This window comes from Streptomyces sp. NPDC087270 (genome assembly GCF_044744625.1).
Lineage (GTDB): Bacteria > Actinomycetota > Actinomycetes > Streptomycetales > Streptomycetaceae > Actinacidiphila.
Genome location: NZ_JBIUYR010000006.1, coordinates 173,015 through 229,905 on the forward strand (window position 1 = coordinate 173,015; position 56,891 = coordinate 229,905).

A 56,891-nucleotide genomic window follows, 5' to 3' on the forward strand; every position below is an offset into this window, starting at 1 on the left:
GCTCCGCCCTGCCCGCGTCCGGGCCCGAGCGCGCCGCCGCGTGCCTCCTCGGGCACGCGTCGCCACCCTCGCCACCGCGGGCGCCGCGCTGCTCGCCGCCGTCCTGCTGCCGCCGGCGACCTCCGCGCACGCGGCACCGAAGGCCCCCGCGGCCGTGAAGGCGGCGCCCGCGGCCTCCAGCACCCGCACGGTCTCCGGCGGCCGGCTCGACTGGGGCATCAAGGCGTCGTTCCAGAGCTACGTCACCGGCCCCATCGCGCAAGGCAGTTGGAGCCTGACCGGGGGCGCGGACACCGTCGGCAGCAGCCAGTTCCGCTTCCCGTCCGCGCAGGGTTCGTACGACCAGGCGACCGGCGCGCTCACCGCCGGCTTCCAGGGCGGCGTGCGCTTCCTCGGGCACCGGCAGAGCAACGGCGCCTACCTCCTCGACCTCACCATCTCCCGCCCCACCGTGCGGATCTCCGGCCACGCGGGCACCCTCTACGCCGACATGCGCAGCAAGGACAAGGGCACCGGCAAGGTCACCACCACCGCCCAGGTCCCGCTCGCCGCGCTCGCCCTCGGCGGCGTCAGCACCCAGGGCGTCACCGGTACGCAGCTCAACCTCGGCAACGTCCCCGCGACCCTCACCGCGCAGGGCGCCCGCGCCTTCGCCGGGTACTACACCGCGGGCACCGCGCTCGACCCGGTCACGCTCTCCGTCGACCTGCACCGGGCCGCCGCCGCGACCACCGCGCCCGCCAAGAAGCCCACCGCCACGCCCACTTCGGGCACGCCCGCCGCCACCTCCGGCACCCTCGCCGACGGCGCCGTCGACTGGGGGGTGCGCCGCACCTTCCGCGAGTACGTCACCGGCGACCTCGCCCGCGGCCGTACGCAGGTGTCCGGCGGGGCCCAGGACGGCGGCGCCGTCTACCGCTTCGGCAGCGGCCGGGGCAGCTACGACGCCAAGCGGCACACCCTCGACGCCCACTTCGCCGGCACCGTCCGCTTCCTCGGCATGCGCGCCGCCGACGGCTCGTACGGGCTCGACCTCGCCCTCCGTGCGGTCCGCGTGCACCTCGCCGGCACCAAGGGCACGCTCTACGCCGACGGCGTCCCCTTCGCGACCTTCACGGTGCCCGCCGCGCCCACCCCGAAGAACGGCCTGCTCGCCATCGAGGACGCGCCCACCACGCTCACCGCGCAGGGCGCCGCGAGGTTCAACGGCCTCTACACCGCGGGCACGTCGATGGACCCGCTCAGCGTCTCGGCCGCCCTCACGGCGTCCGCGAAGCTGCCCGCGCTGCCGGACATCGGAACCCCCCCGACCACGGCCGCCGCCGCACCGGCGGCGAAGCCCACCCCGTCGCCGACCGCCGCACCGCCTACCGGGAACGCCGCCGACGGCACCTCGGCCGTCACCGCCACCGCGGCGGCCCTCGGCGCGGCGGTCGTGCTCGCGCTGGGCGCGGCCGTGCTGCTCAGGAACCGCAACCGCCGCCGGGCGAAACCGGCCGCAGCCGAATCCGCCGCGGTCGAATCCGCCGCGACGGAACCGGCCGCGACCGAGCCGGCGGCAACGGAACCGGCCGCAGTCGAATCTGCCCCGACCGAACTCGCCGGGACCGAACCCCGCGCGACGGAACCCCGCGCTCCCGAACCCGGTCTCGGGCCCGGACCGACATCCGGGCCCGAGGCCGACTGACGGCGACCCGAAGCGGCCCTCGGCGCAAGCCTGTTCGCGGCCCACCGGCCCCCGTCTGTCACCGACCCCCCACCGTTCACCCGATCACCCGCCCATCCCCTTCCGTCGAGGAGACCTTCGACCATGTCCGCAGTCACCCGCATGCCCCGCCGGCACCGTTCCCGCGTGCTCGCCCTGGCGATAGCCGCCGCCACCGCCGGGGGCGCCGCCGCGCTCGGGCTGCCCGCGCTCGCCGCCGCCGCGGACGGCCCGCCGCCGACCCTGCCCCTGAGCGGGGGCACGCTCGACTGGGGCCTGAAGCAGTCCTTCCGCAGCTACGTCACCGGCCCGGCGGCGGGCACCATCACCACCGCGGACGGGGCCGGCACCAACGCCGACGGCACGTACTGCTTCTCCGGAGGCACCGGGACGTACGACACGAGCACGCACGCGGTGACCGTCGCGTTCGACGGGAGCGTGGAGTTCGCCTCGACGCTGCACGGCTTCGACATCAAGCTCGCCGACATCAAGCTGACCACCACCGGCACCACCGGCACCCTGACCGCCGACGTGACCGCGGCCGGCGCCACCTCCGACGACGTGGACTTCGCCTCGCTCGACCTGTCGGCGGCCACGGCGGGCCACGACGCCACCGGCGCGATCACCTACGACGGGATCGCGGCGGCCCTGACCGCCGACGGCGCGCAGGCGTTCAACGGCATGTACCAGGCGGGCACCGCGCTCGACCCGGCGGACCTCGCGGTGACGGCCGGCGCCGCGCCGACCACGCCCCCGACCACCCCGCCCACCACCGCCCCGACGACGCCGCCCACCACCCCGCCCACCACGGCACCCACGACCGCCCCGGGCACCGACCCCAGCACCGGACCGACCACCCCGCCCAGCAGCGCCGCGCCCGGCACCCCTGCCACCGTGGTCGACGGCAACCTCGACTGGGGCGTCAAGGAGTCCTTCCGCAGCTACGTCACCGGCCCGATCGCCGACGGCAAGGTCGAGTCGACCGGCGGCGCCACCGCCACCGCGTCCGGCTACCGCTTCCCGAAGGGCACCGGCACGTGGGACGCCGACGGCAAGGCGCTCAACGCCTCGTTCTCCGGCGGCGTCCACTTCCTCGGGCACCTCACCGGCGGGACCTACGCGCTCGACCTGTCCTTCAGCGACCTCAAGGTGAGCACCAACGGCGCCACCGGCACCCTCACCGCCGACGTCACCAGCAAGGACATGACCACCGGCGAGTCCAGCAGCTACGACGACCTCGACGTGGCCACGCTCAGCGGGGTGGCGCCGGCGGTCAACGGCCAGGTGGTCACGATCACTTCGGCCGCGGCCGCGCTGTCCGCCGACGGCGCGAAGGTCTTCAGCGGGTTCTACCAGGCCGGCGACGCGTTCGACCCGGTGACGGTCGCGGTCTCCCTCGACGAGGGGGCGGCGCTGCCCACCGCTCCCGCGGGCAGCCCCGCTCCCACGGTGTCCGACGCGTCCGTCGAGGCTCCCGGCGCGGCCACCGCCGGCGGCACCGACGCCGGCACCGACGCCGGCGCGACACTCGCGTCCACCGGCTCCGACACCCCCGTCCCCCTGCTCCTCGGCGCCGCGGGCGCCCTCGTGGTGACGGGCGCCGCGGCGACCGTTCTGGTGGCCCGACCCAAGCGGCTGCGCGGTTCCGCCGGCTGAGGGACCACCCCCCCACGCGCCCCTGGGGGGTGCGGCTCCTTCCGCGGAAGGACGGCAACCCCCAAGGGGCGCGGGGAACTGCGCGACAAGCCCCCACCGGCAGGTGGTCCCTCCACCGGCCGGACGGGGCACCCCGGGGGGTCAGGCGCCCGCGAGCTCCGCGAGCAAAGCCCCGTTGAAGGTGAAGGCGCGGCGGGACTCGGCGATGACGCGGTCCCGGTCGGCGGCGTCGAGCGGCATCGCGTCCAGCAGGGTGCGGTACTCCCGCTTGAAGGCGGCCGGGTTGGGGATCGCGTCGAAGACGTAGAACCGCACGCCGTCCCCCTTGTGGTCGAAGCCCCACGTCTTCTGCGCGGTGTCGCGCACCACCTGCCCGCCGGAGAGATCGCCGAGGTAGCGGGTGTAGTGGTGCGCGACGTAACCGGCCGGCCAGGTGGCGGCGACCTCGGCGATCCGCGCGGTGTACGCGGCGGTGGCCGGCACCGGGACCGCCTTCCGCCGCCACCCGGGGCCGCGCAGGTGGTCCAGGTCGCGCTCCAGCGAGGGCACCCGCAGGAGCTCGGGGTACAGGAACGGCCCGGCCACCGGATCGTCGGCGAGCGCGGCGGAGCCGTCCTCCAGCGCGCGGTACACGAACCACAGTTGCTCGGTGTAGCGGGCGTACGCCTCGACGCCGAGACGGCCCCCGAGCATGTCGCTCATGAACTCCGTGTTGTTCACCTGGGTGTGCAGGTCCTGGCTCGCGGTGCGGATGACGGTGGAGAAGGGGGCGGCGACGGGCAGCGGCGACAAGGGGAACTCCTGAAACATCGGTCGGGCGGGGACTCAGGTCCACCTAAGTAAGGCTTACCTAACTTCTTTCGTCAAGACCTTGCCGACACCCCGTCGGTAAAGGTTGCACGGGAACACTTCCACCCCGAGTGGCTGTTCAATCCAGCCAGGAGGCAGGATGGCCTCAACCGTGGGCGTACCGTGTCGAGTACCGCCGGTGGCCCCGGGGGCGAGGGAAGGAGCTCGATGGCAGGCAGGAACAGGTTGTCCGGCTGGTTGCGCCGAGGCGCGGACAGCGGGTCGTCCTCCTCGACCGCCGCCCGCCCCGCCCGGGCGCCGCGCTCCGCCCGCGGCTCCCGCTCCCGCCCCTCCGTGCCAGACCCGCGGCGCGACGAACTGACCCGGGCCGCCGCCCAGGCCGGCTACCGGCTGGTGCCCGCCGCCCACCCCGAGGGCTTCGGCTGTTCCTGCGAGCGGATCGGCTGCCCCATCCCGGGCCTGCACCCGATCTCGCTGGCCTGGCAGACCCAGGCGTCCACCGAGCCGCAGCGCGTCGAGGACTGGCTGCGCACCAACCCGCTGGCGAACTTCGTCACCGCGACCGGCATCGGCCACGACGTGCTCGACGTGCCCGCGGACGCGGGCCGGCTCGCCCTGGAGCGGCTGACCGTCGACGCCGCCACGATCGGGCCGGTCGCCGCCTACGGCGAGGACCGGCTGATGTTCTTCACCGCGACCCGCGGCACCCCCGCCGACGAGGACGAGTGGTGGCCCTGCGAGCTGGACAGCCACCCCGAGACCGCCGACGAGCACCCTGGCATCCGCTGGCACTGCCGCGGCAGCTACGTCCTGCTGCCGCCCGCGCGGCTGCCCTCCGGGAACTCCGTCCAGTGGCTCGACGGCCACGGCCCCGACCTGCCGCTGCCCGACCCGCTGCCCGTACTCGCCGTCCTCACCGACGCCTGCGCCCAGTTCGGCTACGAGTTCGAGCCCGAGTCCGTCGCGTGGGGCCGCTGAGCGAACCCCGGGCAAGCACGCGGCGAGCCGCACCCACCCAGGGGCACCCTCCTACTCACCCTTCGCGGAGACCAGTCCCGTCAGGCTGCTGAGGAACGTCACCTTCGCGCCGGCCTTCCTCGGCGGCACGGCCACCATGTTCTGGGCGACGCGGGCGAGGGTGATCGACGTCTTGGGGGTGCCCGAGGTGAGCGCCTTCGTGTCCTTGTCGAGCGTGAGCCGGTACCCCGCACGGAAGGTCGCCCGGGACTGGTGGCGCGAGCCGAAGAAGACGATCGCGCCGCCGTCGGTGGTGCGCAGCGCGATGGGCGCGAAGTCGCCGGAGATGTCGGGCTGATCGGCGTACTGGGTCACGGTGTCGGCGGTCCGCGCGGACTTCTCGTGGCTCGTCTTGAGGCCGGAGGTGGCCGGCCCGTCCGTGAAGACCTGTGCCGGGCCGGCCCCGTTCTTCCCGTCGTCCTTCCCGCTGTCCAGGTAGTCGGTGTACTGCGCGCTCAACTGCCCCGGCTGGACCTGCAGATCGGTGCCCGCCAGGGGCAACGCCTCGGCGTGGCCGTGCTTGTCGACCGCGAAGTGCGGCAGCGCGTCGGGCGTGGCCACCCCCAGGAAGTCCGCCATCCACGGCTCGTCGGGGCCGCCGCGGCGGAACGCCAGCAGCCAGCGCGAGTCGCCGTTGCGGTCGGTCTGCGCCTCCGCCACGAAGAACTTCGGCCAGCCGCGCTGCTCGGGGATGAGGAACTTCGCGTGCGAGAACTTCAGCGCCGAGTAATCCGCGTTCCCCTGGGGGTTGTTGGCGTGCTTGGCCCGTACCCCGGCCTGGTCGATCGTGCCCAGTGGCCCGGCCTCGATGGCCGCGATCGCCTGCTCGTCGTACGACTTGGTGGCCTTGTTGTTCTGCGCGGCGAAGTTCGCCAGCACCTTGGCCGCCTCGGCGGGCCGTATCGACGGGATGAGTGCGCGCTCGCCGTGCACCGTCACGCAACCGGCCAGCGGCACGGTCAGCGCGATGGCGGCGGCCCCGAGGCACAACCTGCGGCGGATCATGGCGCGTCGGCTCTCCTTCGTACCCGGTGGGATCGCCGCAAACCCTACCGGGCGCCGCCCGTCAAGGGAGCGTGAGTACCTCGGCTCCTTCGGCCGTCACGACCAGCGTGTGCTCGAACTGGGCAGTCCGCTTGCGGTCCTTGGTGACGACCGTCCAGCCGTCCTCCCACAGGTCGTACTCGTACGTGCCCAGCGTCAGCATCGGCTCGATGGTGAAGGTCATCCCCGGCTGCATCACCGTGGTCGCCCGCGGGTCGTCGTAGTGCGGGATCACCAGGCCCGAGTGGAAGGCGGTGTGGATGCCGTGCCCGGTGAAGTCGCGCACCACGCCGTACCCGAAGCGCTTCGCGTACGACTCGATCACCCGCCCGATCACGTTGATCCGGCGGCCCGGCCGCACCGCCTTGATCGCGCGCTCCAGCGCCTCCCGGGTGCGCTCCACCAGCAGCCGCGACTCCTCGTCCACGTCCCCGACGAGATACGTCGCGTTGCAGTCGCCGTGCACGCCGTTGATGTACGCGGTCACGTCCAGGTTGACGATGTCGCCGTCCCGCAGCACCGACGAGTCCGGGATGCCGTGGCAGATCACCTCGTTGACCGAGGTGCACAGCGACTTCGGGAAGCCGCGGTAGCCCAGGTCCGACGGGTACGCCTTGTGGTCGACCATGTACTCGTGGGCGATCCGGTCCAGCTCGTCCGTGGTCACCCCGGGCGCCACGGCCTTCGCCGCCGCCTCCATCGCCTGCGCGGCGATCCGCGAGGCGATCCGCATCCGTTCGACGGTCTCCTCGTCCTGCACCTCGGGACCCGTGTACGGGGTCGGCCCCGGCTTGCCCACGTACTCGGGGCGCGGGATCGCCCCGGGCACCTGGCGGGCGGGGGAGAGGGTGCCGGGTACGACCAGCGACTGACCAGACATGCCGACGAGTGTATCCACGGGAGATCGGGCACGATGGGAAGGGGCGGCGCCCGGCAACGGGAGGGGCTCGGCCGGGCCGGGCGGCCCGCACCCGCCGGTGAGCGAGAAGGAGAGCGCGATGGCCTTTCACAAGGCGAGCAAGCCCGCGGGGAAGCCGGGGGAGTGGTTCTACTGCCTCAAGCACAAGCGGGTCGAGGAGGGGCCGGACTGTCCCTCCAAGGACCGGTTCGGGCCTTACGCGACGAAGGGTGAGGCCGAGCACGCGATGGAGCGGGTGGCTGAGCGCAACGACGAGTGGGACTCACGGGAGTAGGTGGGGGCGACCCGCCCGGGTGCCCCGTTCTGTCGGGCGAGGGACCACCCCTCGGTGGTGGGCCGGTCGCGCGGTTCCCCGCGCCCCTGGGGATGTGCGGCTCTTCCGTGCCTCGCTCGGCTGCTCGCCGTTCTCGTTGCGGTCCGTGTCCGGCCGTAGGCCGGTGGCCTGCTGAGCGCGCAGTTCCCCGCGCCCCTGAGTGTGTGCGGCTCTTCCCGGAAAATGCGTTGCCGGGGGAGTGGTGGGGCGGGCAGATTCGCGCGGGTGAAAGTGAAGGGGCTTCTGCCCGATCTCGCGCCTTGGCGCAGCTCGCGGGACTTCCGGCTGATGTGGTCGGCGGGGGTGGTGACGAACTTCGGCAGTTTTCTGACGATGGTCGCGCTGCCGGTGCAGATCAAGGAGCTGACGGGTTCCGCGGTCGCGGTGGGCGCGGTGGGCGCGGTGGAGTTGGTGCCGCTGATCGTGTTCGGCCTCTACGGGGGCGCGCTCGCCGACGCGGTGGACCGCAAGACGCTGATCGTCGGGGCGGAGGCGGCGCAGGGCCTGCTGGTGGTGGGCCTGCTGCTCAACACGTCGGTCCCGCATCTCGCGTCGAGCGCGGGCCGCTGTACGCGGGCGCGGCGCTGTCCAGCGCGCTGGCCGGGCTCCAGCGGCCCGCGCTCGACGCGATCGTGCCGCGCATCGTGCCCCGCGACCAGCTCGCGGCGGCCGCGTCGCTGAACGCCCTGCGTTGGCAGATCGGGGCCATCGCGGGCCCCTCCGTCGCGGGCCTGGTGATCGCCTACGCGGGCCTCGGCTGGTCCTACGGCATCGACGCGGTGACCTTCGCCGTCTCGGTCCTCCTCGCCCTGGGGCTGCGCCGCTCGCCCGCCGCGCACGACGCCCGCCCGCCGTCGCTGCGGGGGATCGCCGAGGGGGCGCGGTACGCCTGGAGCCGCAAGGAGTTGCTGGGCACGTACCTGATCGACATGGTCGCGATGTTCTTCGCCTACCCGGCGGCGATCTTCCCCTTCCTGGCGGACGACCTGCACGCGCGGTGGTCGCTCGGCCTGATGTACGCGGCCGGGTCGGTGGGGTCGCTGCTGGTCAGCCTCACCAGCGGGTGGGCCTCGCGGGTGCGCGGACACGGGCGGATGGTGGTGGCCGCGGCGGCGGGCTGGGGGCTGGCGATGGCCTGCGCGGGCTGGTCGGGCCGGATCTGGCTGGTGCTGGTGTTCCTCGCCGCGGCCGGCGCCTGTGACATGGTCAGCGGCATCGGCCGCTCCACCATGTGGAACGCGACCATCCCGGACGGCCTGCGCGGCCGGCTGGCCGGGATCGAGCTGCTGTCGTACTCCACCGGGCCGCAACTGGGCCAGGTCCGCTCCGGCGGTGTCGCCGCGTTGAGCTCCGCGCGGACCTCGGTCTGGTCCGGCGGGCTGGCCTGCGTCGCCTCGGTGGGCCTGCTGGCGCTGGCGCTGCCCGCGCTGATGTCCTACGACTCGCGGGACGCGGCCCCGGTCGACGCCGCCGGCCCCGCCGACCGCCCCGTCCTTTCGGGGTAGCCGCCGGGCGCCGCCGCCCGCGGCATGTCCGCCGCGGTCCGCCGCGCCTTCCGCCGCTGTGCCGTCCGTTACTGTCCGGGAGGCGCAGACACCCGCGGGGGCGGGGCGGTGCGAAGATGGGCCGCATGACCGCTGACGATGTGAAGAAGCCCGCCGCCAAGGACCCCTGGGCCCTCCCGGACGTGTCGGCGCTGACGGTGGGAGTGCTGGGCGGAACCGGCGACCAGGGCCGGGGCCTGGCCTACCGCCTGGCGCGGGCCGGCCAGTCCGTGGTGATCGGCTCGCGGGACGCGGCGCGCGCGGAGGCCGCCGCGGCCGAGCTGGCCGCGGGCGAGAAGGGCGCAACGGGAGTCCAGGGCGCCGAGAACGCGGAGTGCGCCCGCCGCAGCGACATCGTGATCGTGGCGGTCCCGTGGGAGGGCCACGCGAAGACCCTCGAAGCGCTGCGCGAACCCCTCGCCGGCAAGCTCGTGATCGACTGCGTCAACCCGCTCGGCTTCGACAAGCAGGGCGCCTACGCGCTCACCCCCGAGGAGGGCAGCGCCGCCCAGCAGGCCGCCGCGCTCCTCCCGGACTCCCGGGTCACCGCCGCCTTCCACCACCTGTCGGCGGTGCTCCTCCAGGACCCCGCGGTCGAGTCGATCGACACCGACGTCATGGTGCTCGGCGAGTCCCGCGCCGACACCGACCTCGTACAGGCGCTGGCCGGCCGTATCCCCGGTATGCGCGGCGTGTTCGCCGGGCGGCTGCGCAACGCCCACCAGGTCGAGTCCCTGGTGGCCAACCTGATCTCCGTCAACCGCCGTTACAAGGCCCACGCCGGGCTGCGCGTCACCGACGTGTGACGTCCGGCGGCCCGCCGGGCCGCGCCACCCCCGACCACCCCCACCAGCACAGGAGCCCGACCGCCATGCCCCGCCTCGCCCTCTACTCCCTGATCGTGTGCCTGCTGGCCGTGGCGGCCGCGGTGGTGTCCTTCGTCAACGGCCAGTGGATCGGGGTGGTCTGGGTGCTGCTCGCCGGCCTCACCAGCAACATGTGCTGGTACTACTACCGCAAGGCGAAGTTGACGGCCGCGGCCGGGCAGCGCGCCGCCGGGTGACCCGACGGCTGACCTGGCGGCGCGGCCAGGCCGTGTTCTGGGGGCACATCCCCCCGCCGCAGGCTGCGGGGAGCACCGGACGCCACGGGTCCCGCCCTTCGGGCGGACGGCGCTCCTTCCACAACGCGGCCTAGTGCTTCCAGAACTGGAACAGGTAGTAGCCGTAGCCCGCCATCCAGTCCGGCACCTTGAACCACGTCATCACGTGGTACATCGCGTCGAAGAACTTGACGTTCACCGAGTGGATGTAGAGCACCCCGAAGACCGCGAGCATCCCGAACGGCGCGAACGGCTGCACCTGGCGGCGCACTTCGTAGGACAGCCACGGCTCGATCACGCCGTAGCCGTCAAGGCCGGGGATGGGCAGGAAGTTCATGATGGCCGCGGTCACCTGGAGCAGCGCGAGGAACCCGAGGGCGGCCTGGAAGTCGTGCGGCCAGGAGTCGGCCAGGCCGAGGGTGAACGGCAGCATCAGCAGGATGGCGAAGAGCACGTTGGTGAGCGGGCCCGCCGCCGAGATGAGGCTGTGCCGCAGCCGGCCGCGGATGCGGTTGCGCTCGATGAGCACGGCGCCGCCGGGCAGGCCGATGCCGCCGAGGATGACGAAGATCAGCGGCAGCAGGATGGACAGCGCGGCGTTGGCGTACTTCAGCGGGTTCAGCGTGAGGTAGCCCTTGGCCTCGATGCTGGTGTCGCCGCTGTGCAGGGCGGTACGGGCGTGTGCGTACTCGTGCAGGCACAGCGAGAAGAGCCAGCCGGACAGCACGAACAGGAACACCGCGAAGCCGGCGTCGGACGCGTAGCCCGCCCACACCGCCCAGCCGGAGACCACCATCACCGCGGTGATGCCGAGGAACACCGGGCTGATCCGGCGGTTCTCGCCTCGCCTGGTCATGCGCAGCGGGGTGACGGTCATGTGCGGGCTCCTCGCGGGGGCGATCAGCGGGCGTGGTCGGCGGGCAGGGTCGGCGACGGGCGGGTCAGCGGTGTGATGCCGCCCGATCATGCCATCCCGGGCGGGCTCGGACACGTGCCACGTCCGCAAAACGGACGGCGGCGGGCCCTGGTTCCGGCCCGTACCCCGCCAGTACCCGCCGTGCCCGGGCGCCGCCGCGCCGCCGGCCCCGCGCACTTCGTGACACCGGCCACGCCGACTCCGTAAGAATGGGGCCGTGCGATACGCGATCCTCGGCTCCACTCAGGCCCTGCGGGGCGACGGCGAACCCGTCGCGCTCGCGGGCGGCCGGCTGCGCGCGCTGCTCACCGCGCTGGCGTTGCGGCCCGGCCGGGTGGTCGGCGCGGACGTCCTGATCGACGAGGTGTGGGACGGCGAGCCGCCGGCCGGGGCCACCGGGGCGTTGCAGGCGCTGGTCGGGCGGCTGCGGCGGGCGCTGGGGCACGACGCGGTCGGGTCGGTCGGCGGCGGCTACCGGCTGGAGGCGGCCCGCGACGACGTGGACCTGTACCGCTTCGAGCGGCTGGCCGAGGAAGGCGCGCAGGCGCTGGCCGAGGGCGACCCGGTGAAGGCCGCCGGGCTGCTCGGCGACGCGCTCGCGCTGTGGCGCGGCCCGGCGCTGGCCGACCTGCCGGACCGGGGCACGGCCGCCGTACGCAGCGAGGCGCTGCGGCTGGACGCCCACCGGCAGCGGCTGACCGCGGAACTCGCGCTCGGCCGGGCCGGGCAGGTGCTGCCCGAACTCGCCGAACTGGCCGCCGAGCACCCCCTGGACGAGCCGCTGCGGGCCCTGCACATCCGCGCCCTGCGCGCCGCCGGCCGCACCGCGGAGGCGCTCACCGCATACGAGGCGGTCCGCCGCGACCTCGCCGACCAGCTCGGCGCCGACCCCGGCGACGAACTGCGCCGCCTGCACGCGGAACTGCTCCACCCGGCACCGGCCGCGCCGTCCGACCGGGCCGGCGAGGGCGACCACGGCCCGCGGAGCCGCCCCGGCGCGACCGGCACGCCGCCCGCCCGTAGCCACGCCCACGCCCGCGCGCACACCCCCGTCCCCGGCGCGGACTCCGCCGACGGCGCGCCCGCGGGCTGGACGTACGACCGCACGCCCGCCGGCGGCGCGGCCGTGGCCGATCAGGACCGGGGCCGTACCGCGGGCGGCCGCGGGCCCGTGGAGTGCGGGCTCGGCAACGCCCGCGCCCGGCTGACCAGCTTCGTCGGCCGGGAGAGCGACCTCGCGGCGGTGCGGCAGGACCTCGCGCAGGGGCGGCTGGTGACGATCACCGGCCCGGGCGGCACCGGCAAGACCCGGCTCTCCCAGGAGGCCGGTGACCTGGTCGCGGGCCGCTGGGCCGACGGCGTCTGGTACGCCGAGCTGGCCCCGGTGAGCGACCCGCGCACCCTCCCCGAAGCGGTGATCAGCTCGCTCGGGCTGCGCGAGACGCTGCTGCACTCCGGCGGTGCCGCCGGGGCGGCCATCGCGGCGGAGACCGGCCCGCGCGACGCGGCACGGCAGCTCGCCGACTACTGCTCCAGCCGCGAACTGCTGCTCGTGCTGGACAACTGCGAGCACGTCATCGACGCCGCCGCCACCCTCACGGAGTCGCTGCTGGCGAACTGCCCGGGCCTGTCGGTGCTCGCCACCAGCCGCGAACCGCTCGGCGTGCCCGGCGAGTTGGTGCGCCCGCTGGACCCGCTGCCGGACCCGACCGCGCTGCGCCTGCTCGCCGACCGGGGCGCGGCGGCCCGCCCGGGCTTCTCGGTCGACGACGACCCGGTGGCCTGCGCGGAGCTGTGCCGGCGGCTCGACGGCCTGCCGCTGGCGATCGAGCTGGCCGCGGCCCGGCTGCGCAGCCTGTCGCCCCGGCAGCTCGCCGACCGGCTCGACGACCGCTTCCGCCTGCTCACCGGCGGCAGCCGCACGCTGCTGCCCCGCCAGCAGACCCTGCGCGCCGTCGTCGACTGGTCCTGGGACCTGCTGGACCCCGCCGAGCGCGTCCTGCTGCGCCGGCTCGCCGTCTTCCGCGGCGGCTGCACCCTCGACGCGGTCGAGGCGGTCTGCGCGGACCCCGCGTCCGGCGGGGAGCCCGGCGACGGGACGCCGGCCGGGAGCGCGGCGTCCGCAGCCGAGCGGATAGCGTCGCCGGACGCGGCCGCCCTGCTCGCCTCCCTCGTCGACAAGTCACTGGTCCTCGCCGAACAGGGCGCGGACGGCTCCCGGTACCGGATGCTGGAGACCATCGCGGAGTACTCCGCCGAGCGGCTCGACGAGTCGGGCGAGCGCGACCGGGTCGCGCGACGGCACCTGACGTACTTCCGCGAGTACGTCCGCACCGCCGACCCGAAGCTGCGCGGCCGCGGCCAACTCGTCTGGTTCGAGCGGCTGGAGCGCGAGCAGGAGAACCTGCGCGCGGCGCTGCGCCGGGCGGTGGACACCGCCGACGAGCAGGAGGCGCTGATGCTCGTGATCGGCTGCGCCTGGTTCTGGGAGGTGCGCAACCACGTCTCGGAGCGGAAGTACTGGCCGACTGTGGTGGCGGCGCTGGGCCCGAACCCGTTTCAGGAGCCGCCGAGCCTGGTACCGGTCGAGCGCGGCGTCCTGGACGACCCGCCGCCGTTGGACGGCGAGCGGCTGCTCGAGGCGCGCCGGTACGTCCGCGTGATCGAGCTGGCCGCGCACGACGAGGAGACCGACTGGTGGTCCGACGGGGACATCTCCGCCACCGGCCTCGCCCTGATCGAGACCTATCCGCCGCACCTGCCGCAGTCCGCCCGGCAGCCCGGCATCACCCGCCCCTTCGGCGCGTTCTTCGCCGGGGACTTCACGCGGCTGCACGAGCTGATGGACGAGACCGTCGAGTCCTGCCGCACCTTCGGCCGCACCTGGGAACTGGCCTATTCGCTGCAACTGCGGGCGAAGGTCAACAACGACGTCAGCGAGCGGATGGACGCGGCGCTGGCGGACATCAGCGAGAGCCGCGAGCTGTTCCAGCAACTCGGCGACGAGTGGGGCACGGCCGAGACGATGTCGGCCGAGGCCGAGGCCGCGGGCAACATGGGGGACTGGCACCGGGCGATCGAGTGCTGCCGTGAGGGCATCGAGCTGGCCCGCAAGATGGGCGCGCACCAGCACGTCCCGGTGGTGACCGTCCGGCTCGGCGACGCGCTGGCGAGCGTCGGCGAGGTGGTGGAGGGCGAGCGGGTGATGCGCGAGGGCATCGCGGACGCCGAGCGGTTCGGTTCGGCCGCCGACGGCGCCGCCTTCTTCGGCAAGGTGCAACTCGCCAATCTGCTCAACCGCCTGGAGCGGGTGCCCGAGGCGAGGGAGCTGATCGAGAGAACCATCCAGGACACCCGTGCGAGCGGCTCGCCGATACCGGGCTTCGTGGTCGGGATGCTCAACGGCATGAAGGGCCACCTGATGGGCCGGGCCGGTGAGCCGGCGGCCGGCCTCGCGCTGCTGACCGAGGGCGTCACCGAACTCAGCGGCCATCCGCTGGCCGAGGTGATCACCCCCCGGCTGGCGATCGTGATCTCCCCCGGCGTCGTGGAACTGCTGGTCCTGCTCGCCGAATCCGAACCCGGGGTCAAGCCGGAGCGGCTGACCCGCGCGGCCAAGCTGCTGTCCGCGCACGACCGGCTGCGCCCGCTGGCGATCGCACCGCTGGAGGCCCGCCACATCGACAGGACCCGCCGCCGGCTGCGCGAACTGCTCGGCGAGGACGCGTACGCCGCCGCGTACGCCGCGGGCGACGGCCTCGGTGTCGCCGAGGCCGTCGCCTTGATGCGCGAGGCGAACTGATCCGCGAGACGAACTGACGGTCCCTCGGGCGGCACCCGCGTGCGGTGCCGCCTTCGGCCGGTCACGTCTTCTTGCGGAACCGCGCCACCGCCAGCGGCGCCGTCACCACGGTGATGCCGATCGACCAGGCCACCACCATCCACACCGAGTGCGCCACCGGGCCGCCGTTGATCAACGCCCTTGACGCGTCGGCCAGGTTGGAGAGCGGATTGACCTTCGTGAAGCTCTCCAGCCAGCCCGGCATCGTGGTCGGCTTGGCGAAGATGGAACTGCCGAACTGCAACGGCATGAGCACGAGCATGGCCACTCCCTGGACCGCCTGGGCGGTCTTCATCGTCAGGCCCAGCAGGATGAAGATCCACATCAGCGAGGCGCCGAAGACCAGGGACAGCAGCACCGACATCAGCAGGTGCGGGACGTCCGTTCCGACGCTCATGCCGAGCGCGAAGCCCATGCCGAGCAGGATCGCCATCGCGATCATCATCCGGCCGACCTCGACCACGATCTTCGCGATCAGTACCGAGGACCGCGCGATCGGCATCGTGCGGAACCGGTCCATGACCCCCTTGCGGAAGTCGTCGTTGATGCCGGTCCCGACCGCCATGGCGATGTTCATGCCCATCATCGCCATCAGGCCGGGGACCACGTAGTTCACGTACGCGTGCTGGTGCCCCTTGCCGGAGACCGCGCCGCCGAAGACGTAGACGAAGAGCAGGGTGAAGATCACCGGCATCAGCAGGACGTCGAACATCGACTCCGGGTCCTGCTTGATCTGGAGCATGTTGCGGCGGGCCAGGGCACCGATGTGCCGGAGGTTGGCCCGCAGGCCGATCCTGCCCTCGTTCGCCGTGACCTTCGCCGGTGCGGCCAGGGTGGCCGATGCCGCGCTCATACCGAGACCTCCACGTTCTGCTGTGCGTCCGTCATGCTGTGCGGGGCGGCCGGGCCGGGCCCGTCGTCGCCGGTGGGCCCGTCCTCCGCGGCCGACGCCTTCTGGCCGGTCACGGCGAGGAACACCTCGTCCAGGCTGGGCAGATGGGTCTCGATGTGCGCGATGCCGAAGCCGCGGGCGCCCAGCAGTCCCACCACGGCGGTGAGCTGGTCGTCGCTGAGGATCGGCACGCTGACCAGGCCGTCGTCGTCGGTGCGGGCGCCCGCGACGCCGTCGAGCCCGGCCTCGGCGATCGCGGCGGCCATCCCGGCGGCCTCTGCGGCCTCGCTCGGCCTGATCCGCAGGGTCCGCCCGCCGACCTTTGCCTTCAGCTCGGCGACCTTGCCGCCGGCGATGATCCGGCCGCGGTCGATGACCGTCAGCTCGTGGGCGAGCTGCTCGGCCTCCTCCATGTACTGGGTGGTGAGCAGCACCGTCGCCCCCTCGGCGACCATCCGCTGCACCTCCTCCCACACCTCGTTGCGGGTGCGCGGGTCCAGGCCCGTGGTCGGCTCGTCCAGGTAGAGCACCGCGGGGCGGCCGATCATGCTCGCCGCCAGGTCGAGGCGGCGGCGCATACCGCCGGAGTACTGCATCGCCGGCCGCTTGGCGGCCTCGGTGAGCGAGAAGCGCTCCAGCAGCTCGTCGGCGCGGGACCTGGCCTCCTTGCGGGGCAGGTCGAGCAGCCGCCCGATCATGTACAGGTTCTCCCGGCCGGAGAGCTTCTCGTCGACCGAGGCGTATTGCCCGGTCATCCCGATCACCCGGCGCAGCTGCCGGGGTTGCTTGAGTACGTCGTAGCCCGCCACGTGGGCGCTGCCGGCGTCCGGCCGCACCAGCGTGGACAGCACCCGTACGAGCGTGGTCTTGCCGGCCCCGTTCGGGCCGAGGACGCCGAGCACCGTGCCCTGGCGCACTTCCAGATCCACCCCGTCGAGGGCTTTGGTCGGGCCGTAGTGCTTGACCAGACCGCGCACCTCGACGGCGGCGGTCCCACCGTTCTCTGTCAGTCGCGTCGTCATGTCCACCACCATGCAGGGGCCCACCGACACGGCACCGATATCCCACCGACAGCGATATGTCGGCGGGATATCGGTGACGAAAGCAGCAGGTCAGCGCGGTGGTGACGGGACGGTGCGGTGATCGCCGGGCGCCCGGCGGGTCAGCCGGCGGTGCCGCGCGGGCGGTCCGTGGGCTGCGCGCCGGCCTGCGGGATGCTCAGCAGCAGGGTGCCGTCGGCGGCGCGCACCTCGAACCGGCTGATCGCCGTGGGGTGCATCCCGGTGGCGCCGCTCACGGTCAGCGCCTTGGGCTGCTCGCCCGTGCCGTACCCGCCCTGCGGCACCGACCAGGTCGCGACGGTCTCCCGGGAGTCGTCGCGGCCCACGGCGTCCAGGTGGCAGTGGTCCGGGCCGCGCACCCCGGCCAGCCGCAGGCTGACCGCGGTGCCCCACGCCTTGTCGGTGAGCCCGACGACGGCGGACACCCCGGTCGACGGGTCGCGCGCCGAGTCCTGCGCGCCCGGGAGGGCACTGGCGGCAGGGGTGGCGGTGCCGTCGTGGGTGGCCAGCACCGCGACGGTGGGCCCGCCGACGACCAGCGCCGCGGCCACCGCGACCGCGACCAGCCGCCGCCTGCGGCGGGCCCGGCGCTCGCCGGAGACCTGCCGCAGCAGCCGGTCCAGCAGCGCGTCGCCGGGCGGCTCGGGGAAGCCGATCCCGTCCTCCCGCAGCTCGGCGAGGACCGGCACCACCCCGCTCAGCTCGTCCAGCTCCCGCCCGCACTCGTCGCACCCGGCCAGGTGCTCCTCGAACGCCGACATCTGCGCGTCGTCGAGGGCCCCGAGCAGATAGGCGCCCACGTCCACATGAGGCGTCATGGGGTTCACGAGGTGGTCACCCCTCTCTCCTCCAGCGCGTTCCGTGCGGCGCGCAGCGCGTAGAAGACCCGGGACCGTACGGTGCCGGGCGGCAGCCCCAGCTCCTCGGCCGCCTCGCTGACTGTACGGCCCTTGAAGTACGTCTCGACGAGTGCTTCGCGGTGGGCGGGGGACAGGTCCTGGAGGGCGTCGGAGATCGTCATCAGGCGCAGCGAGCGCTCCAGTTCGTCGCGCGCCGGCAGCAGGTCCAGGGCGGCGGGGGAGGTCTCGGGGGGCCGGGCCTGCCGGCTGCGGTGGCCGTCGATCACGATCCGCCGGGCGACGGTGACCAGCCAGGGCCGCAGCGACCTGGCCGCCGGGTCGAGCTGCGCCGCGCTCTTCCAGGCCCGCAGCAGCGTCTCCTGCACGACGTCCTCGGCGAGGTGGCGGTCGCCCGCGACGAGCTTGAGGACGTAGGTGAACAGGGCGCCCGCGTGCTCGCGGTACAGCGCCCGCATGAGGTCTTCCTCCGGGACCGCGCCGTCGGACCCCGACCCCGACCCGGACCCGGACCCCGACCCGGACCCCGACCCCGACCCGGGCGCGGGCTCGGCACCGGACACCGGCCCAGCACCGGGCACCGGCGCGGCACCGGCCACCGCACCGGGCCGGGCCGTGCCGTCGGGCCCGGGCGGGCCGGCCGGCCGCGCCGCACCGGCCTGTTCCGGTAGCTCCGGAGGGGGTCCGTCCACGGGCGCATCCTGCCGCACCGGCGGCTCCCGGTCGAGTTCGCGTATCGCGGATCGAGACATCAGCGGGTGGCTTTCCAAGGGTGGCGGGTCGCCGCGGCGGCGGCGCTCACGCCCTCCATACGGACCCGCGGCCGGAATGTCTCATCCGGGAGGCGGAAAAGCCGCGGAAGGCGCAGGCGGGCGGGCCCGGACACACCCGGACCCGCCCGCCTCGCCCCCTCGACGTCAGTGGAAGGTGTGCTCCTCGGCCGGGAACTCCCCGCCCACCACGTCCTGCGCGTACGCCTTCGCCGCGTCACCCAGGGTGCGGCGCAGGTCGGCGTACTGCTTGGTGAAGCGCGGCACCTTGCCGCCGGTCATCCCGGCCATGTCGGTCCACACCAGCACCTGCGCGTCGGTGTCGGGGCCGGCACCGATGCCGATCACGGGGATCTCCAGGGTGCGGGTGATCTCGGCGGCGACCTCGCTCGGCACCAGTTCCAGCACCAGCGCGAAGGCGCCCGCCTCCTGCGCGGCCTTGGCGTCCTGCATCAGGCGGTGCGCCGCCTCGTCGCCACGGCCCTGCACGCGGTAGCCCAGGGTGTGCACGGACTGCGGGGTCAGGCCCATGTGCGACATGACCGGGATGCCGGCCTCGACCAGCGCCTCGGTCTGGGCCAGCGAGCGCTTGCCGCCCTCCAGCTTCACCGCGCCGACGCCGGCCTCCTTCACCAGCCGGGTCGCGCTGCGCAGGGCCTGCACCGGGCCCTCCTGGTACGAGCCGAAGGTCAGGTCGCCGACGATCAGGGCCCGCCGGGTGCCGCGGACGACGGCGGCGGACAGCATCGTCATGTGGTCGAGCGTGACCGGCACGGTGGTGTCGTAGCCGAGGTGACAGTTGCCCATCGAGTCACCGACCAGCAGCACGGGGATGCCCGCCTCGTCGAAGACGGACGCGGTCATCGCGTCGTACGCGGTGAGCATGGGCCACTTCTCGCCGCGCTCCTTGGCGGCGCCCAGGTCACGCACGGTCACCCGGCGGGAGCCGGTCCCGCCGTAGAGCGCCTTGGGGTTGTCGGCTGGGTTCTGGGCAGCCGGAAGTTGCGTCATGGTGACGGCTCCTTCATGTCATCTCGAGGCGCCCTGACGGCGTCCCCGGACCACCTCCCATGCTGACACGCCCGGCGCCGCGCCGAAAGCCCTCCGCTGAGGTGCTGCTTTTACCCGGGCTTTACGATACGAGACGGGGCCGTATCGTAAATGGGGTACCCTCGTGCAATGGCCGCTGATGTGATAGTCACCAAGGTGCCCGAGGCGATCCATCGCCGCCGCTGGGCGATTCTCACCGTGTTGCTGTTCAGCCTGCTCGTCGTGGTGCTGGACAACTCGATCCTCAACGTGGCGATGAAGACGATCGCCCAACCCGCCCCGACCGGACTCGGCGCCAGCCAGAGCGAGTTGGAGTGGGCGATCAACTCGTACACCCTGGTCTTCGCCGGCCTGCTGTTCACCGCGGGCCTGCTCGGCGACCGGCTGGGCCGCAAGAAGGTGCTGCTCTTCGGCATGTTCGTGTTCGGCGGCGGCTCCGCGCTGTCCGCGTTCGCCGGCTCCGCGGGTGAACTGATCGCCTGGCGCGGCGTGATGGGCCTGGGCGGCGCGTTCATCATGCCCGCCACCCTCGCCATCATCATGAACGTCTTCGAGCGCGAGGAGCAGCCGCGCGCCATCGGCATCTGGGCGGGCGTGGTCGGCCTGGCCATCGCGGTCGGCCCGATCACCGGCGGCCTGCTGCTCCAGCACTTCTGGTGGGGCTCGGTCTTCCTGGTCAACGTGCCGATCGTGGTCGCCGCGCTGATCGCGATGTTCCTGATCGTGCCCGACTCCAAGGACCCGCGGCCCGGCCGGCTCGACCCGGTCGGCGTGCTGCTGTCCATCGCCGGCCTGGTGCTGCTCATCTACGGCATCATCAAGGGCGGCCAGTACGGCGACTTCACCCGCCCGGAGGTGTGGGCCACCTCCGTGGGCGGCCTCGCCATCCTCGGCGGCTTCGTCTGGTACGAGGCGCGCAGCGACCACCCGGCCCTGGACGTCGCCTACTTCAAGAAGCGGCAGTTCTCCGCCTCGGTCGCCGCGATCGGCCTGGTCTTCTTCGCGCTGATGGGCGTGACCTTCTTCATCGTCTTCTACACCCAGTCGGTCCGCGGCTACAGCGCCCTCCAGTCCGGCCTGCTGCTGCTCCCGCTGGCCGCCGCCCAGATGGTGTTCGCGCCGCGCGCCCGGCTGCTGGTGGACAAGCTCGGCGCCCGGGTGGTGTGCGCCGGCGGCATGGTGCTGACCGGGCTGTCCTTCCTCGGCTTCCTCATGCTCGGCCAGTCCACCCCGATCTGGGAGCTGGAGGTGCTGTTCTTCGTGATGGGCACCGCGATGGCGCACGTCATGCCGCCCGCCACCGTGATGATCATGTCGTCGCTGCCGCGTGAGAAGGCCGGCTCCGGCTCCGCGGTCAACAACACCTTCCGGCAGGTCGGCGGCGCCCTCGGCGTGGCCGTGCTCGGCTCGGTGATGTCCACCGTCTACCGCAACGGCATCAGCACCCACCTCGGCAGCCTGCCCGCCGACAAGCGGCACGCGGCCGGCGAGTCGATCGAGGCGACCCTAGGCGTCGCGCAGAAGATCGGCCCGCGCGGCAACGTGCTGATCCAGCCCGCCAACGACGCGTTCATCCACGCCATGCACATCACGGCGGCCGCCTCCGCCGCGGTCGCGATCATCGGCGGCGTGATCGCGCTCGCCTTCCTGCCCCCCAAGGACGCACCGGCGCGCGCGGCCGGCGGCGGCTCGGAGGAGCGGGAGATGGTGGGAGTCGAGCAGTGACGGTGGGCACTTCCCCGGGCGGTGCCGCGGACCGTACGCCGGACGGTACGGCGGCGGCCACGGCACCGCGCGGACGCCCGCGCAACGCGGCCGTCGACCGTACGGTCATCGACACCGTGCTGCGGCTGATCTCCGAGGGCACGTCGATCGGCGACCTGACCATGGAGGGCATCGCCCGGGAAGCGGGCGTCGGCAAGGCGACGGTGTACCGGCGCTGGTCCGGCAAGGACGCGCTGCTGTTCGACGTGCTCGACACCGTGGACCCGCCACCACCGGTCAGCCGCACCGGCGACCTGCGTACGGACCTGGTCTGCGCGGTCGAGTTCATCCGCCGGCACAGCCTCGCCAAGCGGGAGTCCGCGCTGCTGCGGACCATGGTGACGCAGATGCAGAGCAACCCGCGGCTGTGGAAGCGCTACCACGACACCGTCATCGCCGGCCGCCGCCAGATGCTCAGGGCGCTGCTGGAGCGCGGCATCGCCACCGGCCAGATCCGTCCCGAACTCGGTACCGACCTCGAACTGCTCTGCGACATGGTGGCCGGTCCCGTGCTCGCCCGCGCCACCCTGCGCCCGGACTCCTCGCTCCCCGAGGACCTCGCCGACCGCGTGGTGGACACCCTCCTGGACGGGATGCGCCCCCGCGACTGACCCGTCGCCTGTCACCCGTCGCCCGTCACCCGTCACCGTCATTCCGTCCTCGTCAGCGGCCGGCGGCCCACCCGGAGAATCCGGTGGGCCGCCGGCCGCTGTGTGATGGTCTTGTCACAGTCCTCCCGGTAAGTGCCGTGCCGCGGAACCCGACACCCCCGTCAAGCCGTCGGTTCACATACGAATCCCGTAGTGTCGCCTCGGGTCGGTCGCACGGATCTCCGCGTGGGAACTCCGTGTCGGCACTCCGCGGTTGAAGGAGCGGTGTCCGGTGAGCCGGGGACCGACGACAACGCGGCAGACGCACCTGCCGGGCGGTGCGACGCCGCGGAGATCCGACGACAGGCCCTAGGGTTCTGAAGCACCCGCAAGCGGCAGGCAAGGACTTCTATGACGCAGGCGCAGAACAGCACGGACGCGAGCACGGACGGCGGCGACCCGGCAGGGTCGGGAGCCGCGTCCGGAGCCCGAGACCGGCTGCGCGCCCGCTTCCTGCGATGGTGGCGGCCGGACGGGATGTGGCGGCGCGGGATCGCGACGGCGGTGGTCGCCGTGGTGCTGACCGGCCTGCTGGTCTTCCACGCGCGGGTGCCGAACCGGGTCGGCAACCTCGGCAGCCTGCTGGAGACGTTCCTGCCCTGGCTCGGGCTGATCGTGCCGGTGCTGCTGGTGGTGGCGGTGCTGCGCCGCTCGGTCACCGCGCTGATCGCGGTGGTGCTGCCGGCCGTGGTGTGGTTCAACCTCTTCGGCGGGCTGATGACCGACAAGTCCGGGTCCGGCGGCGACCTGACCGTGCTCACGCACAACGTCAACGCCGAGAACCCCGACCCCGACGGCACCGCCAAGGACGTGATCGCCGCCCACGCCGACCTGGTCGCCCTGGAGGAGCTGGCCTCCGACGAGGTGTCCCGCTACAGCCGCGACCTCGCCGCCGCGTATCCGTACCACTCCGTGCAGGGCACCGTCGGGCTGTGGAGCAAGTACCCGCTCAGCTCGGTCCGCCCGGTCGACATACGGCTGGGCTGGACCCGGGCCATGCGCGCCACCGCCGACACCCCGCACGGGAAGGTCGCGGTGTACGTGGCGCACATGCCGTCGGTGCGGGTGAAGTTCGACGCGGGCTTCACCGCCGGGCAGCGCGACCGGGCCGCCGACGCGCTCGGCAAGGCGATCGCCGCGGAGCAACTGCCGCACGTGGTGCTCCTCGGCGATCTCAACGGCACGATGAACGACCGCGCGCTCGCCTCCGTCACCTCCCAGATGCGCTCCACCCAGGGCGCGGCCGGCAACGGCATGGGCTTCAGCTGGCCGGCGTCCTTCCCGATGGCGCGGATCGACCAGATCATGGTCAGGGGAATCGAGCCGGTGTCCTCTTGGACCCTCCCCAGAACCGGCAGCGACCACCTCCCGGTGGCAGCGAGGCTCGAACTGCCCTGACGGGCCCCTCCGGGGTGCCCCGGTCCGCCGGCTGCCCGACAAGCCGCCGCGGACCGCGAGGTCCCTCCCGTACGGCGGGGACGGGGCAGCCGGGCGGGTCCGCTCAACCCCCTTCGCGCCAGCGGTTGGTGATGGGCAGACGGCGGTCCTTGCCGAAACCCTTCGCCGAGATCTTGGTACCCGGCGGGTACTGCCGCCGCTTGTACTCCGCGGTGTCCGTGAGCTTGAGCACGCGCGTGACCAACTCCTCGTCGTACCCGGCCGCGACGATCTCGTCGCGGCCCTGGTCCCGGTCGACGTACAGCTCCAGCACGCGGTCCAGCACGTCGTAGTCCGGCAGGGAGTCCGTGTCGACCTGGCCGGGCCGCAGCTCCGCGCTCGGCGGCTTGACGATCGAGTTCTCCGGAATCGGCGGCGTCTCACCGCGCGCCTCCGCGTCCGCGTTGCGCCAGCGGGCCAGGCGGAAGACGGTGGTCTTGTAGACGTCCTTGATCGGGCCGTACGCCCCCACCGAGTCGCCGTAGAGCGTGGAGTAACCGACCGCCAGCTCGCTCTTGTTGCCCGGGGCGAGCACGATCTGGCCCTCCTGGTTGGAGATGGCCATCAGCGTCACCCCCCGCAGCCGCGACTGGAGGTTCTCCTCGGCGAGCCCGGTCAGCTTCAGGGACTCCATGTAGGCGTCGAACATCGGGGCGATCGACACCGTACGGAAGTTGAGCCCGGTGCGGCGGGCCAGCTCGGCCGCGTCGCCCTTGGAGTGGTCCGAGGAGTACGCCGACGGCATCGACACCCCGTACACGTTCTCCGCGCCGACCGCGTCGGACGCCAGGGCCGCGACCAGCGCGGAGTCGATACCGCCGGACAGCCCGATCAGCACCGAGCGGAAGCCGTTCTTCTCGGCGTACGCGCGCAGGCCGGTGACCAGCGCGCCGTAGATCTCCGCCTCGTCGCCCAGCCGCTCGGTCTCGACGCCGGTGAACTCCGGCCGGTACGCGGGGACCGGCTCGGCGGAGAGCGTCACGTGGCGCAGCTCCAGGCCGTCCGCGACCCGTCCCGCGGGCACCTCGGCGGCCGCCGCGGGCAGTTCCAGGTCGAGCAGCACGCACTCCTCGGCGAACTGCGGCGCCCGGGCGATCACCTCGCCGTCCGCCCCGACCACGATCGAGTCGCCGTCGAAGACCAGCTCGTCCTGCCCGCCGACCATCGCCAGGTAGGCCAGCGTGCAGCCGGCCTCCCGGGCGCGCTTGCGGACCAGGTCCAGCCGGGTGTCGTCCTTGTCGCGTTCGTACGGCGAGGCGTTGACCGACAGCAGCAGGCCCGCGCCGGCCTCCCGGGCGCCCGGTACCCGGCCGCCGTCCTGCCACAGGTCCTCGCAGATCGCCAGCGCCACATCGACGCCGCCGACCCGGATCACCGGCATCGTGTCGCCCGGCACGAAGTAGCGGAACTCGTCGAAGACCCCGTAGTTCGGCAGGTGGTGCTTGGCGAAGCGCAGCGCGACCTTGCCGCCGTGCAGCACCGCCGCGCAGTTCTGCGGCGCGCCGGCGGGCTGGCCGTACTTCGGCTGGGCGTTCTCGCTGCGGCCGAGGTAGCCGACCACCACCGGCAGCCCGCCCAGCCCCTCCGCGGCCAGGTCGCGCGCCAGGTCCTCCAGCGCGGCCCGGCTGGCCTCGACGAACGACGCGCGCAGGGCGAGGTCCTCGACGGGGTAGCCGGTCAGCATCATCTCGGGGAACGCGACCAGGTGGGCACCCTGCTCGGCCGCGTAGCGGGTACGGCGCAGCACCTCCGCGCGGTTCCCGGCGATGTCGCCGACGCGGGAGTCGATCTGATTCAGTGCGAGGCGTAGTTGAGGCACGCCTCCCAGTCTAATCGTCACCCCGACGCGATGTCGCTGTCGCCCTTCCCACACCGAACCCGGAAAACGCGGCGCCCGAGCGGCCGGGCGGGGGAGGATGCTTCGACGACCCCGAGCGCCCCCGCAACCCGCCCGGCACCCAGGAGCGCCAGGCCGGCCGGCTGCGACGGCTGCTCGGCTGAGCCGGGGCCCGGGCGTACGTGCCGACCCGGTCGTGTAGACCCGGGTCCGGGCATACGTATGGGGCCGGCCCTGACAAGGTGAGCCGGCCCCACACGTGCTGTCGCGCGCTCCCGCGGACGACGGGCCCAAGCCTGCCGCCGGCGACCGCGCACAGGAACACCGTAACCGTTTCCGGTCAACGGGGGAACGGGTTCCGGGTGGCAGGGGCGCCCTGGCGTGGCGCCCCCGCCCCGGAGGTGGTCCGGTCAGACGCGCAGCCACACCGCCGTGTCCTGCGGCACCCGGCCACTCTCCGTCAGCGGCCCCGACGTGAGCAACAGCTCCTCGTGCGCGGGCAGTTCCACCGCGGCCTCGCCGAGGTTCACCATGCAGACGAACCGGTCCGAGCGGCGGAAGGCGAGCACCTCGACATCGCTGTCGAGCCACTCGAACGGGCCGTCGCCGCCCAGCTCGGGCTCGTCCTTCCGCAGCCGTATCGCGGCGCGGTAGAGCGAGAGCATGGACGCCGGGTCGGCGGACTGGATCTCGGCGGTGCGCGCGGCCCACTCCGCCGGCTGCGGCAGCCACGACTCGGCCGAGCCGGCCGGGCTGAAGCCGAACGGCGGGACGTCACCGGACCACGGCAGCGGCACACGGCAGCCGTCGCGGCCCGGGTTGGTGCCCTCGGAGCGCAGGTACATCGGGTCCTGCAACTTGCCGGTCGGGATGTCCTCGACCTCCGGCAGCCCCAGCTCCTCGCCCTGGTAGAGGTAGACCGAGCCGGGCAGCGCCAGCGTCAGCAGCGCCGCCGCCCGGGCCCGGCGGGTGCCCAGCTCCAGGTCGGTCGGCACCCCGAACGCCTTGGTGGCGAAGTCGAACCCGGTGTCCTGCCGGCCGTAGCGGGTCACCGTGCGGGTCACGTCGTGGTTGCACAGCACCCAGGTGGCGGGCGCGCTCACCGGCGCGTGCGCGGCCAGCGTGGTCTCGATCGAGGTGCGCAGCCGGGCCGGCTCCCACGGGCAGGCCAGGAAGTCGAAGTTGAACGCGGTGTGCATCTCGTCCGGCCGCAGGTAGCGGGCGAACCGCTCGGCGTCCGGCAGCCACACCTCGCCGACCAGGATGCGGGTGCCGGGGTAGGAGTCGGCGATCCGCCGCCAGTCGCGGTAGATGTCGTGCAGGTCGTCGCGGTCGACGTACGGGTGCGCGGGCAGCACCGCGTCGGCGCCGGCGGACGGGTCCGGCAGGTCGGGCAGGTCCGGGTCCTTGGAGACCATGGCCGCGGAGTCGATGCGGACGCCGCCGGCGCCACGGTCGAACCAGAACCGCAGGATGTCCTCGTGCTCGGCCAGGACCTCCGGGTGGTTCCAGTTCAGGTCCGGCTGCTCGGAGTCGAAGAGGTTCAGGAACCAGTCGCCGGGCGTGCCGTCGGGGTTGGTGGTGCGGGTCCAGGCCGGGCCGCCGAACTGCGACGGCCAGTTGTTCGGCGGCAGTTCGCCGTGCTCGCCGCGGCCGGGCCGGAACCAGAACCGCTCGCGCGCGGGCGAGCCCGGGCCGGCCGCCAGGGCCTCCTTGAACCAGGGGTGCACCGCGGAGATGTGGTTCGGCACGATGTCGATGATGGTCCTGATGCCCAGCGCGACGGCTTCGGAGATCAGCTTCTCGGCCTCGGCGAGCGAGCCGAAGACCGGCTCGACGTCCCGGTAGTCGGCGACGTCGTAGCCGCCGTCGGCCATCGGCGACGGATACCACGGGCTGAACCACAAGGCGTTGACGCCCAGCTCGGCCAGGTACGGCAGCCGGGAGCGCACGCCGGCGAGATCACCGGTCCCGTCTCCGTTGCTGTCAGCGAAGCTTCGCGGGTAGACCTGGTAGATGACCGCGCCGCGCCACCAGTTCTCGTCGGCCTCGGGCTGAGGGGTGTCTGCCACGTCAACGTCCTTTCGGGCAGGTGGGACCCCGCCGCCGGCCCCTGATGGCGGGGATGCTGGCATGAGGACCGGCGGCGGAGTGCTGCTGGGTGGTGCGGATGGGGCTTGCGGGTGCGTGGGTTGTGCGGTCGCAAGGCCGGAGGAGCGGTCGGGGCGTCAGCCCTTGAGGCTGCCCGCGGTCAGACCGGACATGATGTTGCGCTGGAAGAGCAGGAAGATCAGCAGGGTCGGCACCGCGGAGATGGCCAGCGCGGCGATGATGACGTTCTCCGGGACGCCCTGCGAGAGCGAGTTGATACCGAGGTTGATCGGCTGCTTGTTCGGGTCGGGCTCCACCAGCATCGGCCAGAGGAAGTCCTTCCAGACGTTGACCACCGCGAAGATCGACACCACGCCGAGGATCGGTCGGGACATCGGCAGGATGATCGACCACAGCGTGCGCAGCGGGCCGGCGCCGTCGATCGAGGCGGCGTGCATCAGGTCGTTCGGGATCGAGTCGAAGAAACGCTTCAGCAGGAAGATGTTGAAGCCGTTGGCCACCGTCGGCAGCCAGATCGCCCACGGGGTGCCGATCAGGTTGAAGTGCAGCAGCGGCAGGTCGAGCACCGTGACGTACTGCGGGACGATCAGCACCGCGGACGGGATCATCAGCGTGGCCAGCATGCCGGCCAGGATGATGTTGCCGAACACCGGCCGCAGCTTGGAGACCGCGTACGCGGCGGCGACGTCGAAGACCAGTTGGAAGAGGAGCGCGCCGAACGCGTAGTACAGCGTGTTGAAGAGCAGCTTGGCGAGCTTCAGCTGGGTCCACGCGGTGTGGTAGGTGCCGGGCTTGGGGTGCTTGGGGAAGTACGTCGGCGGGTTCGCGACGACCTCACTGGCGGACTTGAAGCCGCCGGTGACCATCCAGTACAGCGGGCCGAGGAAGACCAGGGTGAAGACGATCAGCACCACGGTCAGCACGATCCGGTAGGTGATCCTGCCCTTGCGGCGGCTGAGCGCGGCCGACGAGATCAGGGTGCGGTTCGCTTGCGAGGAGATGGCTGCCATGGTCCGTTATCCGTCCTGCTCGCTGGTCCGGCTCAGCCGCGTGTAGACGCCCGAGAAGACGATCAGCACCAGCAGCAGGAAGAGGCCCAGCGCCGCGGCGCTTCCGAGGTTGTTGTAGCGGAATCCGTACTGGTAGATCATGTAGACGACCGTCATGGTCGAGTTCTCCGGGCCGTTGCCGCCCGCCAGCACGAAGACGTTGGTGAACTCCTGCATGGTCGCCACGATCTGCAACAGCAGCATCAGCGACAGCACCATGCGGGTCTGCGGGATCGTGACGTGCCAGATCTTGCTCCACAGCCCGGCGCCGTCCAGGTCGGCGGCCTCGTAGAGCTCGCCGGGTATGTTCTGCAGCGCGGCCAGGTAGATCAGGGTGGCGCTGCCCATGCTCATCCAGGTGGCCGCGATCACCACCGAGATCATCGCGGTATGGGACGAGTCGAGCCATTGCGACGTCGGTAGGTGGAGCGTCTTGAGGATGTGGTCGAAGAGACCGTAGTCCGGGTCGTAGAAGTACTTGAAGAGCAGGCCGCCGGCCACCGGCGGGAGCATCACCGGCAGGTAGACGAGGATGCGCAGGTACGCCTGCGCGTGCCGCAGCTCGTTGAGGATGATCGCCACGAAGAAGGGCAGCGCGAACCCGATGACCAGCGCGTAGCCGGTGTACTCGGCGGTGTTCTTCCACGCGGTCCAGAAGAACGGGTCGTGGTAGACGCGGTCGAGGTTCTTCATCCCGACCCAGGACGTCACGCCCCGCTTCTTGTCCTGGAAGCTCATGATGAACTCGCGGACCATCGGGTACCACGAGAAGGCCAGGAAGCAGATGACCGCGCCGACGAGGAAGCCGTAGGCCTGGAGGTTCTCCGCCACCTTGCGGCGCAGCCCGCTTCTCTCGGCACGTCGGCCTGGGCCGGCCGGGCGCCCGGCGTGGCGCTTGGTCGTTTTCTCGGGGACGGTCGTCGCCGCCATGAGGGCTCCTCGGCTGAAAGTGGTGCGGTGATGTCAGGTGCCCGCGAAGCGGGGACCGGTCGCCGGACCGGCCCCCGCGGGGCTGTGCGGTCAGCTACTGGCGGCCAGGAGCTGGTTCACCTGGTCGGTCGCGGTGTTCAGCAGCTTGTCGATGTTCGCGTTCTTGTTGGTCAGCACGCCGGACATCACGGTGTCGAGGACGGTGTAGACCTTCTGCGCGTTCGGCGGCTCGGCGAGCACCGGGGTGTCCACGCCGGTGTAGGTCTTGAAGTTGTCCACCGGGATGGTCGCGCTGGCGGCCTTGAGCTGGTTGTCCTGGTCCTTCGCCGAACCGGTGAAGAAGAAGGGCTCGGGCAGGCCGACCGGCAGGCCGTCCGCCTTGGTGCGCACGTAGTTGAACTGGCCCTTGCCGAGGGTCAGGTACTTGTAGTTGATCCAGGCGATGCCGGCCTTGATCTGGTCCGGGCTGTCCGACTTCTTGAACATGTAGTCGTTGCCGCCCATGAGCGCGATCTTGCCGCCGGGGATCGGGGCCATGCCCAGGTCCTTGTAGTCGGCGTGGTACTGCTGCACCTCAAGGGTGACGTCGTCGGGCGCGCCGACGTACATGCCGATCTTGCCGGTGCCCATCGCCTTCTGGACGTCACCCCAGACCAGGCCGGGGGTGGCGGGCATGGACTTGTCGGTCCAGCGCATGTCGTGCAGGGTCTGCAGGACCTGCTTGGTGCCGGCCTCGTTGAAGGTGGCCTTGCTGCCGTCCTCGCTGACCGCGCGGACGCCCATGCCGTTCATCTCGGAGACCAGGTGCCAGCCGCCCTGGTTGCCCGCCGAGTTGTCCATGTAGCCGGTGATGCCCTTGCTGCCCAGCTTGTCGCTGATCACCTTGGCGTCCTGCCGGACCTGGTCCCAGGTGGTCGGCGGGTTGTTCGGGTCGAGCCCGGCCTCCTGGAAGATCTTCCGGTTGTAGATCAGGCCCATCTTGTAGTTCGAGGTGGGCAGACCGTAGAGCTTGCCGCCGTCCTTGAGGACGTTGAGCACGCTCGGGTCGATGCCCGCCAGGTTCGGGATCGTCTTGGCGTTGACGTAGTCCGAGATGTCGGCGGCCTGGCCGGCGTCCAGCACCTGCTCAAGGTCGGTGTAGTACGAGTAGAACGTGTCCGTCTGGCTGCCGGCCTGCAGTTGCGCGGTGAACTTGGCCGGGTCCTCGCACGGGAACGCGTCTTTGCTCTTGACCGTGACGTTCGGGTAGATCTTGTTGAACGCGGCGACGTCCTCGATCCACTCCTTGCGCTCGGCCTTCTTCGTGGTCGGCGGCTCGCAGTCGACGCTGATGGTCACCTTGGTCTTCTTGTCCAAGGGGGTTCCGGCGCTGGCGCTGCTGGGCTTGCTCCCGGAGTCGTCCTTCTTGCTGCTGGAACACGCGGCACCGGTCAACCCGATCCCCGCGACCAGCGCGACTGCCACCAGTCTGCGGTAGCCGATTCTGCTCATTTTCTACCCTTCCCCTGAACCACTGCGCGTCGTTGGACTGCGATCTGGGACCCCCGTGGCACGTGAGGCACATGCTGTCCGGCGCGAGAGTGCGCCGCCGTCCCGGGTTGGCTCAACGTACTTAACCCGATAGATGTCCGCAAGATGTCGCGTGAATTTCGCAAAGACACGACTTGGTTACGACGGGAAGGTGTGCGGTGTCGTCGGGGGTCGGCGGCCCATGACCGCTGGTCAGGGGCGCTTGACGGGTGCCGGTCACGAATGAGGGGCGCGGGGCACCGCGCGACCAGCCCGTCGCCGTGGCACGCCGGGTCCGCAGGCCCAGCCGCAACGGTGAGTTTCCGGACCACCGGCCGGCGGCCGGTTCCTCGCGCAGTTCCTCGCGCCCCCTGGGGTCACCCGGGCGTGCCGGGCGCCGTTCACGCGTTGGCGCGAGCCTCCGGGTGGGGGATGCGGGCCGCGTCACGGACCGGTCCGGTGGACCCGCGGACCACCAACTCCGGCTCGAAGAACAGCTCGTCGTGGTCGACCGAGGCCCCGCTGATCTCGCCTGCGAGCAGGTCCACCGCGGCCCGCCCCATCGCCTCGATCGGCTGCCGGACCGTGGTCAGCGGCGGCTCGGTGCAGTTCATCAGCGAGGAGTCGTCGTAGCCGATCACCGAGATGTCCTCGGGCACCGACAGCCGGCGCCGGCGGGCGGCCCTGATCGTGCCGAGCGCCAGCAGGTCGGAGGCGCAGATGAACGCCGTGATGCCGCGGGCCAGCAGCCGGCTCGACGCGGCCTGCCCGCCCTCCAGCGTGAACAGCGCGTGCTCGACGGTGACCGAGGGGTCGACCCGGCGGGCGGCGGCCAGTTTGCGGCGCGAGGGCACGTGGTCCGGCGGGCCGAGCACCAGCGCGATCCGTTGGTGGCCAAGGGAGATGAGGTGGTTCATCGCCTGCTCGACCGCCACCGCGTCGTCGCACGAGACCCGGGGGAAGTCGAGATGGTCGATGGCCGCGTTCATCAGCACCGTGGGCAGGTTGCGCTCGGCCAGGCGGGCATAGTGGTCGTGCGGTGACTCGGCCTGGGCGTAGAGCCCGCCGAAGAAGACCACACCGGAGACGTGCTGCTGGAGCAGCAACTCCACGTAGTCGGCTTCCGATACGCCGCCGGCGGTCTGCGTGCACAGCACGGGAGTGAACCCCTGTTGGGCCAGCGCACCGCCGACGACCTCCGCGAAAGCGGGGAAGATGGGGTTCTGCAGCTCGGGCATGACCATGCCGACCAGCCGAGCGCGTTCCCCGCGCAGCTGGGTGGGCCGTTCGTATCCGAGCACGTCAAGGGCGGTGAGGACCGCAGCCCGGGTCGCATCGGAGACGCCCGGCTTTCCGTTCAGCACGCGGCTGACGGTGGCCTCACTCACCCCGACCTTCTTTGCCACCTCGGCAAGTCGTCGTGTCATGGCGTCGATTCTAGTACAGGTACCGCAAGATTCTTGCGGCCTATTTGCGAGATCTCTGCAAGCCATCCAATTTTTGCGAAATCCGATCGACATCTTGCTGTGTCGTGTTCGTCATCCCTAGGGTGTGCGTCACATCAGCGACTCCCGTCAGAAGGGAACCCCCCCACCCCATGGACACCAGACGTCGCTCCTCGCTTGTGCTGGCCTCGGCCACCGCGGCGGCAGTGGCCGCGGGCGGCCTGATCGCCCTGACCCTCACCGCCCCGGCCGCCAGCGCGGCCAACTCCGCCAAGGCGTCGGCGGTCTCGCCGTTCGACGTCAGCGGCGGCGCGTCGGTGCCGTTCACGGAGTACGAGGCCGAAGCGGCAAACACCAACGGGAAGGTGATCGGGCCCGACTACACCCAGGGCACCGTCGCCTCCGAGGCGTCCGGCCGCCAGGCGGTCACCATCAACCAGGGCCAGTACGTCGAGTTCACCCTCACCAAGGCGGCGAACGCCGTCGACGTCGCCTACAACCTGCCGCAGGGCGCCTCCGGCACGCTGTCGGTCTACGTCAACGGCACCAAGCTCAGCCAGAAACTCGCCGTCACCTCGCAGTACAGCTACGTGGACACCGGCAACATCGCCGGCTCGAAGACCCACCACTTCTTCGACGACTCCCGTATACAACTGGGCCAGAACCTCGGTTCCGGCGACAAGGTCAAGCTCCAGCTCGACTCGGGCGACACCGGCACCGCCACCATCGACGTGGCCGACTTCGAGCAGGTCGCGGCGGCCGCCGCGCAGCCCGCGAACTCGGTCTCGGTGGTCGACGACGGCGCCGACCCCAGCGGCAGCGGCGACTCGACCCAGGCGTTCCGCCAGGCGATCACCGACGCCAAGGCCGCGGGCAAGGAGGTGTGGATACCGTCCGGCGTCTACACGATCACCTCGCAGCTCCCGATCGACGACGTCACCGTGCGCGGGGCGGGCAACTGGTACTCGGTGGTGCACAGTTCGCACTTCATCGACCAGACCAGCGCGACCGGCAACACCAAGCTCTACGACTTCGCGGTCATCGGCGCGGTCAGCACCCGCAACGACAGCTCGCCCGACAGTTTCGTCACCGGCAGCCTCGGCCCGAACTCCGTGGTCTCCGGGATGTGGATTCAGCGCGAGAAGTGCGGCCTGTGGCTGACGGGCAACAACGACAACCTCACCGTCGAGAACAACCGGATCATCGGCACCACCGCCGACGGCCTCAACCTCGACGGCAGCGCGCAGGGCGTCACCGTCAAGAACAACTTCCTGCGCAACCAGGGTGACGACTCGCTCGCCATGTGGTCGCTGGGCTCGCCGGACACCGGCAACACCTTCACCGGCAACACCATCGTGCAGCCGAACCTGGCCAACGGCATCGCGATCTACGGCGGTTCGAACAACACCGCGTCGAACAACGTGATCGCCGACACCAACGCGCTCGGCAGCGGCATGGCCATCTCCAACCAGGCGTTCCTGCAGCCGTTCAACCCGCTCTCGGGCAAGGTCACGGTCTCCGGGAACACCCTCATCCGCACCGGCGCGATGAACCCCAACTGGAGCCACCCGATGGGGGCGTTGCGGGTCGACTCGTACGACTCGGCGATCACCACGGTGGACGTCCAGATCAGTGACACCACCTTCATCGACAGCCCCTACAGCGACTTCGAGTTCGTCTCGGGCGGCGGCCACGGCTACGACGTCAGCGGGGTGACGGTCAGCGGCGCGACCGCGACCAACACCGGCACCGTGGTGGTGCAGGCCGAGACGCCCGGCTCCGCGACGTTCAGCAACGTCACGGCCACCGGCACCGGCGCCACCGGCGTCTACAACTGCTCCTACCCGGTGGGCCTCGCGCCCTTCACCATCAACCAGGGCACGGGCAACAGCGGGTGGACCGGCACGTGGGGCGACTGCTCGACCTGGCCGCAGCCGGGTGCCGGTGACAGCAGCGGCGGCACGTCGTCGGGTACGTCCTCGGGTACCTCTTCGGGTACGTCCTCCGGCACGACTTCCGGTTCGACCGACGGTGGGACCACCGGCGGCACGACGCCCCCGCCCAACGGCAACCTGGCGCAGGGCCGCCCGGTCACCGACACCGGCCACGACGACGTCTACGTCGCGTCCAACGCGGTCGACGGCGACGCCAACTCCTACTGGGAGAGCACGGACAACGCCTTCCCGCAGTCCCTCACCGTCGACCTCGGCTCCACCCAGACCGTCGGCCGCCTCGTCCTGAAGCTGCCGCCGGCCACCGCGTGGGCCACCCGGACCGAGACCCTCTCCGTCCTCGGCTCCACCGACGGCTCCACCTTCACCTCGCTCAAGTCCTCGGCCGGCTACACCTTCGACCCGTCCTCCGGCAACACCGCGACGGTCTCCCTCGGTTCGGCCTCCACCCGCTACCTGAAGCTCACCTTCACGGCCAACACGGGCTGGCCCGCCGCCCAGCTCTCCGAACTGGAGGCCTACGCCTCGTAGTTCGCCCTACGGCCCTACGGCACGTGCGCGACCCAGGGTGCCCCTGTTCCCGGAACTCCAGCCGGGGACGGGGGCACCCTTCACCTGTGCGGTGCGTGCTCGGCCAGCACGGTGCGGAGGAAGGTCAGCGAGTCCGCCGGCGTGAGGGCGCTGTCCCGCAGCAGGTCGTAGGCGAGGCGCAACGGTTCGACGTCTTCGGGTTCCTCGACGAGGTGGCCGCTCCAACTGCTTTGGGTGTAGGCGACGGTGTGGCCGTCCTGGAAGAAGATGAGTTCCAGGCAGCTGCGGATGTGGTGTGGGCCGGTGCCGAACGGGACGACGTGCAGGGAGACATCGGGCTGCTGGGCGGTCTCGATGAGGTGTTCCAACTGGCCGGTCCACGTCTGCGGGTCACGCGCTTTGCGGCGTAGTACGGCTTCGTCGATCAGCGCGCGGTAGTGGACGGGGTTGGGTCCGGTGAGTCGGTCCTGGCGTTTCAGTCGCGCGGCGACCTGGGCGCTCAACTGCTTGATGCTGCGTGGGCGGGCGGTGCGGAGCTGTTCTTCGGCGTAGGCGCGGGTCTGGAGGAGGTACGGCACGGCGCTGACGGCGTATTCCTGGACGCTCACGGCGTCCGCCTCCAAGGGTGCGAGTCCGAGGAACGGCTTGTCCTTCGCTTCGCGTTTGGCCAGGTGCCACAGCTTCACCAGGAGGTCGCCCGTGCCGTACACCTTGTCCAGTGCCGTGGCCGCTTCCAGGGTGCCGAGGCGCTGTCCTCGCTCCAGCCGGTGGAGATAGGACTGTTCGTACATGCACTTTGCCGCGAGTTCCATGAGCGTCAGCCCCGCCTGCTGCCGCCGGTAGGCCAGTTCGCTGGCGTACAACTCCCTTGCGGATAACCACTCCCAGTCGATGAGCATCTTCGTCTTGCCGTCCCCGCCGCTCGCGCCGGCCATACGGCTCTCCTTTCCACGGTGTCGGTCGTGGTGGTATTCGGCCTGGGCGCGCGGGAATTCCGCGTGCCGGGCCGCCACGTCCCCTTGTCCGGACTCGAACCGGAGTCATCGGGCCTGCCCGCACGAATGAACGGAGAGCGTGCGGTGCTGCCCGGGCTCTTCCTGACTGAGCTACAAGGGGGAGTTCACGCGTCAAAGGCGTGACGGATCACCGTGCTCCCTTGTCCGCCGGTGTCCCCTGGTCCCCGTTCGCGGGCAAGCCCAGCAACGCCCCCCGGCTGTCGGCAACCCGCAACGCGTCCGACAAAGCCCTGCACAACTGCGCTACCACGCCCCGTAGTTCGCCATCCGACGGTGCCGTCTCCGTCAGCGTCCGACGGGCAAAGCCCAGCAGTTCCCGGCCTATCCCGAGCTGCACGGACTCCATCTCGTCGGCCAGCCGCCACATCGCGTCACACTCATCCGACCGGAGATAGCACGCGCCGCCGTCCGGCCCCGGCCACGGCAGAAGCCGGGCGCCGCTCACCGCGGGCCCGCCCACATCCGCTTTCACCCCGGGCGGCCACGACTCCATGAACCCGCGCATGTCAGCCTGCCTTCGTCAGGTTGTCCACGCCCCCGGACCGGTAAAACGGTCACGGGGGTCTGCCGTGACAAGACCTTGCCGCCACAAAACGCCCAGTCCCATCCCAAGGCCCTATAGGGCGCCCTATATTTGAGGCATGGAGGAAACGCCCGGGCCTCTGTGGTCCCACCCGCAGTTAGCAACGGCGATTGCCAGTGAGGACTGGGGCGCCGTCTTCCGCACGTACCGCAAGCTCACCGGATTGAGCCAGACCAAGCTGGGTGAACGGACCGGCCTCGCCCAGTCCGACGTTTCCGATATCGAACGCGGCCGGCGACGAGTGACCTCCGCCGAGGTGCGGCAGCGGATCGTGGTCGGGCTCGGGTTGCCGGAGCGGCGCCGGGACAGCGGGACGCGAGGGGATGCCGGGAGTGATCCGGTTCCCGGTCTGTCACTGCCCGGTGCCCTGCCGGACGAGGATCTGCTCGACCGAGTGACGGGCATCGTCGAAGGTGGGCGGCGGGTGGACGCCGCCACCCTCGACTGGCTTGACCGGCTGCTGGCCGAGCACCGCCGTGCCGAGGACGACATCGGGTCGCGGCCTCTCATGGACGTTATGCGTCGGCAACTCGGGACGGTCGTGGACCTGTACTCGGGCGCGCGCGGGCCGCTGAACGACCGTGTGGTCCGACTGGCAGCCGAGCACGCCCAGTTCCTCGCGTGGATGGCAGGCGACCAGGACAACACGGCCGCCGCCCTGGCCTGGTACGACCGTTCCCACGAGTGGGCGTTGGAGGCCGGTGACGCCAACATGGCTGCCACGACGCTCAACATGAAGGCGCACCTCGCGTGGTCCAAAGGCCGCGCCACCCGTTGCGTGAGCCTCGCCGAGGCCGCTCGCCGGTCGTTCACCGGCACATCGAACGGTGTCCAAGGGATGGCGGCGCAGATGGCCGCTCGCGGGCACGCACTGAGCGGCACGGTCGTCGAAACGCACCGTCTGCTCGATGAAGCGCAGGACCTCATCAGCGAAGCGTCCGAGCACCCGGAGGACGAACCGGTCTGGATGTACTTCTACGACGAGACCTGGTTCACGATGCAGCGCGGCATGGCAGCACTGCACCTTCGTGACTGGTCGACCGCCGTGGACCAACTCACCCTCGGAGTTGACGCGATGCCTGACACGTACCGGCGTGACAAAGCCTGGTTCCGTGCCTGCCTCGCACACGCTCTTGCCGGAGTGGGCGAACCGGACCGTGCCCTGTCCGTGGCCTTGGCAAGCGTCCCCGCCGCAGCCGCCGTCGGGCGCCCGCATTCATGGAACAAGCTGCACACGACTGCCGCCACCCTGCTACGACGGGGCGCCAAGGAGGGACATCAGCTGGTAGCGGCCCTCAAAGACAACGACTGAGCGTTCAATGTGGTTCGAGGACCAACCGCCGGTCGCCTACGTCGAGGGCCTGTACACGGGCAAGGTGCACGACTCTCCGGCGATGGTTGAGCGGTTCCAGAACACATACGATCTTGCCCTGACGGACGCGCTCCCGCTGAAGGAGTCGCTCACCCTCCTGCGAGCCACAGCGAAGGACTTCGGACATGACATCTGACCACATAATCGCAACGGCCTCGACGCTCACCGGTTGGCGCAAGAGCAGCTACAGCGGCTCTGATCAGGGCAGCTGCCTTGAAGTCGTCGACGGCATGCCCGGAGTGGTTCCGGTTCGGGACTCGAAGGACCCTGACGGCCCCGCGCTCGTCTTTCCCGCGGACGTCTGGAGCGCGTTCGTGCGCAGCGTCCGGACGGGGGAGCTTCCCTCGCTGTAGCCCGTGACGGCCCTGCGCTCCGGACCGGTCCGGAGCGCAGGGCCGTTGGGTGCCTGCCGGATCGGCGGTCCGGGCCAAGGCTCGCGTGCCGGGGCGTCGGGGTGTCCTGCCCGGTGGCAGAGCACGGGTTCGTCGTCGCGTGCCCCGGTCCAGAAGACCCGTCTACGCTGCAGTTATGAGCCATGCGATGGAACTCGTCATATTCGACTGCGACGGGGTACTGGTCGACAGCGAGCGCATCGCCGTGCGCGTGGATGCCCTCGTCCTGGCGAAGTGGGGGTGGCACCTCACCGAGGCCGAGATCGTCGAGCGGTTCATGGGCCGCTCGAACCAGTCCATGGCGAGGGAGGTGGAGGCCCACCTCGGGGAGAGCCTGCCGGCCGGCTGGCAGGACGAGATCGAGCCGCTCTACCGCGAGGCGCTGGCCGCCGACCTCGTCCCCGTTCCCGGTGTGGTCGATGCGCTTGACGCCCTTGACGCGATTGCCGATCTCTCCACCTGCATCGCGTCCAGCGGAAGCCACGACAAGATGCGCTTCACCCTGGGACTGACCGGTCTCCGTCAACGTTTCGAGGGCCGCATCTTCAGTGCCGACGAGGTCGAGCACGGCAAACCGGCGCCTGACCTGTTCCTCCACGCCGCGCAGCGGATGGGCGTCTCACCGCAGGCGTGCGCCGTCGTCGAGGACAGCCCGTACGGACTTCAGGCGGCCCGAGCCGCGGGCATGCGCGCGTTCGCCTACGCGGGGGGAATGATTCCCGCGCACCGGCTCGAAGGCCCCGGCACCGTCGTCTTCGACGACATGCGCAAGCTGCCCGGGCTCCTCACGGATCGGTGACGGGCTCCCGCGCCCTCCCAGGACCGCTCTGACCACTCGTTTCGAGCCGACGGGTTCCCCGCGCGGGGGCACCGTCAACTACGGGCGCTGCCAGGCGCGTTCCTCTGAAGGCGGTACCAGACGATCCCGGCGACGACGACACCCGCGGCGAGATAGAGCCAGCGCAGGTCGGACGTGCTGGTGCTGTTGAGGGAGGACGTCGAGAAGGCGGTGACGCCGGTCGCGGTCGCGGCCAGGGCCGCCGGGGAAACGCGCCGCTTCGGCGTGCCCTGGCGGGCGCGGACGCCCGTGACCAGCGCGTAGGCGCCGAGGGCGAGGACGAGGCCGACGAGGGGAGCCGTCAGACCCGGCATGCCATCGCGGGGAGTCTGGAGGGCCACCGCGGCGCCGAACATGACGGCGCACACCGGCGGCACCCAGAGCGGCAGGGGCGGACGCGCCGAAGCGTCGTGGGAACGGCGGGCTGGTCCGAGGTTGCTCCTCGTTTCTGCTGCGTCCATGGGGGCCATTGTGGCAGCCGAACGTCGGGCGCCCCCATCTGCCCTCGGTGCCGAGGGCGTCCTCGGCGTGCGGCCGGCCGTGGAGAACGCCGAGGTTCGCCGCGCATCGAGGAGGGGCAGGGCCGGTCCTCGATGCGCGGCGGCCTGAGCCGCACCGCCCACGGCCCACCCCTACCGTCCGGGGCCGGCCTGGCGGATCGGTCTTGCTTCCGGCCTGGCGGCTCGGTCTTACTTCAGGTGGCGATCGAAGAACCGGGTCCCGTCCACCAGCTCGAACGCGGGGGTGCCGGTGTGCCCGCCGAGGTTGGCGTGCAGCGTCTTCTCCTGGGTGCCGAAGGCGTCGAAGAGGTCCAGGGCCCGCTGCCGGGGGTTGCCCCTGTCGTCCCACTGGAGCAGGAACAGCAGCGGAACGGTGACCTGGCGGGCCTCCTCGCGCTGGGCGCGGGGCACGTAACCGCCGGCGAAGAGACCGGCGGCTTTGATGCGCGGCTCGGCCACCGCCAGCCCGATCCCGACGGCGGTCCACCCCGAGTACCCGACCGGGCCGCCGTGGATCTCGGGCAGCGTGAGGAGGGCGTCCAGGGTGGTCCGCCATTCCGGGACCGCCTTCTCGACCAGCGGGCCGACGAAGGACTCGAAGATCTCGTCGACCGGTTCGCCGGCCTGCATCGCCCGGCGGAGCTCGCCGCGGGCCTGGTCGTCGGTGGCCGAACGGGGCCGGTCACCGCTTCCGGGGGCGTCGATGGAGGCGACCGCGTAGCCGGCCGCCGCGTGGTGCCGGGCCCGGGCCACCAGTCGGGCTTCCGTCCTGGGCAGGCCGTTGTTGTGGGCCATCAGGATCAGCGGGGTCGGTACGGCGGATTCCGGCGTCCACAGGGTGCCGGGGATGTCGCCGAGGGTGAACTCGCGGGCGAGGACGCCGTCATCGAGGCGTTGCTCGGAAACGAACTGCATGGTCGTGCCTTTCGGGAGTGCGCGTGATCGGCGCTCCCGGACGACCTATCGCCCGGCCGTGACCCTGGAGGGGAGCACCCATGGAGATACTGTGTTCACGGGTACCACCTCCTTGTTCTCTCGCACGGCTTCCGGAAAAGTAGCAGGGGTCGGTGCGGGCGGCAAACGGGTTTCGGCGGGCGTGCGGTGGGGCGACGCGGGCGCCGGGGACCCAGGGCGAGCGCGCGTCGCGGTGGGGCCAGGACCGTGGCCGGTTCCGTGGCAGGGGCCGTATTACGCGGTGGGGGAGCCGTCTTCCCCGTACTGGCGCAGGTGTAAGGCCCGCAGCGCGATCTCCGTGGCGAAACGGTCGTCCGGGTGGGCCAGTTGGTCGCCGAAGGCGCGGTCGAGGATGCGCATGCGGTAGCGGACCGTCTGCGGGTGGACCCCCAACTGGTCGGCGACCTGGCCCGCGGTGCCGCGGGTGGTCAGCCAGATCCGTAAGGTGTCGATCAGGCGGGTGCGCTGCGCCGGCGTCAACCCGACCAGCGGGCCGAGGTACTTCCGGGCCATCTGGTCGGCGAGCGCCGGGTCTCCCAGCAGCCACAGCGGCAGCAGATGGTCCTCGCTGAGGATGAGCGAGTCGTCGTCGCAGGCACCGTCGACCGTTCCGGAACCGCCGATCGCCCCGGCACCGGCGCTCCCGCTCACCCCCGCGCGCTCGGCCGCCCCGGAACCCCCGACCACCCCCGAACTGGCCAGCGCCAGCGTGTGCCGCGCCCAGCGCAGCGAATCCGCCGCCTCGCCGAGCGCCGTGGTCAGCCCGACCGCGGCCCGGCAGCCGCCGAGCGCCGCGGTCAGCGAGGCGCGCCGCTCCTCGGTGAACGGCCCCGGTATCAGCAGGTGCGGCTCGGGATCGGCGAAGTCCTGGAGGACGTCGCGGTCGAGCGCGGTGCGGGCCGGCCGGGTGCCGAAGGCGACCGCCACCATCGTGACCTCCTCCGGCAGCGGCCACGCGGCGTGCTCGGCGAGTTCGGCCAGCGCGCTGCGCGCCACCGCGGTGCCGCCGAGGATGCGGCGCAGCAGCCGGCGGCGCCGGTTGTCCGGCTCCTCGCCCAACTCGGCGAGCGCCTGCACGTATCCCTCGCGGGACAGTTCGGCCAGGTCGCCCATGTAGGCGAAGAGCGCGTCGGCGAAGGTCAGCATGAAGGACGCGGACAGGTTGTAGCGGCGCCCGACCGTACGCACCCGGCGCAGCGCCACCTGGCAGCCGATCCGGTACGCGGCCTGGAGGTTGTCCAGGCTGCGGCCCTCGTACGCCTCGAAGCGGCCGAACCGGCGGCAGAGGTCGTCACGCAGCGAGGTGGTGGCGGTGGGGGCGGCCACCCGGTCCACGAACGTGGCGATGCTCTGCTCGATCCCGATTTTGATCACCCGGCTGTTGGGGCCCTCCAAGAGATGCCCGTATTCGGGGATCGCGGCGACGATTTCAGCTGCCATCTCTTTTAACAGACTCGGCAGTTCAGGGCGCATGATCGCGGCGAACTCCCGTGGAATCGGACCCGGTGCCTCCGTTTGCTCCGGGGTCTGCCGCATTACGGTCATGTCCGCCCCCTCCCGTGCGCCCCATCGCGCCTCGGTGACCTCGGTGCAACATAGACCAAACGTCTACGGAGCGCAGCCCCATGGACACGGAAACGTTGTCATCCCTGGTTGCGCGGGCCCGTGTTCGCCCGCGGCGGGCGGCCGTAGCACAGTGTCCGCGGGCCACGGGGGCGCACTGATCACGAAGTGGGCCGCGGACCTGCAAGTGCTCACTCTTTTACAAACCGCCCGGTGGCGATGTTGCCCCGGTGACAGAAAAATACCGGTCGGTAGTGGCCGGTGGAGATTCTTCGGCCGGATTCTTGCGCCCTCCGGTTACCCGTGCGTAACGTCCTCCCCCGCAAGGGCAACCGACTGGAATCGGTACCCAACGTTCCAGGTAGTGAGTCGCAACCGAATTGCGCCCGAGCAGCGCAGACATCGGTTTTATCAGGCACGCCAACTCCCAGGAAGGAACAGCCCATGCGTAAGGTCTCCCCTCTCGTCAAGGGTGGCGTCGTCACCGGCGCCGCGCTCGCCGCGTCCCTCGTCCTCGCCATCAGCCCGGCCTCCGCGGCCGGCACGTGGACGGTCACCGGCGGCGGTGCGTTCACCGCCACCTCCACCAACACCGTGCTGAAGGACACCGCCACCGGCACCACGCTGTCGTGTAAGTCGTCGACCGCGACAGGCACCGCGGCGAACACCACCGGTGCCAGCGGCACCGGCATCGCGTCGATCGCCGGCGTGACCTGGACCACCTGCTCCGGGCCGCTGGGCATCACGTTCACCGTCACGGCCGACAACACCCCGTGGGCGCTGAACGCCGTCAGCTACAGCGGCGGCGTCACCACCGGCACCCTGACCGGTGTCGAGGCGCACATCAGCGGCCTCGGCTGCACCGCCACCTTCGCGGGCGCGAGCGCCACCACGCCGGCCACGCTGGACGTGAGCTACACCAACTCCACGCACGACCTGAAGGTGCTGGGCACCGGCAACCTGCACGCCTACAACGTGTCGGGCACCTGCCTCGGCCTGATCAACACCGGTGACGCGACCACGTACACCGGTGACTACATCGTCTCGCCGTCCACCCTGGCGATCACCTCGCCGTGACCCGGCGGATCGCGTAGCGGGCGGGTTCGCTGCACCAGCGCGCTACCGCACCACCGCACCAGCAGGGACCCCGGCCCGCGGTCTGAGGCCGGGGTCCCTGTGCCAGGGAGGGGACTCGCGTCATGAGAACGGCTTCGAGGGGGAGGGCGGGATGACATTCACCCGGCGAGGGATCAGGGCGAGCGCCGTGCTGTGCGCGGCTGCTGTAGGCGGCGCGCTCATGGTGGGCGCTCCGGCGTCGGCGGAACCACGGCCCGCCGCGGACGGGGGCTGGACGGTGACGCCGGGGGGAGCGTTCACGGCCGCCGCGGAGATGAGACTCACCGACTATCACGACGGGGCGCAGTGGGCGTGCGGGTACTCCGCATCCAGCCCGTTCACGGCCTCGGGAACGCTGGTGGTCGGCAGTGTGCCGGCCGGCCAGAGCATCGGCGAGTGGACCTCCCTTCCCTCATTCATGTGCTCCGGTCCGCTGGGGATCGTCCACACTGTCACCGTCGGTAAGTTGCCCTGGCATCTGGACGCGACGGCGTATGACGCAGCATCGGACACGACCACCGGCATGTTGACGGGACTGTCGTTCCATTGGGTGGGCCTTGGCTCGACCGTGGATTTCGACGGTCCAGGTGGTGCCGGTTCGGGCACGGGCTCACTCCCGTTCAGCTATGACAACGCGGCGCATCTGCTGACTCTCAACGGCGGGGGCGCTCTTGAGGCGTACAACGTCACCGGGACGGATCTCGGACTGCTCGACGACGGGGATCCCGTCGGGCTCGACGCCACCATGCCCGTCACCCCGGCGCAGACGATCCGGCCGGACGGCGTGACCGGCTGACCGTTGCCGCGCGGGGTCTCCAGTGCTCACTGGAGGACAAAATTCCGGTTGCCGTTTGTCACCCGATGACAAGAATTCCGGGCTCCGGAAATTCGCCGGATCTTCGGCCGTTCGATCACTTGTCCACCCTTATTACCCACACGTAATGTCCTGCCGCCAGGGCTGGAAGAGGAGTTCGGAAATGAGGGGTGCCGTGCGAGTGAGCCGACCGCGTCCGCGTCGAGTGGTGCAGCTCGCGGGCGTCGCGGCCGCCGCGCTCCTGGCGGGGCTGCTGCCGGGCACGGACTCGGCGGCGAGCGGCGAGCCCGACGGGGTCTCGCTGGCGTACACCTGCCAGTTCGGTGCCGGCCAGGACCCGCAGGACATCAGCGTCGGCATCAAGCAGGCGTACCCGGCGGACGGGACCGTCGGCAAGCCGATCCAGCCGGGCGACCTGACGCTGACCGTCGGCATCCCGCGGGCCGCCGTCACCGCGCTGGTCCCGGCCGAGGCCGACACCCTCAGCGGCAGCACCGACATGAAGACGAACATCACCCAGGGCACCTCGCGGACCGTGGTGATCTGGCCGGACCTGACCGCGAAGTCCACCACCGTGGCCGGCAGCGGCGATCTCGACCTGGTCCTCACCGGCAAGGTGCCGGGTGTCGCGGTGACGGCCGGGGGTGATCTGGTCTTCGCTGCCGGCGACCTGGACCTGACGCTGCATCCGCAGTCCGCTGCCGGTACGCCCTCGGACCCGGGCACACCCACCGCGGACCCGTCGACCCCCGCCGATTCCGGTACGGGCGGAAGCAGTTCGGATGATAGTGGAGCGGTCAGCCCGTCGGACATCTCCGGCAACGCTCCCGCCGGTTCCGGTTCCGGTTCCGGTTCCGGCACCGTCGCCAGTGGCAGCGCCGCAGGGTCGCTCACCGACATCACCGGGCTGTGCGCGGCCAAGGCAGGTCAGGACATCACCCTCGGGACGGTGACGGTGCCCGGTGGCACCTCTTCGACGCCGTCCTCCGGCACCTCGACCGGCGCCACGGGGACGTCCGGTACGCCGTCCGGCTCCCCGTCGTCCTCCCCGTCCGCGGGCAGCTCGCCGACAAACACGCGTACCACCATCGTCCCGCTGGACACGTCTCCGCCGCACTCGGGCCGGACCACCTGCGACGCGGTGCCGCATGGTGAACTTGACCCGAAACGGCTGCCGCCGGTCAGTCCCCAGGCGATCGTCCTACCCCTGCCCAGTATGCCGCCCTTCCCGGACGCCCGCATGTGCGCCTATGCCGTGGGCTTCTCGAACGTCAACAAGCTCACCGGCGCGATGATCATAAACGATCCGAACGCCCACCCCGTCCTGGCTGACGTCAACTCCGGCCGGCGCAAGGTCCTCGACTACACCAACGAGTACGTCGAGGTCGACTCGCTGTTGTCATTCGCCCCGCCGCCGTCGCATGCGACCTTCCTCACCTACGGCTTCGTGCCCACCAGCGCCGAGGTGGACTTCGTCCCCAAGGGCCTGATGACCGTCGTCCAGACCGGTGACGACTACTACAACGAGCCGATCCTCACCACCATCGGCGGCTACCAGGACATCCGTATCCACGACGTGAAGATCAACGGAGTGACGCTGGACGTCGGCCCCAACTGCCACACCGCCACTCCGGTCGATGTGGTGCTCAAGGGACGCAAGCGCCCCTCGACGGACACCAGCACTGGTGGGCTGCCCAACTACGACATCGTGGACGGCGGCCCGCTGGTGGACGACAACCTCACCGTCCCGCCCTTCACCGGCTGCGGCACTCACGGCGAGAACCTGGACGCGCTGTTCACGGCGTCGCTGTCGGGATCGGGAAACACCCTCAACATGGTCCAGGCGCCGATCTGTTCACCGGACGACGGCACCACCCCGCAGAACTGCACCGAACCCGACATCCCCCTGCCCCAGCTCCCCGTCCGCGCCGGGTCCACCAAGTGACCGCCGCCGCCGGACGTACCTCCGTCCACCGCACCACCGCCCCCCACCCGTCCGTCCACCACAACCGCCCCCGGGAGGTGCAATGGGAATCGAAGTGATCGTCGAGGGTCTGACGAAGTCCTTTGGCAAACAGACCGTCTGGGAAGACGTGACGCTCACTCTGCCGCCCGGCGAGGTCAGCGTGATGCTCGGTCCCTCCGGTACCGGCAAGACCGTGTTCCTGAAGTCCGTGATCGGCCTGCTCAAACCGGAGCGGGGACGGGTGATGGTGAACGGCGTCGACATGGTCGGCGGCAAGGAACGGGACATCTACGAGACCCGCAAGCTGTTCGGCCTGATGTTCCAGGACGGCGCGCTGTTCGGCTCGATGAACCTCTTCGACAACATCGCCTTCCCGCTGCGGGAGCACACCCGCAAGAAGGAGTCGGAGATCCGCCGCATCGTCATGGAGCGGATGGACATGGTCGGCCTGATCGGGTCGGAGGGGAAGCTGCCCGGCGAGATATCCGGCGGGATGCGCAAACGCGCCGGGCTGGCACGGGCGTTGGTGCTGGACCCGCAGATCATCCTGTGCGACGAGCCGGACTCCGGGCTCGACCCGGTGCGCACCTCGTACATCTCGCAGCAGTTGATCGACCTCAACGCGCAGATCGACGCCACGATGCTGATCGTCACGCACAACCTCGACATCGCCTCGACCGTGCCGGACAACATGGGCATGCTCTTCCGGCGCCGGCTGGTCGCCTTCGGGCCGCGCGAGTTGCTGCTGACCAGCGACGAGCCGGTGGTACGGCAGTTCCTCGGCGGCCGCAAGGAGGGGCCGATCGGGATGGCCGAGGAGAAGGACGAAGCGACCCTGGCCCGCGAGCAGTCGACCGACCTGCCCGCCGAACTGCCGCGCCGGATCGCCCCCCAGCTCGAACCGAGCCCCGGACTGCCGCCGCGCCTGGCCGTGCAGCGCCGCCGGGCCCGGGTGCTGGCGATGTGGGACGACCTGCCGGTCGCCGCGCGGACGGCCATGAAGGCCGGACTCGCCCCCGCGCAGGCCCCCGTACAGGAGGAGCACGCATGACCGGGCCCGCCGCGGAGGTGGCCGGATGACCGCGCCGCCCGTACCGGAGTCCGCGCCGGAGGCAGCCCCGCCCGCGCGCGCCGCGGCCGTCCCGCGCCGCTCCATCCCCGGCGCCGGTGCGCTGCGCGAGACCGGCCAGCTCCTGACGCTTGCGGCGACCACCGTCCGGGACACCTTCCGGCGGCCGTTCCAGATCCGCGAACTGATCGAGCAGTTCTGGTTCGTGGCGAGCGTGACGATCCTGCCCGCGGCGCTGGTGTCGATCCCGTTCGGCGCCGTGATCGCGCTCCAGGTCGGCTCGCTGGCCCAGCAGTTGGGGGCCCAGTCGTTCACCGGCGGGGCGAGCGTGCTGGCGGTGATCCAGCAGGCCAGCCCGCTGATCGTGGCGCTGCTGATCGCGGGCGCCGGCGGCAGCGCGATCTGCGCGGACCTCGGCTCGCGGAAGATCCGCGAGGAGCTGGACGCGATGGAGGTGATGGGCGTCTCCCCGGTGCAGCGGCTGATCGTGCCGCGGGTGCTGGCCACGATGCTCGTCGCCCTGATGCTCAACGGCCTGGTCTCGGTGGTCGGCACCGCCGGCGGCTACTTCTTCAACGTGATCGTGCAGCACGGCACCCCGGGCGCGTACCTGTCCAGCTTCTCGGCGCTCGCCCAACTGCCCGACCTGTACATCTCCGAGATCAAGGCGGTGATCTTCGGCTTCATCGCCGGGATCGTCGCCGCCTACCGCGGGCTGCACCCCAAGGGCGGCCCGAAGGGCGTCGGCGACGCGGTCAACCAGTCCGTGGTCATCACCTTCCTGCTGCTGTTCGTGGTCAACGTGGTGCTGACCGCGATCTACCTCCAGCTCGTGCCGCAGAAGGGAGCCTGAGCGATGGCCCTGCTCGACAAGGACGCCCCGCGGCCCGAGCCGCCCGAGCCCGCCGCCGCGCCGCCGCCCCGCGCCCGCCGGGCCGGCCCGAGCCGCTGGCTGCGCTGGCTCGACGACACCGGCGACCACCTGCTCTTCCACGTCAAGGCCGTGCTGTGGGTCCCGCGCACCCTGCGCCGCTACCTCAAAGAGGTGCTGCGGCTGCTGTCGGAGGTCGCCTTCGGCAGCGGCGGCCTGAGCGTCATCGGCGGCACCGTCGGCGTGATGATCGGCATGACGCTGGCCACCGGCACCGTCGTCGGCCTCCAGGGCTACGCGGCGATGAACGAGCTGGGCACCGCCGCGTTCACCGGCTTCATCTCCGCCTACTTCAACACCCGCGAGATCGCCCCGCTGATCGCCGGCCTCGCGCTGTCCGCGACCGTCGGCGCCGGGTTCACCGCGCAGCTCGGCGCGATGCGGATCAACGAGGAGGTCGACGCGCTGGAGAGCATGGGCGTGCGCTCGATGCCCTACCTCGTCACGACCCGGATCATCGCCGGCGTGGTCGCGATCATCCCGCTCTACGGCATCGGCCTGCTCAGCAGCTACGCGGCCTCCCGGCTGGTGACCGTGTGGTTCAACGGCCAGTCGCCCGGCACCTACGACCACTACTTCAACCTCTTCCTCGCACCGGAGGACGTACTGCTGTCCATACTGAAGGTGCTGATCTTCAGCGTCGTGGTGATCCTCGCGCACTGCTACTACGGCTTCACCGCCAAGGGCGGCCCGGCCGGGGTCGGGATCGCCGTCGGACGGTCGGTGCGCAACGCGATCGTGATCATCTCGCTCACCGACTTCTTCCTGTCGCTGGCGCTGTGGGGCGCCACCACCACCGTGCGGGTGGCGGGATGACCACCACCGACACCCGTACCCCGGGGCCGCCGCCGGCCCCGCCCGCCCCGCCGGCCCGCCCGGTCCGCGGCAGCGGCGCCGCCCGCCGCCGCACCGCCGGCATCATCTTCCTGCTGGTGCCCGCGCTGCTGGCCTGGCTCGCGGTCGCCGTCTACGACAAGTCGTTCAGCAACGCCGCCAAGGTCACCGTGGACACCGGAAGCGCCGGCAACGAGATGAACCTCGGCGCCGACGTGAAGATGCGCGGCGTCGTGGTCGGCCGGGTCACCGCCATCCACGCCAACGGCACCGGCGCCCGGCTGACGCTGGCCATCGACCCCGGCAAGCTGCACCAGATCCCGGCCGGCGTCACCGCGCAGATGCTGCCGACCACGCTGTTCGGCGAGCGGTTCGTCGCGCTCGTACCGCCGGCCGGCAGCCCCTCGGGCGGCCCCGCGCTGGCCGCGCACAGCACCATCCCGCAGGACCGCTCCGCCGACGCCGTCGAACTCGAACAGGTGCTGGACAACGTGATGCCGCTGCTGACGGCCGTCCAGCCGCAGAAACTCGCCGCCACCCTCAACGCGGTCGCCACCGCGCTCGACGGCCGCGGCCAGGAACTCGGCACCACCCTGGTCCAGCTCGACCGCTACCTCACCAAGCTCAACCCCCAACTGCCCGCGCTCACCGACGACATCAAGCAACTGGTGACGGTCAGCAACACCTACAACGCGGCCGCGCCCGACATCGTCCAGGCGCTCACCGACTTCACCAAGACCAGCGGCACCATCGCCCAGCAGCAGGCCAACCTCAGCACGCTGTACGGCTCGACGACCGCCACCGCGCAGGACCTCACCACCTACCTGCGGCAGAACAAGGAGAACCTGATCCACCTCGCCGCCGACAGCCGCGGCACCCTGCAACTGCTCGCCCAGTACGCCCCGTCCTTCCCCTGCACGCTGCGCACCCTCGCCGACTTCGTGCCGGCGATGGACAAGGCGCTCGGCAAGGGCACCGACGAACCCGGCCTGCACGTCAACGTCACCGCCGTCGCCTCCCGCGGCAAGTACGTGGCCGGCAAGGACACCCCGGTGTACGACGCGAGCGGCGGCCCGCAGTGCTACCCGGTGCCGTACACCGGCCGCGGCACCACCCCGATCGCCAACTCCCCGCAGGAGAACGAGCTGGTCGACGAGTTGCTCGCGCCCGGCATGAACACCTCGCCCGGGAAGCTGCCGGACTGGAGCAGCGTGCTGACCGGGCCGGTCTACCGCGGGGCGGAGGTGACGGTGAAGTGAACCGCCGCAGCCTGACCGGGCCGATCGTCAAGTCGCTGATCTTCATCCTGGTCACCGCCTTCGCCACCACCGTGCTCGCGGTGAGCATCGCGGGCGCCGGGGTCGGCAACACCTCCGGCTACAACGCCGAGTTCACCGACACCACCGGGCTCAACAAGGGCGACAGCATCCGGATCGCCGGCGTCAAGGTCGGGCAGGTCGAGTCGATCAAGGTGGTCAGGCACCGGGTCGCGAAGGTGCACTTCTCCGTGCAGAAGGGCCGCACCCTGCCCGCCTCGGCCACCGCGACCATCAAGTACCTCAACCTGGTCGGCCAGCGCTACATCGACCTCCAGCAGGGCAGCGGCCCGGTCGGCAGCACCCTGCACCCGGGCGCCACCATCCCGCTCGGCCACACCACGCCCGCGCTGGACCTCACCGAGCTCTTCAACGGCTTCCAGCCGCTCTTCGAGGGGCTCTCCCCGAAGGACGTCAACCAGCTCTCCGGGGAGATCGTGCAGGTCCTCCAGGGCGAGGGCGGCACCGTGGACAGCCTGCTCAGCAACATCGGCTCGCTCACCACCACGCTCGCCGCGAAGGACCAGGTGATCGGCCAGGTGATCGACAACCTCAACTCGGTGCTGACCACCGTCAACACCCGCGAGGCCGGCTTCAACGACCTGATCACCTCGCTCCAGCAACTCGTCACCGGCTTCTCCGCCGACCGCGAGCCGATCGGCCAGTCCATCACCGCCATCTCCCAACTCACCACCAGCACCGCCGGGTTGCTCCAGGACGGCCGGCAGCCGCTGAAGAACTCCATCGCCCAGCTCAACCGGGTCTCCACCAACCTCGGTGACAACACACCGCAGTTGCAGAAGTTCCTCACCACCACCCCGGGCAAGTTCCAGACCATCGGCCGGCTGGCTTCCTACGGCTCGTGGCTCAACCTCTACCTGTGCCAGGCCACCGTGCACGGCGTCACCACCTCCGACGGCAGCGCGCCGCCCACCGGTATAGCGATCACCGAATCGAGGTGCCGGTCATGAGGCTGAGACCGCCCACGCTCCGCCTGCGCCGCCACCCCGCCCGGCGCGGCCACCCGCTCTTCCGGCCGCTGCGCGAGCGCAACCAGATCGCGGTCGGCGTCGTCGGCCTGCTGGTGCTCGCCCTGCTCAGCCTCGTCGCGTACAACGCCGACGCGCTGCCGCTGATCGGCGGCGGCACCACGTACTCCGCCCACTTCACCGAGGCGGCCGGCCTGAAGAGCGGCAACGAGGTGCGGGTGGCGGGCGTCAAGGTCGGCAAGGTCACCCATGTGGGGCTGGACGGCGCCCAGGTCAAGGTCACCTTCCGGGTCCGGCACACCTGGATCGGCGACGCCAGCACCGCCGCCATCGGCATCAAGACGCTGCTCGGCGAGAAGTACCTCGCGCTGGACCCGCTCGGCGACCGCGAGCAGGACCCCGGCGACACCATCCCCAAGTCCCGCACCACCTCGCCGTACGACGTGACGCAGGCGTTCAACGGGCTCGGCCAGACCTTCGGCGCGATCGACACCGACCAGCTCGCGGCGAGCTTCCAGGCGATCTCCGACACGTTCAAGGACACCCCGGCCTCGGTGCGCACCGCCGCCACCGGGCTGTCGTCGCTGTCCAAGACCATCTCCAGCCGCGACGCGCAGCTCGCCTCGCTGCTCAGCGGCAGCAAGAAGCTCACCAAGACCCTCTCCGACCAGAACAGCCGCTTCCAGGAGCTGATCTCCGACGGCAACCTGCTGCTCGGGGAGGTCGAGAAACGGCGGACCGCCATCCACTCCCTGCTCACCGGCACCCAGAACCTGGGCACCCAGCTCAACGGCCTGGTCGCCGACAACGACAAGCAGCTCGCGCCCACCCTGGCCGCCCTCGACCGGGTCACCAACGTGCTGCTCGCCAACCAGAGCAGCCTCGACAAGGTGCTGGCACTGGCCGGCCCCTACTACCAGGTGGTCGGCAACACCCTCGGCAACGGCCGCTGGTTCGACAGCTACCTGTGCGGGCTGGTGCCGAAGAACTACCTGCCCAGCGGCACCCCGCCGACCACCGGCTGCATGCCGCCCAAGGCGACCGGAGGAGCGTCGTGAGCGCCTTCCCGCGGCGGCTGCGCCGTACCAGCAGACTGACGCTGCCGGACCTCCCGAGGGAGAACGACGAGATCGGCGGAGACGGCGGAGGCGGCGATGGCCGCCGGGGCCTGCCGGGCCGCGCGGCCCGGCTACCGCGCCGCGCGCTGTCCGTGGCGGTGGTGCTGGTGATCGTCGCGGCCGCGGCCGTCACCGCCGGGTTCGTCGCCTTCGGCGGGCCGTCCGGCAAGCACGTCACCGCGTACTTCGACCGTACGGTCGGCGTGTACGCGGGGTCCGACCTGCGCATCCTCGGCGTGAAGGTCGGCACGGTGGAGTCCGTCAAGCCGCAGGGCAAGCAGGTCAAGGTGGCGCTGCGGCTGGACCACGGCATCAAGGTGCCGGCGAAGGCCGGCGCCGTGGTGGTCGCGCCCAGCGTGGTCGCCGACCGCTACATCCAGCTCACCCCCGCGTACACCGGCGGCGCCCAACTGGCCGACCACGGCGTCATCCCGGCCAGCCGCACCGCGACACCGGTCGAGATCGACCAGCTCTACGCCTCCGTCACCCAGCTCAGCAAGGCGCTCGGCCCCAACGGCGCGAACACCACCGGCGCCCTGTCGAACCTGCTCGACGTCGGGTCGCAGAACCTCAAGGGCAACGGCAAGGACATCGGCGACAGCATCGACCAGCTCGGCCAGGCCACCAAGACCCTCAACGGCCACAGCGACGACCTGTTCTCCACCCTCGCCTACCTCCAGTCCTTCACCACCATGCTCAAGAACAACGACGGCAAGGTGAAGACCGCCACCGACCAGCTCTCCACCGTCAGCGGCTTCCTCGCCGACGACAAGGAGGACCTCGGCGGCGCGCTCCAGCAACTGTCCACCGCGCTCGGCTCGGTGAAGACCTTCATCCAGGACAACCGCAGCCGGCTGAAGACCAGCATCACCAAGCTCACCCCGATCACGCAGACGCTCGTCGACCAGCGCGCCTCGCTCGCCGAACTCCTCGACGACGCCCCGCTCGCCGCCGACAACCTCCTCAACACGTACAACCCGAAGACCGGCACGCTCGACGGCCGCACCGACATCAACGAGCTGAGCATGGGCGGCAGCGTCGACCCGACCGACACGGGCACCACCGGCACGACCTCCAACACCGCCGCCAAGAAGGCCACTTCGGGCCCGAACGCCTCGACCCCACCGCTGCCGCTGCCACCGGTCGGCACGGTCTACGGCAGCGGCGGCAGCACCGGCAGCACCGGCAGCGGCAGCAAGGGGGCGGCCAAGTGAACGCCCGCCACGCGGCCGCCGCGGCCCTGCTCACCGCGACCGCCCTCACCCTCACCGGCTGCTCCTTCACCAACGTGCAGAGCATGCCGCTGCCCGGCGGCGCCAACCTCGGCAGCCACCCCTACACCGTCAGGGCCCAGTTCGCCGACGTCCTCGACCTGGTGCCGCAGGCGTCGGTACGGGTCAACGACGTCGCCGTCGGCCGGGTCACCAAGATCGCGCTGGCGCACAGCGGTTGGTCGGCCATCGTCACCATGAAGCTCAACGGCAACGTGAAACTCCCGTCGAACGCCTACGCGCACCTGGAGCAGTCCAGCCTGCTCGGCGAGAAGTACATCCAGCTCGCCGACCCGCCCAGCACCGAACCCGCCACCGGCAAGCTCCAAGCCGGCGACACCATCCCCACCTCGCACACCAACCGCAACCCCGAGGTGGAAGAGGTCTTCGGCGCGCTGTCCCTGGTGCTCAACGGCGGCGGCATCCAGCAGATCCACACCATCAGCACCCAGCTCAACAAGGCGCTCAGCGGCAACGAACCCGCGGTCCGCGACATGCTCACCCAGGTCAACACGCTCGTCTCCGACCTGGACGCCCACAAGAAGGACATCACCGACGCGCTCGACGGCGTCAACAAGCTCTCCGCGACCCTCGCCACCCGTGACCAGAAGATCGGCACCGTGCTCACCAGCCTCAGCCCGGGCCTGAAGGTGCTGGAGCAGCAGCGCGGCTCGCTGGTCACCATGCTCCGCTCGCTCGACACCCTCTCGGGCGTCGCGACCGACACGGTCAACCGGAGCAAGGACGACATCGTCGCCGACCTGAAGTCCCTCGGCCCCACCCTCCAGCGGCTCGCCGACGCCGGCGACGACCTGCCCGACTCCCTCCAGGTGCTGCTCACCTACCCGTTCACCGACGAGGTGCTCAACGGCGTCAAGGGCGACTACCTCAACGTCTACCTCGACCTCACCGCGGCCTCCGGCACCCAGCTCATCCCCGAACTCCAGGCCGGCGACAGCGACTACCCGGGTCTGCAGTCCGTGGACCCCTCGGTGCGGAAGAAGTCCGCGAAGCCCCCGACCGGTCCGCCGTTGCCGCTGCCCTCGGTCACGACGCCGTCGGGCAGCACCCCTTCGGGCGCCACGCCTTCGGGCGCCTCCCCGTCGGCCACCACTTCAGGGGGCCACTGATGCTGACCCGCGCCACCGTCGCCAAGAACATCGCCTTCCTGATCGTCGCGGTCCTCGTGATCGGCTTCGTCGGTGTCCGCTACGCCGACCTCGGCCGCTACGTGGGCCTGCGCGGCTACTACACCGTGGACGTGCAACTCCCCGAGGCAGGCGGCCTGTTCGAGCACGCCGACGTCACCTACCGGGGTGTCTCGGTCGGCCGGGTCGGCCCGATCCGGCTCACCCCCGACGGCGTCGAGGCGGAACTGCGGATCAACAACTCCGCCCCGCACATCCCCAGCCGGCTCTCCGCGGTCGTCGCGAGCCTGTCCGCGGTCGGCGAGCAGTACATCGACCTGCAACCCCGCACCAGCGACGGGCCCTACCTGCACGGCGGTTCGACCATCGCGCAGGCCAGCACCAAGGTGCCCGCGCCCGTCACCAACCTGCTCACCAGCGTCAACGACCTCGCCCAGTCCGTGCCGTTGGACGCCCTGCGCACCGACGTCGACGAACTCGGCCTGGCGTTCAGCGGCCAGGGCGACAACCTCCAGTCCCTGCTCGACACCAGCAGCGAGTTCCTGACCGCCGCCGACGCCAACCTCCCCGCCGACACCACGCTCATCAACGACGGGCGGACGGTGCTGCGCACCCAGGTCGACGAGTCCGACGCGATCAAGAACTTCGCCACCAGCGCCAACCAGCTCGCCGCGCAGCTCGACGACTCCGACACCGACCTGCGCCGCCTCATCGCCGCCGCGCCCGGCGCCGCGACCCAGGTCAGCGCGCTGCTGCGGGACGTCGGCCCCAACCTCAGCGTGGTGCTGGCCAACCTGCTGACCACCTCCGACATCGCGGTCACCCGGCAGAACGGCATCCAGGAGTTCCTGGTGAAGATGCCCGCCGTGGCCGCCGCGGGCTCCTCGGCGGTCAAGAACGGCAAGCTGGACTTCGGCATGGCCGTCACCTTCTTCTCACCGCTGCCGTGCACGTCGGGATACGGCGGCACCACCTACCGCAACGGCCTCGACACCAGCCCGCCGGCCACCGCGTTCAACACCGCGGCCCGCTGCACCGCGCCCGCCTCCTCCGGCACCGACGTCCGCGGCTCCGCGCACGCGCCCGGTGGCGGGGGAGTGCCGACCCCCGCGCAGCCGGGGTCGGTCCTGCCGACGTCCACGCAGTCGTCGACGGGCGCGGCTCCCGCTGCTACGCCCGCCGTGGGGCCGGCGCTGCCCGGCGCCCTCGCCCTGCCCGCGCTGCCCGCCGCCGGGCCCACCACCATGGCGGGCCTGCTCGGCCTGGAGGACCAACGATGAGCGGTACGACGGATGAGGCGGAGCCGGACGTGAGTACGGAGGCGGAGCCGGAGCCGGACCAGGGGGCGGGGCCGGATGCGAAGGGGGAGCCGGGAACGGAGGTCGAGCCGGACCCGGAGGTCGAGCCGGACCCGGCGCCGGAGTCGGGGCCGGATGCGGACGAGGGGGCCGCGGCGGCCGTCGAGGGGAGGTCCACTCTGCGCCGCCGGGCCGCCGGCGTGCTGCGCGCGCTGCGGGCCCGGCGCACCGCGGTCGCCTGGGCCACGATGCTGACCGCCGCGCTGCTGCTGTGCGGGCTCTCCGCCTGGTCCTACGCCGACACCCGTGGCGACGGCGCGCTGTCCTACGGCAAGTCCCGCGACGCCGCTCTGGGCGCGGGGGAGCGCGGGGTGGCCCGGCTCAACACCGTGGACTCCGCGCACGTCGACCGCGACCTCGACAGCTGGCTCGGCGTGACCACCGGCCCGCTGCACGACCAGCTGACCCGTACGCACGGCTCCGACACCGCGACGATGAAGGCGGCCGGCACCTCCACGAACGGCACCGTCACGGACGCGGCCGTCACCGAGCTCGACACGCGGGCCGGCACCGCGAAGATCATCGTCACCGTCCAGGTCCGCCTCACCCCCAAGTCCGGTACGGCCAGCACCGATCGCAAACGCTTCGAAGCCAACCTGTCCCGTACCGCCGGCACCTGGAAACTCGCCGCCCTCACCGCGGTCCCGATCGGCGCGAGCTAAGGGATGACCACCGACATGACGACAACGGACAAGACCGCGGCCGCGCCCGAGGAAGCCGAGCGCGCCGACCCGGCCGATCCCGTCGACACCGACACCGACGCCGACAGCACCGCCGACAGCGGTACCGACACCGACGTCGACCGTTCGGCGGAGCCGGGCGCGGGCGGGCGGGGCGCGTGGGCCGGGCGGGTGCTGCGGCGCGCACGGTCGTACGGATGGCGGCGGATCGCCGGGGCCGCCGCGATCGCCGTCCTGCTGCTGGGCTCCGGTGGCCTGCTCTACGCCGCGCAGGACCTCAAGGACCCGGCGGCCACCCGCAACCACGCGCTCACCGACAGCGCCGCCACCGACCAGGTGATCGGCGACGT

The 56,891-nt window shown here is 71.4% G+C and carries 46 protein-coding genes, 1 tRNA gene and 3 pseudogenes (2 of these 50 running past the window's edge); 30 read left to right on the top strand and 20 right to left on the bottom strand.

Going from position 1 to position 56,891, the window contains the following annotated elements; genetic code table 11:
* Positions 1–1,687, top strand: partial view of an HtaA domain-containing protein gene (locus ACIPAE_RS14280; protein WP_402445240.1) — the 3' portion only. It extends 8 nt beyond the left edge of the window; the window shows 1,687 of its 1,695 coding nt (coding positions 9–1,695); its start codon lies off the left edge, out of view; its stop codon occupies positions 1,685–1,687.
* 123 nt (positions 1,688–1,810) lie between these two features.
* Entirely contained in the window at positions 1,811–3,361 is a 1,551-nt protein-coding gene (locus tag ACIPAE_RS14285) for an HtaA domain-containing protein (protein ID WP_402445242.1), read from the top strand.
* A 141-nt stretch (positions 3,362–3,502) separates the two neighbouring features.
* Here the strand turns inward: ACIPAE_RS14285 and ACIPAE_RS14290 are convergent, their stop codons facing one another.
* Positions 3,503–4,171, bottom strand: coding sequence for a heme oxygenase (biliverdin-producing) (locus tag ACIPAE_RS14290; RefSeq protein WP_402445243.1), 669 nt, complete (start codon positions 4,169–4,171; stop codon positions 3,503–3,505).
* A gap of 207 nt (positions 4,172–4,378) precedes the next feature.
* Here ACIPAE_RS14290 and ACIPAE_RS14295 point away from each other — a divergent pair, with 207 nt between their 5' ends.
* Complete coding sequence (locus ACIPAE_RS14295) at positions 4,379–5,149, top strand: bifunctional DNA primase/polymerase (RefSeq protein ID WP_329370114.1); 771 nt, start codon at positions 4,379–4,381, stop codon at positions 5,147–5,149.
* A gap of 51 nt (positions 5,150–5,200) precedes the next feature.
* On the opposite strand, the gene ACIPAE_RS14300 is transcribed toward ACIPAE_RS14295, so the two are convergent.
* Entirely contained in the window at positions 5,201–6,193 is a 993-nt protein-coding gene (locus ACIPAE_RS14300) for a hypothetical protein (RefSeq protein WP_366413829.1), read from the bottom strand.
* A 61-nt stretch (positions 6,194–6,254) separates the two neighbouring features.
* Complete coding sequence (map, locus tag ACIPAE_RS14305; RefSeq protein WP_402445245.1) at positions 6,255–7,112, bottom strand: type I methionyl aminopeptidase; 858 nt, start codon at positions 7,110–7,112, stop codon at positions 6,255–6,257.
* A gap of 118 nt (positions 7,113–7,230) precedes the next feature.
* Here map and ACIPAE_RS14310 point away from each other — a divergent pair, with 118 nt between their 5' ends.
* The 4 genes and pseudogenes from ACIPAE_RS14310 (at position 7,231) to ACIPAE_RS14325 (ending at position 10,071) form a co-directional block, all read left to right on the top strand.
* Entirely contained in the window at positions 7,231–7,425 is a 195-nt protein-coding gene (locus ACIPAE_RS14310; RefSeq protein ID WP_329370120.1) for a hypothetical protein, read from the top strand.
* Positions 7,426–7,647: 222 nt separating this feature from the next.
* A pseudogene (locus ACIPAE_RS14315) lies at positions 7,648–8,969 on the top strand (MFS transporter).
* 116 nt (positions 8,970–9,085) lie between these two features.
* The gene (gene npdG / locus ACIPAE_RS14320; RefSeq protein WP_402445247.1) at positions 9,086–9,814 is read left to right on the top strand and encodes an NADPH-dependent F420 reductase; all 729 of its coding nucleotides are present in this window, start codon (positions 9,086–9,088) and stop codon (positions 9,812–9,814) included.
* A gap of 65 nt (positions 9,815–9,879) precedes the next feature.
* Positions 9,880–10,071: a hypothetical protein gene (locus ACIPAE_RS14325; protein ID WP_328463304.1), complete on the top strand. Its 192-nt coding sequence runs from the start codon at positions 9,880–9,882 to the stop codon at positions 10,069–10,071.
* A gap of 130 nt (positions 10,072–10,201) precedes the next feature.
* Here ACIPAE_RS14325 and ACIPAE_RS14330 read toward each other — a convergent pair whose 3' ends face one another.
* Positions 10,202–10,987: a site-2 protease family protein gene (locus ACIPAE_RS14330; protein WP_329370125.1), complete on the bottom strand. Its 786-nt coding sequence runs from the start codon at positions 10,985–10,987 to the stop codon at positions 10,202–10,204.
* 256 nt (positions 10,988–11,243) lie between these two features.
* On the opposite strand from ACIPAE_RS14330, the gene ACIPAE_RS14335 reads away from it, so the two are divergent.
* Positions 11,244–14,828 (top strand): AfsR/SARP family transcriptional regulator, encoded by a 3,585-nt coding sequence (locus ACIPAE_RS14335; protein WP_402445249.1) that lies wholly within the window; start codon positions 11,244–11,246, stop codon positions 14,826–14,828.
* A 61-nt stretch (positions 14,829–14,889) separates the two neighbouring features.
* On the opposite strand, the gene ACIPAE_RS14340 is transcribed toward ACIPAE_RS14335, so the two are convergent.
* The 5 genes and pseudogenes from ACIPAE_RS14340 to panB all read right to left on the bottom strand — a co-directional run bounded on the left by ACIPAE_RS14340 (position 14,890) and on the right by panB (position 19,458).
* A complete protein-coding gene (locus ACIPAE_RS14340) occupies positions 14,890–15,720 on the bottom strand; it encodes an ABC transporter permease (RefSeq protein WP_329370127.1) in 831 nt (276 codons plus the stop codon).
* Positions 15,717–16,781 carry an ATP-binding cassette domain-containing protein gene (locus tag ACIPAE_RS14345; protein WP_366413832.1) on the bottom strand — a complete coding sequence of 355 codons (1,065 nt, stop codon included), beginning with the start codon at positions 16,779–16,781 and terminating at the stop codon, positions 15,717–15,719. Before ACIPAE_RS14345 ends, ACIPAE_RS14340 begins: the two co-directional genes overlap by 4 nt.
* A gap of 140 nt (positions 16,782–16,921) precedes the next feature.
* Positions 16,922–17,638 (bottom strand): zf-HC2 domain-containing protein, encoded by a 717-nt coding sequence (locus tag ACIPAE_RS14350; protein WP_329370131.1) that lies wholly within the window; start codon positions 17,636–17,638, stop codon positions 16,922–16,924.
* A gap of 5 nt (positions 17,639–17,643) precedes the next feature.
* A pseudogene (locus tag ACIPAE_RS14355) lies at positions 17,644–18,150 on the bottom strand (sigma-70 family RNA polymerase sigma factor); the annotation flags it as partial.
* Positions 18,151–18,594: 444 nt separating this feature from the next.
* A complete protein-coding gene (panB, locus tag ACIPAE_RS14360; RefSeq protein ID WP_329370133.1) occupies positions 18,595–19,458 on the bottom strand; it encodes a 3-methyl-2-oxobutanoate hydroxymethyltransferase in 864 nt (287 codons plus the stop codon).
* Between the two features lie 168 nt (positions 19,459–19,626).
* Here panB and ACIPAE_RS14365 point away from each other — a divergent pair, with 168 nt between their 5' ends.
* From ACIPAE_RS14365 to ACIPAE_RS14375, 3 genes are all read left to right on the top strand, one after another.
* Positions 19,627–21,222 carry an MFS transporter gene (locus ACIPAE_RS14365; RefSeq protein WP_329370135.1) on the top strand — a complete coding sequence of 532 codons (1,596 nt, stop codon included), beginning with the start codon at positions 19,627–19,629 and terminating at the stop codon, positions 21,220–21,222.
* Positions 21,219–21,872 carry a TetR/AcrR family transcriptional regulator gene (locus tag ACIPAE_RS14370; RefSeq protein WP_402445253.1) on the top strand — a complete coding sequence of 218 codons (654 nt, stop codon included), beginning with the start codon at positions 21,219–21,221 and terminating at the stop codon, positions 21,870–21,872. The genes ACIPAE_RS14365 and ACIPAE_RS14370 overlap by 4 nt, the downstream gene beginning before the upstream one ends.
* A gap of 516 nt (positions 21,873–22,388) precedes the next feature.
* Positions 22,389–23,309: an endonuclease/exonuclease/phosphatase family protein gene (locus ACIPAE_RS14375; protein WP_402445493.1), complete on the top strand. Its 921-nt coding sequence runs from the start codon at positions 22,389–22,391 to the stop codon at positions 23,307–23,309.
* Between the two features lie 103 nt (positions 23,310–23,412).
* Here ACIPAE_RS14375 and ACIPAE_RS14380 read toward each other — a convergent pair whose 3' ends face one another.
* The 6 genes from ACIPAE_RS14380 to ACIPAE_RS14405 form a co-directional block, all read right to left on the bottom strand.
* The gene (locus ACIPAE_RS14380; protein WP_402445255.1) at positions 23,413–25,167 is read right to left on the bottom strand and encodes an NAD+ synthase; all 1,755 of its coding nucleotides are present in this window, start codon (positions 25,165–25,167) and stop codon (positions 23,413–23,415) included.
* A 428-nt stretch (positions 25,168–25,595) separates the two neighbouring features.
* Positions 25,596–27,257: a glycoside hydrolase family 13 protein gene (locus tag ACIPAE_RS14385; protein ID WP_329370143.1), complete on the bottom strand. Its 1,662-nt coding sequence runs from the start codon at positions 27,255–27,257 to the stop codon at positions 25,596–25,598.
* A 156-nt stretch (positions 27,258–27,413) separates the two neighbouring features.
* Positions 27,414–28,307 (bottom strand): carbohydrate ABC transporter permease, encoded by an 894-nt coding sequence (locus tag ACIPAE_RS14390; RefSeq protein WP_328463280.1) that lies wholly within the window; start codon positions 28,305–28,307, stop codon positions 27,414–27,416.
* Positions 28,308–28,313: 6 nt separating this feature from the next.
* The gene (locus ACIPAE_RS14395) at positions 28,314–29,276 is read right to left on the bottom strand and encodes a sugar ABC transporter permease (RefSeq protein WP_329370146.1); all 963 of its coding nucleotides are present in this window, start codon (positions 29,274–29,276) and stop codon (positions 28,314–28,316) included.
* Between the two features lie 90 nt (positions 29,277–29,366).
* Entirely contained in the window at positions 29,367–30,767 is a 1,401-nt protein-coding gene (locus ACIPAE_RS14400) for an ABC transporter substrate-binding protein (protein WP_402445257.1), read from the bottom strand.
* A gap of 419 nt (positions 30,768–31,186) precedes the next feature.
* Entirely contained in the window at positions 31,187–32,212 is a 1,026-nt protein-coding gene (locus tag ACIPAE_RS14405; protein ID WP_329370150.1) for a LacI family DNA-binding transcriptional regulator, read from the bottom strand.
* Between the two features lie 170 nt (positions 32,213–32,382).
* Between ACIPAE_RS14405 and ACIPAE_RS14410 the strand changes: the two genes are divergently transcribed.
* The gene (locus ACIPAE_RS14410; RefSeq protein WP_329370152.1) at positions 32,383–34,713 is read left to right on the top strand and encodes a discoidin domain-containing protein; all 2,331 of its coding nucleotides are present in this window, start codon (positions 32,383–32,385) and stop codon (positions 34,711–34,713) included.
* Positions 34,714–34,793: 80 nt separating this feature from the next.
* Here the strand turns inward: ACIPAE_RS14410 and ACIPAE_RS14415 are convergent, their stop codons facing one another.
* Together ACIPAE_RS14415 and ACIPAE_RS14420 are read right to left on the bottom strand one after the other, a co-directional pair.
* Positions 34,794–35,648, bottom strand: coding sequence for a helix-turn-helix transcriptional regulator (locus ACIPAE_RS14415; protein WP_402445260.1), 855 nt, complete (start codon positions 35,646–35,648; stop codon positions 34,794–34,796).
* A 79-nt stretch (positions 35,649–35,727) separates the two neighbouring features.
* Positions 35,728–35,829: transfer RNA gene (locus tag ACIPAE_RS14420), tRNA-Cys, on the bottom strand.
* A gap of 541 nt (positions 35,830–36,370) precedes the next feature.
* On the opposite strand from ACIPAE_RS14420, the gene ACIPAE_RS14425 reads away from it, so the two are divergent.
* The 4 genes and pseudogenes from ACIPAE_RS14425 (at position 36,371) to ACIPAE_RS14440 (ending at position 38,875) form a co-directional block, all read left to right on the top strand.
* On the top strand, positions 36,371–37,624 hold the full coding sequence (locus ACIPAE_RS14425; protein WP_402445262.1) for a helix-turn-helix domain-containing protein: 1,254 nt from the start codon (positions 36,371–36,373) through the stop codon (positions 37,622–37,624).
* A gap of 7 nt (positions 37,625–37,631) precedes the next feature.
* Positions 37,632–37,820 (top strand): annotated as a pseudogene (locus ACIPAE_RS14430) (Scr1 family TA system antitoxin-like transcriptional regulator); the annotation flags it as partial.
* Positions 37,810–38,037: a DUF397 domain-containing protein gene (locus ACIPAE_RS14435; RefSeq protein ID WP_402445263.1), complete on the top strand. Its 228-nt coding sequence runs from the start codon at positions 37,810–37,812 to the stop codon at positions 38,035–38,037. The pseudogene ACIPAE_RS14430 and the gene ACIPAE_RS14435, both read left to right, overlap by 11 nt.
* Before the next feature lie 175 nt (positions 38,038–38,212).
* Positions 38,213–38,875, top strand: a complete 663-nt coding sequence (locus tag ACIPAE_RS14440; RefSeq protein ID WP_329370161.1) for an HAD family hydrolase — start codon at positions 38,213–38,215, stop codon at positions 38,873–38,875.
* A gap of 74 nt (positions 38,876–38,949) precedes the next feature.
* On the opposite strand, the gene ACIPAE_RS14445 is transcribed toward ACIPAE_RS14440, so the two are convergent.
* From ACIPAE_RS14445 to ACIPAE_RS14455, 3 genes are all read right to left on the bottom strand, one after another.
* On the bottom strand, positions 38,950–39,375 hold the full coding sequence (locus tag ACIPAE_RS14445) for a hypothetical protein (protein ID WP_366412294.1): 426 nt from the start codon (positions 39,373–39,375) through the stop codon (positions 38,950–38,952).
* Positions 39,376–39,603: 228 nt separating this feature from the next.
* Positions 39,604–40,329: an alpha/beta hydrolase gene (locus ACIPAE_RS14450; RefSeq protein WP_366412293.1), complete on the bottom strand. Its 726-nt coding sequence runs from the start codon at positions 40,327–40,329 to the stop codon at positions 39,604–39,606.
* A gap of 273 nt (positions 40,330–40,602) precedes the next feature.
* Entirely contained in the window at positions 40,603–41,913 is a 1,311-nt protein-coding gene (locus ACIPAE_RS14455; RefSeq protein WP_402445265.1) for a helix-turn-helix domain-containing protein, read from the bottom strand.
* 462 nt (positions 41,914–42,375) lie between these two features.
* On the opposite strand from ACIPAE_RS14455, the gene ACIPAE_RS14460 reads away from it, so the two are divergent.
* The 14 genes from ACIPAE_RS14460 to ACIPAE_RS14525 form a co-directional block, all read left to right on the top strand.
* Positions 42,376–43,008 (top strand): hypothetical protein, encoded by a 633-nt coding sequence (locus ACIPAE_RS14460; RefSeq protein ID WP_366412291.1) that lies wholly within the window; start codon positions 42,376–42,378, stop codon positions 43,006–43,008.
* Positions 43,009–43,321: 313 nt separating this feature from the next.
* Complete coding sequence (locus ACIPAE_RS14465; RefSeq protein WP_402445267.1) at positions 43,322–43,843, top strand: hypothetical protein; 522 nt, start codon at positions 43,322–43,324, stop codon at positions 43,841–43,843.
* A 199-nt stretch (positions 43,844–44,042) separates the two neighbouring features.
* Positions 44,043–45,806 (top strand): DUF6801 domain-containing protein, encoded by a 1,764-nt coding sequence (locus ACIPAE_RS14470; RefSeq protein WP_402445269.1) that lies wholly within the window; start codon positions 44,043–44,045, stop codon positions 45,804–45,806.
* Between the two features lie 82 nt (positions 45,807–45,888).
* Entirely contained in the window at positions 45,889–46,878 is a 990-nt protein-coding gene (locus ACIPAE_RS14475) for an ATP-binding cassette domain-containing protein (protein ID WP_366412288.1), read from the top strand.
* Between the two features lie 25 nt (positions 46,879–46,903).
* On the top strand, positions 46,904–47,749 hold the full coding sequence (locus ACIPAE_RS14480; protein ID WP_329370176.1) for an ABC transporter permease: 846 nt from the start codon (positions 46,904–46,906) through the stop codon (positions 47,747–47,749).
* 3 nt (positions 47,750–47,752) lie between these two features.
* Entirely contained in the window at positions 47,753–48,643 is an 891-nt protein-coding gene (locus tag ACIPAE_RS14485) for an MlaE family ABC transporter permease (RefSeq protein ID WP_402445271.1), read from the top strand.
* Positions 48,640–49,920: an MCE family protein gene (locus tag ACIPAE_RS14490; protein WP_329370180.1), complete on the top strand. Its 1,281-nt coding sequence runs from the start codon at positions 48,640–48,642 to the stop codon at positions 49,918–49,920. Before ACIPAE_RS14485 ends, ACIPAE_RS14490 begins: the two co-directional genes overlap by 4 nt.
* The gene (locus ACIPAE_RS14495; RefSeq protein WP_366412287.1) at positions 49,917–50,948 is read left to right on the top strand and encodes an MCE family protein; all 1,032 of its coding nucleotides are present in this window, start codon (positions 49,917–49,919) and stop codon (positions 50,946–50,948) included. Before ACIPAE_RS14490 ends, ACIPAE_RS14495 begins: the two co-directional genes overlap by 4 nt.
* Positions 50,945–52,024, top strand: coding sequence for an MCE family protein (locus ACIPAE_RS14500; protein ID WP_329370184.1), 1,080 nt, complete (start codon positions 50,945–50,947; stop codon positions 52,022–52,024). Before ACIPAE_RS14495 ends, ACIPAE_RS14500 begins: the two co-directional genes overlap by 4 nt.
* Before the next feature lie 110 nt (positions 52,025–52,134).
* Positions 52,135–53,298: an MCE family protein gene (locus ACIPAE_RS14505; protein ID WP_402445495.1), complete on the top strand. Its 1,164-nt coding sequence runs from the start codon at positions 52,135–52,137 to the stop codon at positions 53,296–53,298.
* Complete coding sequence (locus tag ACIPAE_RS14510) at positions 53,295–54,485, top strand: MCE family protein (RefSeq protein WP_402445273.1); 1,191 nt, start codon at positions 53,295–53,297, stop codon at positions 54,483–54,485. Before ACIPAE_RS14505 ends, ACIPAE_RS14510 begins: the two co-directional genes overlap by 4 nt.
* Positions 54,485–55,783 carry an MlaD family protein gene (locus ACIPAE_RS14515; protein WP_329370185.1) on the top strand — a complete coding sequence of 433 codons (1,299 nt, stop codon included), beginning with the start codon at positions 54,485–54,487 and terminating at the stop codon, positions 55,781–55,783. Before ACIPAE_RS14510 ends, ACIPAE_RS14515 begins: the two co-directional genes overlap by 1 nt.
* On the top strand, positions 55,780–56,523 hold the full coding sequence (locus ACIPAE_RS14520) for a hypothetical protein (RefSeq protein ID WP_402445275.1): 744 nt from the start codon (positions 55,780–55,782) through the stop codon (positions 56,521–56,523). Before ACIPAE_RS14515 ends, ACIPAE_RS14520 begins: the two co-directional genes overlap by 4 nt.
* 15 nt (positions 56,524–56,538) lie before the next feature.
* Positions 56,539–56,891: the 5' portion of a hypothetical protein gene (locus ACIPAE_RS14525; RefSeq protein ID WP_402445276.1), read on the top strand. 340 nt of this gene lie beyond the right edge of the window; only the first 353 of its 693 coding nucleotides appear in the window; its start codon is at positions 56,539–56,541; its stop codon lies off the right edge, out of view.

Excerpts from the sequence above, each read along its gene's own strand:
- ACIPAE_RS14290 (WP_402445243.1), bottom strand. The coding sequence starts at position 4,171 with ATGTTTCAGGAGTTCCCCTTGTCGCCGCTGCCCGTCGCCGCCCCCTTC.
- ACIPAE_RS14410 (WP_329370152.1), top strand. The coding sequence starts at position 32,383 with ATGGACACCAGACGTCGCTCCTCGCTTGTGCTGGCCTCGGCCACCGCG.
- ACIPAE_RS14310 (WP_329370120.1), top strand. The coding sequence starts at position 7,231 with ATGGCCTTTCACAAGGCGAGCAAGCCCGCGGGGAAGCCGGGGGAGTGG.
- npdG (WP_402445247.1), top strand. The coding sequence starts at position 9,086 with ATGGGCCGCATGACCGCTGACGATGTGAAGAAGCCCGCCGCCAAGGAC.
- ACIPAE_RS14415 (WP_402445260.1), bottom strand. The coding sequence starts at position 35,648 with ATGGCCGGCGCGAGCGGCGGGGACGGCAAGACGAAGATGCTCATCGAC.
- ACIPAE_RS14480 (WP_329370176.1), top strand. The coding sequence starts at position 46,904 with ATGACCGCGCCGCCCGTACCGGAGTCCGCGCCGGAGGCAGCCCCGCCC.
- ACIPAE_RS14485 (WP_402445271.1), top strand. The coding sequence starts at position 47,753 with ATGGCCCTGCTCGACAAGGACGCCCCGCGGCCCGAGCCGCCCGAGCCC.
- ACIPAE_RS14460 (WP_366412291.1), top strand. The coding sequence starts at position 42,376 with ATGCGTAAGGTCTCCCCTCTCGTCAAGGGTGGCGTCGTCACCGGCGCC.
- map (WP_402445245.1), bottom strand. The coding sequence starts at position 7,112 with ATGTCTGGTCAGTCGCTGGTCGTACCCGGCACCCTCTCCCCCGCCCGC.
- ACIPAE_RS14445 (WP_366412294.1), bottom strand. The coding sequence starts at position 39,375 with ATGGACGCAGCAGAAACGAGGAGCAACCTCGGACCAGCCCGCCGTTCC.
- ACIPAE_RS14440 (WP_329370161.1), top strand. The coding sequence starts at position 38,213 with ATGAGCCATGCGATGGAACTCGTCATATTCGACTGCGACGGGGTACTG.
- ACIPAE_RS14365 (WP_329370135.1), top strand. The coding sequence starts at position 19,627 with ATGGCCGCTGATGTGATAGTCACCAAGGTGCCCGAGGCGATCCATCGC.
- ACIPAE_RS14395 (WP_329370146.1), bottom strand. The coding sequence starts at position 29,276 with ATGGCGGCGACGACCGTCCCCGAGAAAACGACCAAGCGCCACGCCGGG.
- ACIPAE_RS14350 (WP_329370131.1), bottom strand. The coding sequence starts at position 17,638 with ATGACGCCTCATGTGGACGTGGGCGCCTATCTGCTCGGGGCCCTCGAC.
- ACIPAE_RS14405 (WP_329370150.1), bottom strand. The coding sequence starts at position 32,212 with ATGACACGACGACTTGCCGAGGTGGCAAAGAAGGTCGGGGTGAGTGAG.
- panB (WP_329370133.1), bottom strand. The coding sequence starts at position 19,458 with ATGACGCAACTTCCGGCTGCCCAGAACCCAGCCGACAACCCCAAGGCG.
- ACIPAE_RS14515 (WP_329370185.1), top strand. The coding sequence starts at position 54,485 with ATGCTGACCCGCGCCACCGTCGCCAAGAACATCGCCTTCCTGATCGTC.
- ACIPAE_RS14345 (WP_366413832.1), bottom strand. The coding sequence starts at position 16,781 with ATGACGACGCGACTGACAGAGAACGGTGGGACCGCCGCCGTCGAGGTG.
- ACIPAE_RS14475 (WP_366412288.1), top strand. The coding sequence starts at position 45,889 with ATGGGAATCGAAGTGATCGTCGAGGGTCTGACGAAGTCCTTTGGCAAA.
- ACIPAE_RS14455 (WP_402445265.1), bottom strand. The coding sequence starts at position 41,913 with ATGACCGTAATGCGGCAGACCCCGGAGCAAACGGAGGCACCGGGTCCG.
- ACIPAE_RS14500 (WP_329370184.1), top strand. The coding sequence starts at position 50,945 with ATGAGGCTGAGACCGCCCACGCTCCGCCTGCGCCGCCACCCCGCCCGG.
- ACIPAE_RS14340 (WP_329370127.1), bottom strand. The coding sequence starts at position 15,720 with ATGAGCGCGGCATCGGCCACCCTGGCCGCACCGGCGAAGGTCACGGCG.
- ACIPAE_RS14435 (WP_402445263.1), top strand. The coding sequence starts at position 37,810 with ATGACATCTGACCACATAATCGCAACGGCCTCGACGCTCACCGGTTGG.
- ACIPAE_RS14325 (WP_328463304.1), top strand. The coding sequence starts at position 9,880 with ATGCCCCGCCTCGCCCTCTACTCCCTGATCGTGTGCCTGCTGGCCGTG.
- ACIPAE_RS14520 (WP_402445275.1), top strand. The coding sequence starts at position 55,780 with ATGAGCGGTACGACGGATGAGGCGGAGCCGGACGTGAGTACGGAGGCG.
- ACIPAE_RS14375 (WP_402445493.1), top strand. The coding sequence starts at position 22,389 with ATGTGGCGGCGCGGGATCGCGACGGCGGTGGTCGCCGTGGTGCTGACC.
- ACIPAE_RS14400 (WP_402445257.1), bottom strand. The coding sequence starts at position 30,767 with ATGAGCAGAATCGGCTACCGCAGACTGGTGGCAGTCGCGCTGGTCGCG.
- ACIPAE_RS14465 (WP_402445267.1), top strand. The coding sequence starts at position 43,322 with ATGAGACTCACCGACTATCACGACGGGGCGCAGTGGGCGTGCGGGTAC.
- ACIPAE_RS14330 (WP_329370125.1), bottom strand. The coding sequence starts at position 10,987 with ATGACCGTCACCCCGCTGCGCATGACCAGGCGAGGCGAGAACCGCCGG.
- ACIPAE_RS14300 (WP_366413829.1), bottom strand. The coding sequence starts at position 6,193 with ATGATCCGCCGCAGGTTGTGCCTCGGGGCCGCCGCCATCGCGCTGACC.
- ACIPAE_RS14285 (WP_402445242.1), top strand. The coding sequence starts at position 1,811 with ATGTCCGCAGTCACCCGCATGCCCCGCCGGCACCGTTCCCGCGTGCTC.
- ACIPAE_RS14295 (WP_329370114.1), top strand. The coding sequence starts at position 4,379 with ATGGCAGGCAGGAACAGGTTGTCCGGCTGGTTGCGCCGAGGCGCGGAC.
- ACIPAE_RS14490 (WP_329370180.1), top strand. The coding sequence starts at position 48,640 with ATGACCACCACCGACACCCGTACCCCGGGGCCGCCGCCGGCCCCGCCC.
- ACIPAE_RS14425 (WP_402445262.1), top strand. The coding sequence starts at position 36,371 with ATGGAGGAAACGCCCGGGCCTCTGTGGTCCCACCCGCAGTTAGCAACG.
- ACIPAE_RS14450 (WP_366412293.1), bottom strand. The coding sequence starts at position 40,329 with ATGCAGTTCGTTTCCGAGCAACGCCTCGATGACGGCGTCCTCGCCCGC.
- ACIPAE_RS14390 (WP_328463280.1), bottom strand. The coding sequence starts at position 28,307 with ATGGCAGCCATCTCCTCGCAAGCGAACCGCACCCTGATCTCGTCGGCC.